Source organism: Streptomyces triticisoli, from assembly GCF_003270085.1.
In the GTDB taxonomy this organism is placed as follows: Bacteria; Actinomycetota; Actinomycetes; order Streptomycetales; family Streptomycetaceae; genus Streptomyces; species Streptomyces triticisoli.
Map to the genome: position 1 here is coordinate 1 of NZ_QFDQ01000083.1, position 50120 is coordinate 50120.

Below are 50120 nucleotides of genomic sequence, written 5' to 3' on the forward strand. Positions count from 1 at the left end.
CTCACAAGCTCGTTGACATCACGCACACCAGAACAACGACGGCCGTCACCCTTCGTCACCACCGATTACGGGACAGAGCCGTTCGCTGTACAGACCCACACCCGGCATGCAAGCTTCCGCGTGTGGGCCCAGTGAGCGAGGGCGAGGTCAGTACCGCCAGTGCCAGCGGTTGTCCGTCGAGTCCAACCGGCAGTAGATCACTGTGCCCGACGAGTTCGTACCCGAGGTTCCTGCCAGCGCCTTCGGGCAGTACTGCCCAGCCTGATAGCAGTTACCGGCCGGAGACTTCGGTGTGCACCCAACAGGCTTGGACGGCGCGTAGGTGGGCGCGGATTTCGGCGGCGTATAGATGGGCGTGGGTTCGGGCGAGTCAGTAGGGGTGGGCGTTGACTTCGGCTTCCCCTTGCGCAGGCACAGGTCATAGGTGTCGTCGAAGTAGATCGCGTAAGACTTCGGTCCGATCTTCTTTGCCCGGCAGACCAGTCTGTTGTTGTGTCGTGCGATCGAGGACAAGTCCGTCACGGAGGACACCTTGTGGTCCTCGTTGTATGTGTAGAGGTTGATCTCATAACCCGCCTCAGCCAGCCCGTCGCCGTGGGTGTAAGTCATGAAGTCCAGTGAGAATCCAGAGCGATCAGCGTGCTTCGCCGCGCTGCCCACGCTCTTCTTGACCAGGTCGCCGGTGCCAGGGAAGGGCTCCGCCGATGGGGGTGGCGTGGGGGCGGACCCTGCTTCGGAGGCGACAGTATGCGGTATGTCACCCTTCGCATCAATCTTCCCGCTGCCGCACCCGGCGAGCAGGGCGGTGCAGGACATGATCAAGGCGGGTATGACAGCGCGTCTCACCGAGTCTCCTGGAATGGAAATGTTCGGCCAGGAAGTTGCCAATAGTACGGCCGACACGCCTATCTGCGGCGCTCCAACGAGGGGGAACCTGGACAGGTCGATCGCGGACGGGTAGACAAGCACGACGACGCTCCTGGTCAAGCGAGTGATCTTGGTTGTGGACTCGCCTACCAGGAGCTTCACGCCTTTATCCGACCAGGGTGCAGCCCACCTCACCGCAGTCGGCGCCAGGTTGGATGATGCGTGTACCGATCAATGCTCGTTGGGCCGCCACAGCCAGCGCAGAGCGTCCGGCAGCAGGACGCCGCCGTGGTTGGGGCTGTGTCCGCCGTCTCCCAGGACAAGGCGGAAGTCGTAGCCCGCTTCAGCGAGAGCGGCTGCCACGCGCAGGTTTTCGGCGAGCCAGTTCCACTGTGGCTCATTCCAGTGCAGGTCGCGGTGGCCGCCCTGCATGAAGATGCGCAGCGGCTTGCGGGGGACGCGGGAGATGAGGTCCGGGTAGGGATTGCCATCCGGCATCTGCGCGAAGCTGGACAGGTATCCGATGACGCGGCGGAAATTGTCCGGACGCAGCCACGCGGCGGTAAAGGCGCAGTTGCCGCCGCTGCTCCCGCCGCAGATGCCCCACCTTTCGGGCGACTGGGCGATGGTATAGCGCTCCGCAACCTGCGGGATGATCTCGGTGAGGAGGAAGGTGACGTACTGGTCGTCGAAGGCGTCGTACTCGTTGTTGCGGTTCTTCGGGTTCTCCGCATCGGGAAAGACGCCAGGATCGACGAACACGCCGATGGTGACGGGGACGTCGCCGCGGTGAATGAGGTTGTCCAGGACGATCGCGCCGCGTACCTCCCCTGCGGGGTCCAGGTACCACCATCCGTCCTGGAACACCATCAAGGATGCCGGTTCCGCCGGGTCGTACTGTGCAGGCACGTGTACCCAGAACTTCCGGAAGGTTCCCGGGTAGACCTCGCTGCCCCTCCACTCGAGCTCAACCGTCTCGCCCGCGGGCACGCCCGGCTGTGGAGCGGAATCGGGTCCGTGGACGTAGCGCACGTCGGACTGGTCGATCGGAAGTGGCTGGTAGGGCATCTCGACGGTCACGGGGAGCAACCGTAGAGCGATCACCACCCTTGGCCGCAAGGGATTTTCGTCCAGACGCTCCAACCTCGCAGCTTCAGTGCGAGGTTGGAAAAGACTCCCTCCCCGTAGCGTTGTGAGTCCTACTCGTGGCGGCTGCGGGGAGCACCAATGGACGACGACCTTCAGATCGACAGCGACGAAGACCTCTTCCGTAACCCCGTCTACTACGAACCGGCCGGCCGCAATCTCGACCTGGACCGCCCCGACCTCGGCGTCCCGCAAGGCCAAGACCTCTTGAACGTGCTCCTGCGCATGCGAGGACGTGTCCCCGTCGAGAAGCGCGGGCTCATCTGCCCCGACTGCCGGGACCTCCGCGGCCGGCGCGTCCCCATGTACCTCGTCCAGCGTGACGGCGTATGGCTTGCCTCCCACTACCGGAAACCCGGGGAGAAGCCCATCAGCCATGAGTCCGACGAGCACCTCGCCCGCAAGGAACGCGTCGCGAAGGACTCCGAAGATCACGGCTTCCACGCCGACATCGAGTCGCAGACCGCCGACGGGCACGCGCGCCTCGATGTACGCATCAACGGCGCCAACGGCATCGTCCTGGGCTACGAACCTCAGCTGAGCGCCCAGACAGCCCGCGGAATGCGTGCACGGGAGGGGTCCCGGCGCCGCGGCGCTATTCAGTCGGTCTGGGACTTCGCCGACCCCGACCACGCAGGCATCGGCACCGTCCCTTACGTCCGCACGCCCAACCTGCCGGCCTCCGTCATCCGCGTGCAGAAGAACCCCATCGCGGTCCAGGACGGCAACTTCGTCCTGGAGGAGGGCCAGTGCAGCCAAAACGGCGCGCTCACCCGGTGCCCGGAGAAGCCCTACGACCCGGAGAACCCCACCGACGCCGGTTACTGCGGGGGCTGGCACCGCGTCCTCATGCCCGCCCATCAGTCGAGCGCCTTCACAGGGGAAGGCGGCCTGACCCTCACCCGGTTCATCGTGGAAGCTGCGGCCGGTGAGCGGATCCCGTTCCAGCGGGGCGGCCACCACGGTTGGCTCCCCGCACAGCAGTGGCAGCAGTACCTTGAGGCAAACGGGCCCGCCCTGGACGACAAGGAACGCCAGCCATCCGTACGACAGGGGGACCGGCGCGACAGGTGCACCGAGGACCGTCCGGCTTCAGAGGTGCGGGCTGAACCGAAGCAGAGACGTGGCAGCCGCGCGATCGTCCTTGAGTCCCGCCCCCGGGAAATCGAGGCCGCCAGGGTTCCGGTCGACGCGTCGGGTCAAGCGATCCCGCTCTGCCGCTTCGGCTGCGGTCAGCCCGCAAGCCTTTCAGGACCCGAAGGGCTGCCCGAGCACTTCTCGTGCCGCAGGAAGCATGAGGCGTGATCCATCGGCCACCGCTGACCGCCTCTCGCTACGTCACCTGGCGCCAGAGCCCCCTACCCGGTTCGGGTGGGAGGTTTCATGTTTCCGCCCGACATGTCAGTCCCCAGGGCCACAGTGGGCGCAGCACACCTAGCACCCCTTTTTCGAGGAGCCGACCGTGACCCAGAGCACCACCTTCCGCACCAGCACCAAGCAGGACACCCTCGCCGACCACTTTGTGGAGTTCCTCAGCCGGGTCTCCCGCGCACTCCGGAACTTGGCCGACTCGGCTGACCACGCGGCGAAGATGGTGCGGAAAGCGGACGCGGCACGGCGAAGCTGAACCGGCACGCCCAGGTAGGCCAGCAGACGTGTTCTCCGCGCGAGCGGAGGTGAGCCGTCGCGGTACTTCTGCCCGTCGGCCTCGATGCGGTGCTCTCCGCGCGAGCGGAAGTGCGCCGCCTATTGCTGCGGAGGAACAAGGCCGACCTCCAGCGCAAAGCCCCGGCCCCGCCGCGCTGCCCTACGTCGAGTAGAGCCGAAAGGGCGTTCGTCAGCCGTGGGAGTCCTCTGGGACTTTTCTGGGACTTCCGGCCCCATCAACCAGCACGAGCGTGAAACAGCCGAAAGGTCATCCGCGCAGGTCAGCGGCCGTCGGCCACTCATCGTGGCAGGTCACCGCGCTGGCTGGTCTCTTCCGGGACATCTGAGGCTCTTCAGAAAAAGCGCCGTCACACCCATGCTGACCTACGTGAATGCGAGGCAGGAGGGGCGGTGGCGGCGCCTCTGGGACTTTTCTGGGACTTTCGGCCGGGACCGAAGGATTCCGGTCTCCGCGCACTCGACATGATGGGTCATCGGAGAGACACCAGCCTGAGCGAGTCACGGAAAAGGACGGGTCAGAACATGCTTCTCGGCTCGCTGTGCCGCGTGCGGGCGGCCAGAGCGACAAACGAGCGTCATGACCGACCGTCCACACCTCCTGCTCGGCCGTCACAATGGAGTCATGTCCTCCAGCCCGCAGCACGCAGCCCCCGCGCCGATGGACTTCTCTGGCGCGGACACCAAGGACTTCGCGCTGTGCCAGGAGAGGTTCCGACAGCGTCTGCCGAAGTCGCTGAACGAGTTGCACGGCCCGACCCAGGGGGTCGTGGAGCTGCCGCTGCACATGGCCTGGTCCGGGATGACCTCGTACGACATGGGCAAGCCTCGCCAGCGCATGGGCCTGTACCGCACCGTCCTGCACGAGGGTCTGCGCGGCAACCTGCCCAGCTACCTCAACCGGGACCTGCTCCTCCAGATGTGGCCGGTGCTGCGCACACTCGTCGGTCGCACCGTGCGCACCGTGTGGGAGGAGGCCTAGTTCTTCTGACGACGGCGGTGTGGTCCGGTAGCTCCGGACGGGCGGATATGTGTGTGCAGGAGCCGGGCTACTCCTGTCCGGCCCACGACGACGGCCCGTACTCCGCGCCCGGCTGGGCGAGCCGGTCGGCAAGATGGGCGAGCCAACCGCTCGGGGTGTACGGCGCCGGGGGGTCGACTTCCATGCCCAGCTCCGCGACGGCCAGGGCGTAGTCGGACTCGTCGAGGTCGAGGGCGAGCAGTTCGTGCAGCTCGCCGACGAGGCGGGCGACGAGTTGGGGGTCGGTGGAGGCCCGGTAGTCAGTGACGGCCGCGTCGTGGTCCTCGAACTCGTCCGGCATGTCCTGCGAGAACCACCCACCGAGGAACTGGCCGAGCTCCGGGAACCGGGCGTGCCACTCCCAGTGGGTGGCAGGCGCGGCGGGTGGCGGCACCTCACCCTCCTCGATGCTGCGACTGATGTGGTCGGCGAGCGTGTACAGCCACTCCTGGACCTCTCCCTCGGGCAGGCCCACGTCGGGGATGACGTAGAACTCGCCCAGCCGCAGCCGGAGCCGTCCGGGCGGGTTCTCGGCGTACTCCCGCACCTGCTGCTCGGCGACAGCCAGTGCCCAGGGGCGGGTGTGCCAGGTGTGCCGGAGGTAGGCCGTCAGGGCTTGGCCGGGTGTGTCCGGGGTGTCGTCCACCGGCTGCCCGACATAGGCACGGATCACTTGGTCCAATTCGCCGTAGCGACGGTCGTGTTCGAGGGGACTCAGGGGCACGGGGATCGGCCTTTATGAATGATCAGCGGCGGATGGGCTAGAGATGGACGGGAAACGTGGCATGGACGACAAAGCCGTGCGGGACTGACGCGTCCCGCTTGAGCACGACGCGCGCGGCACGCACGTCGATGGGCTCCCGCCCCGCCAGCATCATCGCCTGCAACAGCACCCGGCCGACCGGTTCGGGCCGCGCAGGCCAGGACGCCTCGATGGTCAGCCGCGGGCGCGTGCCCCGGGCGAGCCAGCGGTGTATGAGCTGCTCGTTGGCGGTGACGACCTGCTGCGTGGCCCACTGGGCGGTTGCACGGTCGGGGTAGGTGGCAGACCGGTTCCGGGACGGCATGGCGGAGGGGACCTCCGAAGGACGTGGGGTCATGACAGGACGGCGTGCTCCCGCTGCATGTGGTCGTCGACGGCCCGGAGCAGGTCACGCAGCGCCGTGGGGGACGCCCAGCCGACGACGGCGGACAGGCCGTCCGCCATCGCCTGCTCTCCCGGGAAGAGCACCAGAGCGGACTGGGCCTCGGCGGCGAGTGGGGTCAGGAACTCGCCGCAGTAGGGATGTTCGGAATCGATCGCAGCCTGAATGGAGTCCTGAAGGGTCTCGTACTCCCCCTCGTACACCCAGTTGACCCCGAATCCGGAAAGCCGGGGAAATCTGACACCGATCTCCCAGCGGGCCAACGGAAGCTCGTCGTAGTCGTCCCGCGGATCCTGCGCCAGGGCCCGGAGCCTTCCCGCCAGGGAGTGCAGGTACGCTGCGGCGTCCGTTCCGGCGCCGGCTCGTTCCAGGAGCCGACGGAACTCCTGAGGCGCGGCTTCCGTGCCGTCGGCGCAGAGACCGGCGACATGATCGAGCAGCGCGGTCACGGTGGCGAGCGGACACACCCAGTCCGTCGCAACGGTTGCGCGCGTGGTCCGGATGAAACGCCGCAGCTCGGCGTCGAGGGACAGCGCTCCCCCGGAGTCCCGCACCGCGGCGGCGAGATCCAGGACCCTCCTCACCGGACCATCGGTGAAGAGAGCTCCGGTGTGCGAGATCAAGCTGTCACCATCCTCGTTGCCACGAACATGAAGCACGAACGAACTTACGATCCACTAAGGACTGACAGGGTACGACGTGACGACGACGAAGGGCGGGTCGATACCCCTCTTGTACTTCAGCGCGACCTGCACGGAATGCACCTCGCTTGCCGAGGCATTCATACCGTGCGAGGTGTAGTCACCGCGTTCCACGGTGCGACCGGTCACCTCGCTCACGGTGAGTTTGAGAGCCGGGTCGAGTTTCGAGTTGTCGGGGTTCCAGTTCGGGTTGTTGGCCATCCGCCTCTCCACCCTCTTGATCCAGTCCTCGACGCGCTGGGCGTTGTCGATGTCGTCGAGTGCCGCCTGTGTCAGACGCTGCGCGGACGTCAGGTCCTTGTACGTGGAGGCGGACGGGGCGTTTCCTTGGTCCCGCAGGCGCTGCCTCAGCTGGTCATCGGTGAGCCCGATGTGCTTGTCGACGCCGTGGCTTCCATGGATGCCTTCCTGGCCGGCCAGGTCCAGAGGATAGAAGTGGTTCCTGGGATCCTCTCCCGGGACCGTGTACTTGTGCTCGGTCCTGAACTCGTTCAGTGCCCGGGCACCGAACGCCTGCGCGCGTGCCTCCTCCGCGTGGAAGGACGGCGCACTGCGGCAGGCCTCGTCCAGCGGCCCCATCAACGCGTCGAGACGAGGCACCAGCGCGTTGACCCGCCGGTCGTACTCGGTGACGATCGCATTGAGCCGGCCTGTGTCGATGTTGAGGACGATGCCCACGCCGAGCTGACTCGCTCCCTTGGCAGCCCCTTTCACCACGCCTTTGAGGAGGCCCTTGACGTCGTCCATCCCGACGCCGTCCTTGAGGTTCACCTCCACCTTGGGGATCGCCTCCCGGATCGCGTCCACGTAGACGTCCCACACCTCACGATTGAGGTAGACGGCCGCTTCGGCGAAGTCGTACAGCAGATTGCCGACCTTCCGGGCGGTGTCGAACAGCACCGTCATCACCGGATGCGAGGCGGTCTGCGACGAGGCCGAGTCGTGCTTCCACTCGTAGCCTTCGCGGCTCGTGCCCCACGCGGTCGTCCCCCACAGCGCACTGCAGAACTGCCGCATGGCGTCGTGCCATTCGCTGTTGCTCTGCTGCGTGATGCTGCTGATGTTTCCGGTCAGCGCGCTCTCGGACATCGAGAGCGTCGAGGCCGTCGCCGTCCACGCCTTGGACAGCGAGTTGAGGTAGTGCTGCTGCGGATAGGGGTAGACCTCCGCGACCTTCCCCATGCGGAATGCGTGTTTCACGATGGGGCGCAGGACCTCGCGGACGGGCTCCGGCACCCATTCCAGGAGGGTGCGGATGAAGTCGTCGCTGCCGTCGTCATCACCCCACTTGAGGTTGGGTACGGGACCGTAGGCCGGAGCCCTGTCGATGACCTGCGGCGGTGACTGGGTGACCGCCCTCGTTTGCCCGGAGGGATCGTTGGCCGCCTCCGCCTTCGCGTAGTTGTTGGCGGTTGTGGTGAAGCCGACCGCCGCCCCGCCGATGCCCACGACGCTCTTGGCCCACACCTCGAGGAAGCGATTGCCCACTTTGGCATACGAGGTCGCGAACGCCTGCGGAGCGGTACCGTAACCGCCTGCGTCCGGGTACTTGTTCAGCTCGTCCAGAAGGGTCTTGGCCCCCCTGTCCATCGGCGTCTGCTGGGCGGCGACACCCGCCGACACCCGGTAGAGGTCGGACGGCTTGACGTCGATGGTGCCGTTCTGCCCTCCGGGCCCCTGTGCGCCCGGCTGTGGGCCGGCCATCAGCGCGCACCCCAGCCCCGCAGCACGGCCTGATGCGCGGCCGTGTAATTGGCGTGGCTGATGGTCGCACAGGCGTGAAGCCACTTCTGCGCCGCCTGCAGGTCCTGCGCCGAGCGGTCCCACTCGTCGAGTTTGTCGACGAAGACTTCGCGGGCCTCGCCTTCCCAGGACAGCACGACCGGGACGACACGGTCATAGAGGTCGTCGAGCTTGTCGTTGAGCTTCTTGAGGATGTCCTCCAGTTCGCCGGCGAGTTCGCGGAGATCGGCAAAGGACACGGTTATGTGGTCGTCACCCGATGGCCCGCTCGTCATGATTCCCCGTTTCGTGTGCGGAACTGCGATGGTGGAGGGAGGAGCCGACAGCGGGCGTCAGAACGAGTCGAGGCTGCTGCGCCCGCGCCCCGGCCCGCCGTCGGCCCCCGTGTCCGGGTGGGGGGTGGACAGCCTGTCGACCTCGCTGTCGATGTCCACCCGGATGCTGCGCATCTGCTGGAGCACGTCCAGTTCCTTCTCCGTGAAACCGTTGCGACTCAGGCGTACGGCTTGCTCCAGGTGGCGCATGACGTCCCGGATGCGTACGGCGTCCTCGGCGGCGGCCCGGTGGAACGTGCGGTACGCGGTCCCGGCCGGACCGCGCCAGCCCGCCTCGATGCGGTCGACGATCGCGTCCATGCGCCGGATCTGCCTGTCCAGGTGGTCCTGCATACCTTCGAGGTCGTCAGCGAGCTTGGTGAGGTTCTCACCGGACACGCGCAGATCGGGACCGCTCCCCTGCCCCGACCCTGAGTCTCGTATGCCCACGCCGTAGTACCCCCGCCCCCGTCGCTGCGGCATCCAACGTCACGTACGTGAGGCGATCATACGAGTAGTCGACGCGCGCCGGACGCGCCCTGGTCGGTGCAGATCATGCTGGATGAGGCCGAGGGCACTCAGTGGGTCTCCCGGCGGGCACCCCAGATCCGGCTTCCGATCGAACGGGTCGGGCGGACGGCCACGACCGGCATTCCTTACCTCGCGCCCGAAGTGCAGCTCTTCTACAAGGCGAAGGCGACCAGGGACAAGGACGAGGTCGACTTCGACGCGGTGCTGCCGCTGCTGAGCTTCTCACAGGCGCCCACGATCTCGGCCTCCGCGAAGGCTCCGATGAACGAGGGGATGTAGCCCTGCCGTACGCCGTTGTCCCGGCAGAAGGACGACAGTGCCTCGAAGAAGTCCTCCCCGTGGTCGAAGGTGACGCCGAAGGTACGGCCTACGGTCAGCTCGTGAGCACGCATGTGCGGGTGTCTCCTGTTGAGGTGGGATCAGCGGGCGGAGGCGGCGAAGGTCTCGCGAACCGCCGCCCCGTCGGCGTCCTGGGCGAGCAGGGCGTGCAGCAGAAGTCGTGCCTGGTAGGGGCTGAGGTCTCCGGCGCCGATGAGTCCTCGGCCCAGGAGGTCCTTCTCGGAGCCGGGGAAGCCGTACGTGTCGGACAGGACAGGGCCGTTGCCGATGCGGGAGGCGAGGACCACGGGGATGCGTGACGCGAGCTTGGTGAGTGCTTCGACAAGGCGCTCCGGGACGTGGCCGACGCCGAAGGCCGCGACCACGAGTCCGTCGCAGTTGCCGTCCCACAGATCGAGCAGGGCGCCGTCGTCGCCGAGGGCGAGGGTGTAGAGCCCGACACGCGCCTCGCGGGTCGGGGCACCGACCATCGGCCCGCGGCGCGGCAGGCCGCCCACCAGCCGCACCCGGTTCTCCGCGATCCTGGCGATCGGGCCACACGCCGGTGAGGTGAAGGCGGCGGGGCTGGTGGTGTGGGACTTGCGGACGGTCCGGGCCGCGTGGACCTCGTCACCGAGTACGACAAGGCAGCCGGCGCCCCTGAGGCCGGGATCGGCGGCGGCCAGGACGGCGGCATGGAGGTTGGCCGGGCCGTCGGCGCCGGGAAGAGTGGGGTTGCGCATCGCACCGGTGACGACGACCGGCTGCTCGTGGCCGTGGTGGAGGTCGAGGAGGAAGGCCGTCTCCTCGATGGTGTCGGTGCCCTGGGTGATGACGACGCCGTCGACGTCACCGGCCTCCAGCTCCGCCGTGATCGCGGCCGACAGAGCGGTGAGATCCTCGAATGTCAGAGAGGCACCGGGCAGACGCCGGAAATCCCGCGCCTTCAGGCTGACGCCGCTCGTGGCCAGGGCGGGCACCGCAGCCAGCAGCTCGTGGGCCGACAGCGCGGGTACGACGCCTCCGGTGGTGGGATCCGTGGTCATGGCGATCGTGCCGCCGAGGGAGAAGACCGCCACGTTCCCGACCGACGTCGTCATATCCCTGCTCCCCTGTCCGGACCTCGCCGAGCGCGGCCTCACGAGTGGTTCACGCAGGCTATCGGGTCGGCTCCGTCCAGGTACGCGGAATGATCACCAGTTGCTCGGCCACGAACCGGCAGGCGGCTTCCAGCCCTTCCAGACCGAGCAACCGGCTGCGCGGCCGCGCGAGCCGCTCCGTGCCGACGGCCGACAACTGTGCGCACCGTCGCCCCAGCCAGGAGGCGTCGAGACTCAGGTACTCCGCCGTTGCCGCAAGGCGCCTTCCGGCTTGCTCGGCAGCCGTGACCGAATGGTGGCTGGCGTGGCCTGTCACGTCGGCGAACGTCCGCAGGGCTCCCGGCCGCACGGTGACCGCGAGGTGGGACGCCCCCTCGGCCCGCACCCATGTGGCGATGACGGCCCGGCGCCCGTGGGAGAGGGGGAACCTCATCTTCAACGTCACCCGGGACAACGACATCAAGGCGCATGGCGAGTACCGCACCAAGAACCTGATCCTCGCCGAGTACGACCGCATGGCCGCCGCCGGCCTGACCCTGGAGACCCCTCTCACCGAGAGCGAGTCCGGCACCTACCGCTCAACTCTCACCTCGCCCCCGGCCAGGGCCCCCGTCACGACTGACCCGCTCCTGGGTGGCCGCATCTGTGGCCACCCAGGGTTGCCCGTCGCTCACCCAAGGAACCAGCACCACGTGGTACGTCGACCGCGCGGCCCTCGGTTACGCCCCTGTGGACGAGACCAAGGGTTCCCGAGCGCAGTGAAGGTGTGTCGCCCGCCTCTCCAGCACCCGGCGCGGCGGACGACACACCCTCAAGCCGCTCAGCGCTCCGATGCGAACCGCACGAACCGTCCCCAGCCTTCGCGGCCCATCGCGAAGGCCGGGCGGGTCACGTCCTTGGAGTCCCTCACGTGGACGGCCTGTTCGGCGATCGCGACCTCCACGCAGCTGTCGCCCTGGCTGCCGCTGTAGCTGGACTTGAACCAGGCGAGTTCCGTCGTACCGCTGTTCATCGCTCTCCTCGCAGTCGCTCCAGCAAGGCCCGGGATTCTGAGGGGTTCAGGGCCTGCGAGCGCAGTGTTTCATAGCGTTGGCAGAGCAGACTCATCTCTTTCGGGTCGGAGATCAGCCGCCCGTTCTGCTGGCCCTCGGAGTACCCGAGCCGCCGCCCCTCCGGGGTCTCCAGAACCTGTACGGGCCCATCCAGGCACGCGTGCAGCCCCGCATCCAGCGGCACCACCTGAAGCGTCACGTTGCGCGGGGCGGTGAGTTCAAGAACATGGTCCACCAGCCCACACATCGCCTCCGCATCGCCAAATCGCCGCCGAAACACGTGCTCCTCGACGATGAAGCTGAACGGCACCTTCGGCCGCTCCCGCATCATCGCCTGCCGTTCCATCCGAGCGGAGAGCTGCACTTCCAGTTCCTCGTCGGTCCGCAGCGGGATCGTGCCCTCGAACACCGCCCGCGCATACGCCTCCGACTGCAACAACCCCGGCACCAGCCTGCACTCGTACGTACTCAAGCTCACTGCCTCCCGCTCCAGCCGCGCCCACCGCCGGAACCACGCAGCCAGCCCCGCCTCCCCCCGCGTGAGATGCCGCGCCGCCTTCCGCAGCGCACCCGTGTTCCCCAGAGCCTCCTCCGCGCGCTCCACGAACACCTCGTCCGGCATGCGGCGCCCCAACTCCACCGACTCAACGGTGTGTTTGGAGAATCGCACCCGGACGCCGAGGTCCGCGCGACTGAGCCCCGCGTGCTCGCGCAGCGCCTGGACGAACGCGCCGAACGTGCGCAGGCTGTCCGACGGATGGGGCTCCCGCTCCCACTCCCCCGCCGGAACCGCCCGCGCGCCGGCGCCCCCGGTCGCTTCCCCCTCGACTCCGACGCTCTCCATGGGCCGCCCCTTTCCTCCGTACCGCCCCGTGACGGCTCTTCACGCCGCCCCGTGCTCACATCCAGCGTGACGGAAAATCAGACGTACCGTCCACTCTTCGTGTCCGTACGATGACTCAACGTACGGGGTGCCACACTCGTCCCCGCCCCGTCCGACCGCCAATCTGACGTCATGGAGAGCGAGGAGAAACCGTCCGTTCCCGCAGTCCGGAGCCACGGCGGGAACGTCCGGGCGGCCGTCGCCCCTCCCGTGGACTCCCGCCCTGTACGGGTGGCGGCGGCCGGCCCTGGCCGCGTTCAGATGAGCAGGAAGAAGGTGCAGTGATGCAGGACGGAACCACCCTCTACGCGCTCGACATCAGCGGAGCCTCGTTCGTGAAGGCGTGCGGCGGCCCCTGCACCGAGGGGTGCGTGACCCTGGCCCGGATCGGTGAGGACGCCTGGGCCCTGGGCGACAGCAAGCGGCCGGACGCGCAGCCGCTGCGGTTCACCACGCAGGAGCTGGACGCGGCCGGTATCGACCCGGCGCGCTTCGGCCTCGGCGTCTGATCCCCCCTCCCCTCCCGTCGGCCGGGCCGGGTCCGCCCCCGCGCCCGGCCGGCGCCTCTCGAAACGGGAACGGCTCGTGCACCACCACGCCTATCTGTGGACCGGCCCGAAGGCACGCTTCGACGACGAGGCCCTGCGGCGGCCCCCGCACCCCGATCCGCCCCCGGCCGGAAGCAGGCCGGAACTGATCGAGCGCTACCGCCAGGTGGCCGCGGAGTTCCCCACGTCGGACCTCCCACCCCTGGAGACCGCGTACTGGCTCGTCAAGCCCCGCTCACTGGTCCGGGGCACCTGGGACGGGGCGAAGGAGGCGGCGGCCTGGCTCGGTGAGCGGCTGGCCGAGTACGCGCCCCGGTTCGCATCGGAGAGCGACCGGGACACCGCGCGCCTGGCCCGGCTGGTGGACGCCGCCGCCGAGCGCCTGCGCTCGGGTGCCGACGTGTCGTACGGCTGCTACCTCGAACGCCCCTCGTACCTCTCCCTGGCCGTGGTGACGTGCTCCCCGAACCGCGCGATGCCCGAACTGGCCTGCCCGTGCGCGTAGAGCAGGCTCGGCATTCGCCCCCGCCCTGACCGCACGCCTCGGCGTCGGCCCCGGAGACTTCCATCAAACGGGTGATCACACCTCAAAAGCCGACGAACGTTCTTGCTTCGCGCATAGTTTCCCGTCATGCCCAACGTCAGTCACGACACCCTGCACGGCTTCCTGCCGGGACGTCCGAAAGCGCTGAACCGTGCGCTGGGCCTCCTGAACAGCAGCATGGGCGGCCAGACCTCTGCGCACCGGCCTGGGCGCCCCACCCAGGTGACAGCGCCTTACGTGCTGGGCCCGGCCAACGTTCCGCGTGTCAGCCGGATCCAGGATGCCTCAGCCGACCTGGACTTCGCCGCCTTCTGTCTGTGGATCCACAGCAACGACCCGGACATCGAGGGCATACTGACGGTAATGGGCGAGGCGTTGGCCCAGGACACGGACCGCGAAGCGCGGGACGACCTGGCGGGACTGATCGAGGACGGCTTGGGCAGCGAACACGCCCGGAAAATCTGGAGGAACCTGATGGAAACCCTCTTCACCCCCAGGCAAGGCACCATCGTGGGCGACGCCCGCCTCGCAGGACAGGAAGAAGGACGCGAGGAAGGACGCGTGGCCGGAAAGGTCGAGCAACTACTGCGCCTGATGGAGCGCCGCGGCCTCTCGATGACGGAAGAGACCCGACAGCGCGTCATCACCTGCACGGACATGCCGCTCCTGGACCTCTGGTTCGACCGCGCCATCGACGCCACCACCCTCGACGAGATCTTCGCCAGGCCCTCCGCCACGGACCGCGTCCCCGCCCCCGCCCAGAGCCCGGAGCGCACCGCAGTCCCCAGCCAAGAGCCGAGGAACCCCGGGCCCTCGGCCACCTGACACCAGAAGCGCACACCCGGCCGCGCCCCACTCCGGGGTGCGGCCCGCTCGGTTCATGGCCCGGTCCCCAACTCCTCGCACATGCCAGTCCCGCAAGCGCACCGACTCCTCTCCTCCGCCGTACGGTCACCCCGCGTACGGGGCGCGGCACTCGCACCCGCCCGCACCCGACCGTCAGTCTGACGGCATGAACCACGCAACATCCCCAGTGGGCGCCCCCGCCGGCACCTTCACCCAGCTGCTGTCGTCTACTCGGCGCGGCGCCCGTCTCGCCCGGCTCCTCGCCGTGACCGAACTGCGCTCCCGGGGCGCCTCGCAGGACCTCACGGAGCGTGCCGAACTCGTCGTCGCGGAACTCGCCGCCAACGCCGTCCTGCACGGCCGCGTGCCCGGCCGCTGCTTCCGGCTGACCCTCGCCCTCGACCCCGCCGCGGACCGTCTGCGCGTCGAGGTCACGGACGCCCGCGGGGACCTGTGGCCGTGGCCGGCCCCGGCGGAGGACGGGCCCGGCGCGCTCCCCCTCGGCGGACGCGGCCTGGCACTCGTCACCGCCCTCGCCGACCACTGGGACTGCGTCCCCACCCGCCCGGCGGCAAGACCGTCCGGGCGGTGCTGACGACACCGGCCGACGGGTGAGGGCGTCGCCCGAGGAGAGCGGAAGCCCGCGCGCCTACACCTCCGCGGGCAGCGCGGGGAACACCACCACCGAGCCGTCTCTGTCGCGGGCGATCTCGATCGCCACGTCCGTCGGGCGGCCGTTGAGTGCGACGCCGTCGCCCAGGCGGCGGATCTGGTACGCCGCGCGCAGGAGCCGGTCGACCTCACCGGTCGTGAAGACGGGGCGCTTACCGTTCGGGCGTGCCAGCTCCAGCGTCGACAGGCGCACCAGCACCCCGGCGATGCCCGACTCCAGCTCGTCGAGACGCCGCTCGTCGTCCTTGAGGGCGCGGGCGAAGTTCTCGAACAGGTTGTCGGGCTCGCTCTGGGCTCGCTCGACCGCCTGGAGGACGTTGACGCGCCGCTTCAACGCCATGGCCAGCGACGCCAGTTCGACGTGGGTGCGGAACGTGCCGCCCTGGTCGTCCACGCCGGGGAACGACTCGGTCAGCGTGCCGATCTCGACGGGCTCGCCGGCGGGCAGCTTGTCGAGCGCGCTCCGCCAGCGGGCCAGACGGATGTCAGCCTTGCTCAGTGCCGTGTCGATGGCGTGCACCGCCGAGTCGAGTCCCAGCGAGACACCGAGCTTGCCCTGGTCGAGCAGGATGGCCGTGGCCTTGTCGATGGCGGGACGGCAGCCGTTGAGTGCGCTGTGCTCGTCGTCGAGCTTGTCGGCCTGAAGCTGCTCCAGCAGGTCCGTGATGTGCGCGATGGCCTGCTGCCGCTTGCGGTCGGCGTGCGCGCTCACCCCGACGGCCACCGCCATGAGCACGAGCGGAGCGGCCACGGTGAGCACCGCGCCGCCCGCGGCCGCGGCGCCGGCGGTCGCACCCGCGCCACCGACCGTGCCCGCCGCTGCCGCCCCGCTGACCGGCACAAGTGTCGCTTTGGCGGCGATCTGGCCCGTCGTCGAATGCACGAGGGTGCCGTAGAACTCGCCCGTCGACCCCTTCGGCTCCATCCAGCGAACCAGCCCCTGTCCGAACTCGGCGGCGACCTTCGCCGGGACCACCACGCGGCACAGGATCTCGCCGGAGGCCGTCGCCTTGGCGGCCGTGGCGGAAGCCTTCGCCGACTCGGTGATGAGCTGCGACAGGTGCTGCGCCAGGGGGCTGGCGGCATCGAGCGGGATGCCCTGGCTGCGGTCGAGCTTGTCGGGCAGCGGGTGCGCCTCGAGCGTGGCGATCGGCTGGTCGGCCAACGCGGCCAGCACGCCGCGCAGTTCGACCAGCCGCTCGGCCGTCATCGGCCCGCTCCCGATCACCGCCGGCACCTGGACATCACGTGTCGCCAGCGTCCAGACCGGAACGTTCGGCGCCTTGCGATAGTCGATCATCGTCCCCCCAACTCTTCCCCACGTCAGCCTGCGTCTGACGTCCCAGCAGAACGGTATAGCCGAATCACGGCACCGTGTGCCGCTCGATCCACATCGACCACCTCCCGGCACAGCGGGCCGGCGCAGGCGACGCGAGCACAACGACCGGCGCCCGCTCAGTGACTGGAACCGTGACAGTCGATTCCGGAGCCGCCAACGCAGTCGGAGCAGGGACCAACGGCTGGACCTTCTGGCTGGCCGACACACCCGAAGGGCAGGTCTCGCTGGCCGATCTGCGCGCCGCCCTGTCGGAGGAGATCTGACACCTCACCCATGCTTGTTGACGGTGTCAACGTGTAGCCTGTGCGTGTTCGACGCAGGTGTCGCCCTCTCCTGGAAGGTCACCCATGCCCCAGCCCGACCGTCTCCCCGGCACACCCGAGTTCCGCATCAAGCTGCCGCAGGACGGTGCCGAGGCGCGTGGGTGTCTGCTGACGCAGTTCGGCGGCAACGGAGCGAACAAGTTCCTGCTGCGGGAGGGGTCCCTCGTGACCGCCGAGGAGTGGCCGGGGCTCGGCCGCCATGCCCGCCGGTTCCGGGCGGAACTCCGCGCGGACGGCGCGCTCGTGGACGCCCCGGCTGCCCCCGGACAACCCCAGGACGCGCCCGCGCGCTGGACGGTGACCCGGGACATCGAGTGCAACTCCTCCTCGGCCGCTGCCGCCCAACCTCTTCGTGATCGGCACGATGAACACCGCCGACCGGTCGACCGCGCTGGTGGACGCGGCGATGCGGCGCCGTTTCGCCTTCGTGGAGCTGTCCCCGCGCACCGAGCCGACCGCCGGGCTGCTCGCGCGCTGGCTGAAGCGTGAGGGCAGGGACCCTGAGCCCGCCCGCCTCCTCGACGCCCTCAACGCCCGCATCGACGACGCCGACTTCGCCATCGGTCCCTCGTACCTGATGAAGCCGGGCGTGTACCGCGACGGCGGCCTGGAGCGGACCTGGCGCACGAAGATCCTGCCGCTGCTCGAGGAGCACCACTACGGCGAGGGCCTCGACGTCGCCGCCCGCTACGGCCTCGACGCGCTGCGCGGGCAGCGCCCGTGACCGTGTCCGTGGCCGCGGTGACGCTGCGCGAGTACGGGCCCGCCGTCTCCGTACCGCTGGGTGCCGAGGCCGGACGGGCCCTGGCAGCCTCCGGCATCCTGGAGAGCGCGACTCCGGATCCCGGCCGGGACGGGCACTGGCTGCTGCGGGCGGGCAGCCGGGTCGGCGCCGTGCGCACGCCCGGCGGTCCGGTGGTACGGATCACGCCCAAGACCCCGGTGAGCCGGCTGTTCTTCCTGCTCGGGTTCAGCCTCGACCCGGCACGCGCCTGGCGCGACAGCCGGGAGGGCACCGTCGACACCGGCGTGTACGACGACGTCGTCCCGGCGCTCGCGCACGCCGTGGAGCGGCAGATCGACGCGGCGCTGCGGCAGGGGGTCCTCCAGGGCTACCGGGAAGTGGAGGAGTCCGCGCTGGTCGTGCGCGGGCGGCTGCGCGAGGCCGAGCAGATCCGGCGGCACTTCGGCCGTACGCCGCCCGTGGAGATCGCCTACGACGCGTACACCGCCGACACCGCCGAGAACCGCATCCTGCGCGCCGCCGCCGAGCGGTTGCTGCGGCTGCCGGGTGTCCCCGGCCCCGTCCGACGGCGTCTCGCCCACCAGCGCGTACGTCTCGCCGACGCGCTGCCACTGGTACGGGGGCAGGAACTGCCGCGTTGGCAGCCGTCGCGCCTGAATGCCCGCTACCAGCCCGCGCTGCGGCTCGCCGAGGCCGTCCTGCGCGGCTCCTCGCCGGAGCACCGGGCCCCCGGGCCCGACCCGCTCGCCGTGGACGGCTTCCTGCTCGACATGAACAAGCTGTTCGAGGACTTCGTCACCGTCGCCCTGCGCGAGGCCCTCCGGGAGCACGGCCTGACCGCGCGCCTCCAGGACCCCCACCACCTCGACACCGCGCGACTCGTACGGATGCGCCCCGACCTCGTCGTCCGCACCGGCGACGGCCGCACCCCCCTCGCCGTCGTCGACGCCAAGTACAAGGTCGAGAAGGCCGACGGGCTCCTCAACGCCGACCTGTACCAGGCGCTCGCGTACGCCACCGTGCTCGGTCTGCGCGAGGCGCACCTGGTGTACGCGGCCGGACGGTGGCCCGAACGCTTCCACGAGGTACGCGGAACGGGGGCGGAGCCGGGCGGACGAGGAGTGCGGCTGTACCAGCACAGCCTGGACCTCTCCCGCGAGCCCGGACCACTCCTGTCGGCCCTCCGGGAGATCGCCGGGCGGCTGGCCGCAGCGACCCCGCTTTCGCGGTCGTGAAGCACCGTAGGACGGAAAGGAAGAGATTCGATGCCCCGGCTCGCCTTCGCCCAGAGCTTCTGGGACGGCTACGACACCCTGGAGAAGCCGGTCCGAGCCGGAGTGCGCAAGGCCATGGCGAAGTTCCAGGCCATGAGCGTCGCCGAACTCAACGCGGACAAGGGACTGCACCTGGAGTCCGTCGAGAAGGCCCGTGACCCGCGGATGCGCACCATACGCATCATCGACTTCTGGCGGGGCGTCGTCCTCGCCCCCGACGACGGCAGCGACACGTTCCTGCTGGTCAACGTCCTGCCGCACGACGACGCCTACACCTGGGCGGCGAAGCGCCTGTACAGCGCGAACTCCGCGACCCGGGCCCTGGAGGTACGCAACGCCGTCGCCCTGGACGAGCTGACACCGCTGTACGAGACGGCCGCGCGCACGGCTCCCCGGCTGCTGTTCACGGACGTCTCCGACGGCACGCTACGAGAGCTCGGCATCGACGACCAGGTGCTGCGCGCCGCGCGTTCCCTGGTCGACAAGGCCCAACTGGAGGCGTTCTCCACCCTCCTGCCTGAAGATCAGCTGGAGGTGTTGCAGTACCTCGCCGAGGGCTTCACCCCGGAAGAGGTCTACCGGGACGTCGTGGCCGTCCGCCGGCCCGCCGACGCACCCGCCGAGCCGGTCGAGGACCTGGCCACGGTGATCGCCAACACCCCCGCACGCATCCGCCTGGTCACCGGGCCGCAGGAGCTGGAGGAGGTCCTGGAGAAGCCGTTCGCGGCCTGGCGGGTCTTCCTCCACCCCTCCCAGCGGCGCGTCGCCCACCGCACCTCGTACGGGGGTCCCGTCCAGGTCACAGGCGGCCCCGGGACAGGCAAGACGGTGGCCGCCCTGCACCGGGTCAAGCACCTGCTCGGCGGTTCCGACGACGACCGCGTCCTGCTCACCACGTACACGAACGCGCTTGCCACCGGGCTGCGGGAGATGCTCGGCCTGCTGCTCGACGAGGACGAGGAACTGCTGGCGCGGGTCGACGTGACGACGGTCGACGCCTGTGCGAACGGCATCGTGCGCGCGAAGTCGGCGACCGTCCCCAGGCCGATCGGCGACCGGGAACAGCGGCAGTTGTGGGAGAAAACCGTCAAGCAGCTCGGTCTGCCGTTCACCGCGCAGTTCCTGGCCCAGGAGTACCGGCACGTCGTTCTCGGCCAGGACCTCCGCGATCTCGACGCCTACCTCGGCGCGAGCCGCCGCGGCCGTGGCACCGGCCTCGGTCCCGCGCGCCGCCGACTGGTGTGGAGCGGCGTGGAACGCTTCGAACGGTTCCTGCGCGACCGCGGCGAGACCACCCACCTGCGGGTCTGCGCCAGCGCCGCGGAACTCCTCGCGGGCGAGCCGGTCGCCCCGTACGCCCATGTCGTCGTCGACGAGGCCCAAGACCTGCACCCCGCGCAGTGGCGTGTGCTGCGCGCTGCCGTTGCCCCCGGCCCCGACGACCTGTTCGTCACGGGAGACCCGCACCAGCGGATCTACGACTCCCGGGTGTCGCTCGGCTCCCTGGGCATCGCCACGGCCGGTCGCCGCTTCCGGTTGCGCGTCAACTACCGCTCCACCGAGGAGATCCTCGCCTGGTCGGCGCGGCTCCTCACGCCCGTCACCGTCGAAGCACTCGAGGGCGAGGGAACGGACTCGCTCGCCGGGTACCGCTCCCTGCTCCCCGCGGGCGCCACCCCCAGGCGCAGGGGTACGCGACCCGGCAGGAGGAGACCGAGGCCCTGGTGGACCGCGTCCGGGCGCTGCTCGCCGAGGGTGTCGCACCGCGTCGAGGGCGAGCAGTTCATGCAGCTCGCCGACGAGGCGGGCGAAGACACAGCGGTGGAACGGCCGGTGGATGGTGACCGGCATCGACCCCCAAGGGCGGCGGCACCGGCTGAGGCGCACGGCGGCCGTGGCCGTGGCCGTGGCCGTGCTCCTGGTCGCCGCCGTCCCGGCGACCGCTCACGCCGATGGCGGCCGCGGTATCGGCACGCCCGGCTGCAAGCGCGCCTCGATGTAGATCAAGGTGTGCGCCGCCGACGCTGTGACCCATGCGGGCGAGTTTGGCAGCTCGGACACGCCCGCGTCCGCCGGCACCTCGGGCAAGGGCAAGGGCGGCTCCGCGGCGGCGAAGCGCACGTATACCAAGCTCGTCCCTCAGCCTCCGGACACCAACCTCGCGGTCAAGGAGAGCAAGAAGAGGGACGGCGAGGGCGCGGTCCACCAAGTCGTCTGCCCTGCCACGGGCCGCGTCGGTGTGACGTGGGGCCCGGACGGCTCCGCCCCGGCCGCGCCTGCCATCGACCCTGAAGTCATCGCCGCCGTGCGGTGGACTCCATGAGGTTGTACGGCCCGACGAACCCCGGCATCAGCGTGCCCACCGCTCAGCAGGAGGCCCCGAAGCCCTGGCGGGACAGGGTGGCCGCCGCGATCCGGACTGTGACCCGCCTGTCCCGGTATGCCGGGGCTCATCGCGCCGGCAGTTCCAGGCGACCCGCCGCCGCATGGGTGAGCAGGCGTCAGAGATCACCCTGAAGGCCTAATCGATCATCAATCTGCCCTTTGTATTCGAGGGATTGACAGGCCGTCAGTGGATGGGGAATCGGACGTGCGGGTGCTCGGAGTACCTCGTTCGACCCCCCGGTACCGACCCTTCCGGCATGCCCGAAATGACAGTTATGGGGGCCGTAAGTACGTTCAATCACACGTCGGCTTTCACAGCCGGCCTCTCTGAGAGAGGAGTAAAACGACATGATCATGTCTCGTTCATCCGCCATCACCGCGGGCATCGCGGCCGCCGCAGCCCTGACCGCGACCGGTATCACCTACGCCACGGCCGCCCCCTCATCGGCGCCACAGGCGGCTCCGGCCGTCGTCCAGCAGGCGCCCGCTCCCGCCCAAGCGCTCCTGGACGGCGGAAGCGGACAGGGGAAGGGCAACGAGGGCAACGAGGGCGGCGATCGTGGCGAGGGCGGCGATCGTGGCGAGGGCGGCGAGCGCGGCCACGAGAAAAACAAGCGCCACCACAGGGTGGGCCGGATCTTCGTCAACGAGCGGTCGTTCTCCGCCCACCCGGACGGCTGCATCACCGTGATCAGCGGCCTGGGCTCCAAGAGTTTCAACATCCGCAACGACGTCAAGGGCGTGCACGTCAAGAACGGAGTGGTGGGCAGCTTCCGGGTGATCCACCGCCACCACGACAAGGAGGACTTCGACTACTGAGCCAGCCGCATGAGGCGAACCACGTAGAACCCCGGCCCGCCGTAATCGGGCCGGGGTTCCGATCTCAGCCCCCGCCTTCCGTGGGCACCCCGCTCGTGGTGCTCGCACCCGCCCCTTGCCTGACGATCCACTCGCCTGCCACGCCATCCTAAAACCGGACAGAAGGCGCTGCGGGTCCGGCCGCGCTGACGTCCACCTGCCTCACCGGCTCACCCTCCAGCAGATTCCCGCTGGACCACCTGCCGTTGGCGCCATCCCCGAACAACAGCCACCGAAATCCTCCGCGGCGGTCGGGCGAGCCCGACCGGGCGACGAAAGCACACGCCGCACACCTGGCCCGACCCCCTCCCCCACCCACGACCCCACGGGAGGAGTGACATGAACTACCACCTGGTGGAAGACGCGAGCGACGACAGCTACGTCATGCACATCCTCGACATCACCTTGACGCCCACCCTGCCGCGCCTTGGACACCCACTCCGCTGGGAGATGCACAGCCACCTCAAGGAGACGGTCGACCTGACCCGGGTCACCTGCAGGGTGATCATGAAGGTCGGCCCGATGAAAATACTGGACAAAAACTACAGACTGCCCGATCTGCTGGCAGCCATGGGCACAAGCCTCTCGGGCGACCCCCGGCCACCCGCCGGGCCATGGAAGCAGACCTGGCACCTGCAGATCCCCCCGACAGTTCCGGTGGCGAGGCATCGCATCCACCTGCGCGCCCGAACCGGAGACGGGAAGAACTTCCTCGCCCTGAACATTCCCGTCGCCTTCACCCACAGGTGGATCACGACCAGCGATCACACCGGCGCCCCGAACCGCCCCGGGTTTGACAGGGATCTCAGCTGGTCACTGTGACCCGGAGCATCCTGGCTGCCCAGTAGTAGCGCACCCGAGTACTCGGCACCACGGGCGTCCTGCATCCAGGGGCCCAGTCCCGCCTTGCACATCAAACACCGTGACGAACAGTCAGCGCACTGACGAGACGCACCGCTCAAGTTCGAAATCCCCTCAAGTCAGCATTCCGCAAGGGCCTGTTGAGGCAGGTCATGGGGCTGCCTGGTCGCTGGCCAATCGTCACCAGGAAGCCAGTCCAGCTGCTGGAGAGCGTGCAGGTCACCGCGCGCCGCCATGGCCATCACCCGGGTCATCTCCGTGCGCGAAACATGCGGCAGGTGGCGCGGCTCGATGTCGCTGTCATCGAGCTTTTCAAGCACCAGGGTCCCTCCCTGGAAAGCCGAGACGGTCCAGGAGGATTCCCCGTCCGTGACCGACACGTCCGGGTGCTCGTCGTCGACCGGCCCGTCGAGCTCGGCGACGAGCGCGGGGACACCGGCCTCGCTCCCGTCCTCCATGGCCCCGTCCCGATGTGTGAATACAACAGGCACCGGTCAGCCGCCAGCAGGCAGGATGCGGAATGACGACAGGCCACGCGTGAGCGGTGTGATGGCCCGGTGGTCACGCTGGCCGAGGGTGAAGATCCGGTCCGTCCTGTAGCGGTCCGCCAGGACGACGCCCACCGCGTCGGCCAGATCGAGCCGCAGTCCGTCGTACTTGGCCCGGACCTCGTGGGCAGCCACCAGGTCGGCCGGCCGCAGCTCCGCCAGCCTGTACTGGCCTTCCAGCATGCGGTCGTTGAGCGCCTCCATGACCTGCATGGCCGCGGAGAACCCGAGGTCGCGATGGATCAGATGGTCCAGTTCCGTGACCACCAGCGGAGAGCGAAGAGAGACCGCCCAGTCCTGCGGTCGGAGCAACGGCGGGGACGTGCCGGTCGGAGCCGCCACGTGAGCCGTCGCCCGCGCCAGGCCGCCCCGCCTCGTCATCAAGTCCAGACGGTTCAGTCCAATGGGTGATCACAGACCAAAAACCAACGAATGTTCTTGTTCCGCGCATAGTTTCAGATCATGCCCAACGTCAGTCACGACACCCTGCACGGCTTCCTGCCGGGACGTCCGAAAGCGCTGAACCGTGCGCTGGGCCTCCTGGGACTCGGGATCCCGCCCGGTGTCACCACCGAACCTCTCCCGACGGACGCCTCCGGCGCCCCGAAGATGTTCACCCGGCACATGGACTCCGTGCTGCGGGTGGTCCGTCCCGACGGGCGCGATCCGTTCATCCTGCTGCTCGAGGCACAGAGCGGCATCGAAACGAAGAAGGAGACCTCGTGGCCGTACTACGTCGCGTACTTGCGTGACCGGTACAAACTCGAGGTCGTCCTGCTGGTCCTGTGCGTGGACACGGCGACGGCGGCATGGGCGGCCAGACCTCTGAGTACTGGCGTGGGGCGCCCCACCCAGGTGACGGTTCCCCATGTGCTGGGGCCGTGCAATGTTCCGCGTCTGAGCCAGGTCCAAGAGGCTGCGGCCGACCTGGACTTCGCCGCGTTCTGCCTGTGGATCCACAGCAACGACCCGGACATCGAGGGCATACTGACAGTGGTGGGCGAGGCATTGGCTCAGGACGCGGACCGCGAAGCGCGGGACGACTTGGCAGGACTGATCGAGGACGGCTTGGGCAGCAAACACGCCCGGGAGATCTGGAGGAACCTGATGAGGACTCTCTTCACCCCCAGGCGAGGCACCATCGTGGGCGACGCCCGCCTCGCAGGACAGGAAGAAGGGCGCGAGGAAGGACGCGAGGAAGGACGCGAGGAAGGACGCGTGGCCGGAAAGGCCGAGCAACTGCTGCGCCTGATGGAGCGCCGCGGCTTCCCGATGACGGAAGAGACCCGACAGCGCGTCACCACCTGTACGGACATGCCGGTCCTGGATCTCTGGTTCGACCGCGCCATCGACGCGACCACCCTCGACGAGGTCTTCGCCGCGCCCTCCGCCACGGACCGGATCCCCGCACCCGCCCAGAGCCCGGAGCAGACCGGAATCCCCAGCCGGGGCCCGAAAGTCCCCGGCTCCTCGACCGACTGACAAAGGAGCACACACGGGCGGTGCTCTCCACGCCGGCTCCCCGTGTGATCGCCCTACCCGACGAGACCGTTCCTGAACACTGAGCGCGGCCAGGCGTGGGCCTGGCCTGTCGGGCACAGCTGTCGTCCGGTGGGCCGCCCCTGACGTCGTGTCTGATCGCGGCCGGGCGTCCCGCAGGTAGGTCGGGTATAACACGCACGTGTCCAGCAGGGCCGCCGGGCATACGGCCGTCACCGGGTGCGCCGGGGGGGTGGCGGTGGCCTCGTACATCCCCGCGTCCTCGGCCAGGTCCACGAGATCGTCCACCGGGTCGGCGCCACGCGTCGGGCCGCCTCCCGCAGAGGGCCGCACAGCGTGGCCCTCGCCGAAGCCGCCGGAACGGGGATGGTCGGCCAGGCCCGCCGGGCCGTCGACGCAGAACGCCAGATCACCCGCTCAGCCCCGCGAGAGGGAGCCGTCGTGCGGGCCTGGGCGGTGGTGGGCAGGGGCGTCCTCGCGGCTCACCTCGTGGTGGCGGCCGTCGGGGCGGGGAAGGGGCTTGAGGTCGACCTGGATGCGGTGCGTGGAGTCATGGCTCACCGAGCCGCCCAGACGTGCCTCGACCACGCCCAGGCGCAGACCCGCCCCGCCCTCGCCGGCCCGGTGGAACTGCACCGAGAACTCCAGGCTGACCTGCTCCACGCTGAACCGCCAGTCGCTCTCCGCCCCTTCGGACTGGGCCCGCGCCAGCTCCGCACGGACCGTGCCGATGGCCTCCGCAAGACCGATCGGTTCCGTATCCCTCATGTCAACACACCGCCGACTTCAGTTGATTGACCGACCCAACCCGCCCACAAGTCTAGGGACGCACCATGCTTTGCACGTAATGTGAGACAGCATGGGGGAATTGCGTGCGGACTGGAGGCTCAGGCTGCGGCGCGAGCACGCGCACGGCCCCGTCTGTGGCGCCGGTGTGCTCGTCGACCAGTACACGGCGCTGACCTGTGCACACGTGGTGCGCCACCCGGACGCCGTCATGTGGCTGGAGTTCGCCGAGAACAGCGGGCTCGAGCCGGTCTCCGCACGCGTCATGCCCGGCGGCTGGCTGCCGGAGGCCGAGCGGGGCGAGGACGTCGCCGTACTGCGCCTGGACAGCCCGCGCCCGCAGGCGCGCCGCGCCCTGCTGGAACCCGGGCTGTGGGGCGGAATGGAGGTGTACGCGACCGGTTACGCGGAGGGCTTCGACGACGGCATGAGCCTGTGGGGACGCATCGGCGGCGTCAGTGGTGAGCGGGTGCAGCTCGACGCCGTCGCCAGGGCGGAGGTGGTGCGTGCCGGGTTCAGCGGCGCCGCCGTGTGCACCCGGCCGCAGGAAGGCCGTCCCGTCCGTGTGGTCGGCCTCGTCGTCAGCTGGCGCGGCGACATGGGTGAACTGCTGCCCGAGGACAACCGGCTCGCCTTCTCGTATCTGATCCCCGTCGACCGCATCGCCGAACTCTCGCCTGTCATCAAGGAGTTGAGCAACCTGCAGGCCTGGGATCACGGCTTCGAGGAGCGGTTGACCCGGTGGTTCGACGACCCGGACGAGGACCCGGTGAAGATCACCGTGGTGCCTCCGGGCAGCGGCAAGGACCGCTCGCTGCGCCATCTGCTGCACCGCGCCCACGTCGTCCATCGCGGCGGCGCCAGCAGGCCGGACCTCATCGACCACGCCTTGGACCAGGTCACCTTCCCGGCCGGCGAGTACCTGGCGTACTGGGACTGGCTGAGCGGCGCCGAACCCCGGCCCGCGCGGGCGGCCGACCGCGCGCCCGTGCGACCGGTCACGGTCCTCGTCGACGGTCTCGACGAGGAGCCCCAGCCGGGTCCTCTGATCGAACTCCTCGCCCGGTTGAGGGTGTTCGGCTTCCGGCTGCTGCTCGTCTTCCGCCACGAGGGCGGCACCGGCTGGACCGCGTCCCGCGACCGGCTCCTGCGGCCCGCGCTCCTCGGCCACGCGGACGCGCTGCTCGACCGTCTGGAGCGCGCGGAGTTCAGCCGGGCGGTCCGCCGCGACGTCGTCGACAGCGCCTCCCTCGGCTCCGTGACCGAGACGGCCGACCGGCGCCGGGCCGAGCGCCGCCTGGTCGACGACGTGCGGGACCCGCAACAGCAACTCACCCGGCTGCGCGCGCTGATCAGGACCCTGCGCACCGACCTGAGCCGCCATGGAGGCCGGTGATGCGGTGCTCCGCCCGGCCCGGGCAGGGAAGGAGGACGGCGCGAGGATGACGACCTGCCCGCACCGGTACTTCGACGGAGCCCCCTGCGGCGGCACCGTGCTGCCCACCGGCTACTGCGCCGCTTGCGGCCGCGCGGAGAACGGCCGCAGGCTGCCCGCCCTGCCGAAGGACCCACGGGAATTCGGCCCCCGCGAACCCCTCGCGCTCCCCGAGCGCGAGCCGCGCCCCGCCGAGGAACGCCTCATCCGTCCCGAGGCGTCGCGCATCCTCATGGGCTGCTCGGCCGCCGACTGCGGCATCACCTTCGCCCCGCCCTACACCGAGGGCCCGGTGCCGATCGAGGGGTTCTGCCCGGCCTGCGGCGAGCGCTACTCGTACCAGCCCGAACTCGCCGAGGGCGACATGCTGCGCGACCAGTACAGGATCATGGGTCCCATCGCGCACGGCGGCCAGGGCTGGGTCTACCTCGCCGAGGACACCCATCTCGGTGACGTCGTCGCCGTCAAGGGACTGCTCAACCGGTACGAGCACGACGGCGTCCGGCTCGCCGACGTCGAACGCCGCAACCTCGTCGCCATCCGCCACCCCCGCATCGTCCAGATCCGCGACTTCGTCGCCCGCAGCGACGACACCGGTCAGGTCACCGGTGGCTACATCGTCATGGACGACGTCGGTGACGGCACCCTCGCGAAAGTCGTCGAGGAGGTCCGCCGCGGTGAGTCCGTCCTCGACATCGAGCACGTCGCGGCGTACGGCTGCCAGATCCTCGAAGCCTTCGTCCACCTGCACTCCGACGGCGAACGGGGCTTCGTCTACGGGGACATGAAGCCCTCCAACGTCGTGCACCACGGGGACGGCGTCAAGGTCATCGATCTCGGCGGCATGCGCGAACAGGGCCAGAGCCAGCCGCCCGCCCACGTCACACCCGGCTACATGCCGCCCGAGACCGGGGTGTCGTCCGTGCCCACCGTCGCCCACGACCTGCACACCGTCGGCGTCACCCTGCGGGAACTCGCCCGCTGGGCCGTCGCCGAGGTGCCCGGCCTCGGCACCGCCTCCTTCCAGCGGGTCGTCGAGCGTGCCGTCCGGACCGACCCGGGCCGGCGCTTCGCCGACGCCCGCGAGATGGTCGGCCAACTGCGCGGCGCCCTGCGGGAGATCCGCGCGCTGCGCGGCAAGAGCGACCCGCCCGAGCCCTCCGACTACTTCCGGCCGTCCACCCAGCTGCTCGGCGCCCGGCTCGGCACGGTTCCGGGCATCGAGCACTGGCTGGACCGTCCCCGCCGCGACCGGTACGAGTCACCCGTGGCACCGGCCCTCGACCTCGGCGCCCCCACGCCCGCCGAGATCGCCGGCTGCCTGCCGGTACCGAGGCCGTATCCGGGCGACCCGCAGGCCGCGCGGTTCGAGGTGAGCAGCGGCTACGACCCGGACCGACTCCTCGTCCTGGAGGACGAGAAGCCGCGCTCGGTGGAGATCTGCCTGCACAACGTGCGCGTCCTGCTGGGCCGGAACACCCGGGAGGACCTGCAGCGGGCCCAGGAGGAGATCGACACGGCCGACTCCGTCCCCGGGCCGCCCGCCGTGCGCCGGTGGCGGCTGGAGTGGCACCGCGCCCTGCTCGCGCTGCGCAGCGCCGGCCTCGACGACGCCTTGCGTCATGTCGCCGAGGGGCAGCTGGCCGAGGCCAGGAAACACTTCACGAAGGTCCACCTCGAACTGCCCGGCGAGTACGCACCCAAACTGGCTCTCGCCTACTGCGGGGAACTGCTCGGCGACGGCACGGGCGGGCACACCGCCAAGGAACTGTACGAGGCGGTGTTCGCCCGCAACCCCGCGCACGGCGGCGCCGCCCTCGGCCTGGCCAGGCTCGCGCTCCGCGCGGGCGAGCGCAAGGAGGCCATCGACGTGCTCGGCCGGGTCCGGCAGGGCACCCTGGACCACACCGTCGCCCGGATCGCCTCCCTGCGCATACGTGCGGCCCGGCTGCCCGGAGACGGTGATCCGCTGCCCGCGTCCGACGAGATCGACGCGGCACTGGCCGAAGTGGACGGCCTCGTGGGTCGGATACCGGGCGCCGGGGAGCCGAGCCTGTCCGAGGACGAGGCACTGCGCCTGAGAACCGAACTCCACGAATGGAAACTGGACGCGGTGCACAGCCTCAGCGACCGGCCCGGCCCTCCGGGAAGGGGTGCCGGACGGCTCGACGCCCGCAGTCTGAGACGCCTGAGCGCACCGGAGCGCGAGTTGCGCACGCGGCTGGAGTCGCACTACCGGCGACTGGCGGCACGCCACCGCGAGCCGGCCGCCGCCCACGACCACCTCGTGGACCTCCTGCACGCGGTACGGCCTCAGACCGTGTTCTGACCGCACCGTACGACAGACCGAACGGCACCCGGCGCACGGTGCGCACGGCGACGAAGGGGAAGGAGCGGTGACGTACGACATGAGCAGCCACACCCGGCCGCCACAGCCGGGCATCCGACTGCGCGTCGACCTCGGCGGCGATCTGCGCCCGCACCGAAGCGCGAAGATCGAGGCCCATCTTCAGGTCGACGTGGCCGCCGACGGCGCTCCCACCGACCTGCCCGCGGCCGAGCTCGCCGTGATCATCGCGGTGGACGTCGCCGAAACGAACCGGGCTGCCGTCCGGCACGCCCTGCCGGCCGCGCTGCGCGCCCTGCCCGACCGCATCTCCTTCACCGTGCTCGGCAGCGGCCCCGAGCCGGTCCGGTACTACCCGAGGGGCGACGACGAGTGGGCCGTCGCCGACCGGGCCGAGAGGCGCCGGGCTGCCTTCGCCGCAGGCTCGCTCCCGCTGCACCGGGAGGGTCCGCGGCCTGCCGGGTACGCCACCTGGGTGGCCGGATCGCGCGCCCTGCTCGCCGGCCGGCCGGTGTCCGTACACCATCTGGTGCTGATCACCGACGGCAGCAGCGCCGCCGGCGAGACCCGCCTCGAGGAGGAACTGGACGCCTGCGCGGGGCAGTTCACCTGCGACGTGTTCGCCGTGGGTGCGGACTGGGCTCCCGACCCCCTGCTGACCCTCGCCGAACGGCTGCACGGCACCGCCGAGTTCGTGGAGGACGGGCTCGGCCGTGCGATCACCGCCGCCATCCAGCGGCTGCGCCGGGTGCACACTCCCCAGCTGCCGATCGAGGTGACCGTGCGGCCCTCCGTACGCCAGGTCTCGCTCAGCGAGAAGGCTCCCCGGCCGCACCGCCTCGGCGGGCTGCCCCAGCCCGGCCGACCGCACCGCTGGAGTTTTTCGACCTACCAGTGGAAGCAGGGCAGACGCGACTACCTGCTCACCCTGGTCGCCGACGCCGACACCGACCCGCTGGAGACCGAGCTGCAGTTCGCCATGGTCTCCATCGGCGACGTCCATGCGCCCGTCACCGCCCGCTGGCACCTCCCCGAGCAGTCCCCGCTCCACGCCCCGTCGGGCGCCGACAGCGTGCGTGACCTCAACGCCACCGCCAGGATGCGGAGCGCTCTTCGTCAGGGACTCGTCGCTCTCCAGAACCACCAATGGGACATCGCCGAGGAATACCTGGGAGAGGCCGCCCGGCTGGCGACCCGGTTCGGCACGGACTGGGTACTGGAGGAGATCCGCACGGTCGCCGACATCGAGGACGCGGCCGCGGGGCGGATCCGGCTGCGCACCATCGACACCGACACCCTCGGCCCGATGATTCTGCGGGCCGGGTCTCGTCCCGGCGGGCCCCTGACCGACGCCGTCGGTGCGCGGCCGGGCCCGCGCTGCGGCACCTGCGGCACCACGGCCGGGAACGAGGCCCGTTACTGCATCGCATGCGGGGAGAAGCTGCTGTGACGAGTGGGGAGAAGCTGCTGTGACGACCGGACGCGCCACCTCCTGGCGCCAATACTCCCTCCCCGCTTTCTGGCGCAAGCGCCTGAGCCCCTGGCGGACCCGCCGGCTGCTGGAAGTGCACCTGCTGGTCCTGTTCCTGTCCGCGGCCGTGGCGTCGACCGCCCTGTTCCTCTCCTGCCGTCAGACCCAGCGTGACGCCGAGGCACTCGCGTCCCGCGAGGCGCCGGCCGTGCAGGGGCTCGCCGCCACCCGGCTCGCGGCGCTGCGTGCCGACCAGGAGGCCAATGCCCTGGTGAGGATGCACCTCGTCGACGTCGCGGGCTCGGGTGAGACCTACCGGTCCCAGCTCTCGGCCGCCGACCAGGGCTTGTCCCGGATCGCCGACCGCACGGACCAGGACCTCGGCACGGTCAAGGGTCTGCTCGCCACCTACAGCAACTCGCTCAGCCTCGGTACGTCCCGTTACCGTGACCAGCCCCTCATGCGGGAGCAGAAGCTCGGCGAAGCACACTCGCTGCTCACCCGCGAGACGGTGGGACTCGCACCCCGCCTGGCCGCACTGCAGCAGGTCCAGATGAAGCACGCCGAAGCCACGGCCACCATGGGGCGGTGGCAGCGCAGTGGGTGGTGGCTCGCCGAACTCGCCCTGGCGGTAATGGCGCTGGCCCTGCTCTCGGCACTGTTCGTGCTGCGCGACCGCTGCGGCCGCGACTGGAACCCGTACCTGTTCGCGGCCTTCGTCCTCACCGTGCTGCTCGCGGTGGTCCCGCTGATGACGGCGTCCTCCACCGTGGACGCCCTCGACGGGGCGCTCAGGGATCTGTGGCAGATCACCGATGTGTCCCGGTCGAGCGGCTCGGGACTGGCCGACGCACAGCGGTTCGTCACCGAGAAGTCGGAGGGTGTCCGGCAGAAACTGGCCGACGACGCCTGGACCGACAGGGTGTACCAGGGCACTTTCGTCAGCTGCCTGCTGGTCATCGTCCTGCCCGCGCTGGGGCTCGGTCTCCGGCTCGACAACGACTACTGGAGGCGGCGGTGACCCGGCGGTTCAAGGTGCTGGTCCTCCTCGTGGTCATGCTGCTGATCGCCGCCGGCGGCATGGTGGTGCTCTGGGCGCAGCCCGACGACGAGGAGCCGGTGACCATCCTCGGAACGTGGACGGCCAAACAGGCGGAGCAGTTCGAGGCGGTGCTACGGGGCTTCGGCATTCCCTTCCGCTACCAGGGCACCGCAGCCCAACGGGAGGTGCTGCTCTCCAAGGTGCAGTCGGGAGAGCCCCCGGACATCGTGATCATGCCGGGTATCGGCGAACTCGCCGAGTACGCCGACCAGAAACGCCTCAAACCGCTGAACGGTCTCTACGACCCGCAGGAGTACGGGGCGCCCTGGAAGCCGACCGGCACGGCCTCCGAAGACGTCTACTGGGTTCCGGTCAAGGCGGACCTGAAGAGCATCGTCTGGTACCGCCAGGGCCACAGACCCGCCAACGCACCTGCCCCACTGGAGAGCTGGTGCATCGGCATGGGGGACGACGGCGCCTCCGGCTGGCCCGGCACCGACTGGATCGAGGACCTCGTGCTGCAACGGGAGGGCCCGGACACCTACGAGAAGTGGGCGCTGGGCACAGGCGGGGTGAAGTGGTGGCGAAGTGATCCGGTGCGCACCGCCTGGGAGGCATGGGCCGGTCTGCTCCGGCAGAACAGGGAGGCGGCCGAGCGTGCTCTGCTCACCGACCACCGTGGCGACCCGGACAGCCACGGGCTGCTGTTCGAGGGCCGGGGCGGGTGCACCCTGGAGCACCAGGGCTCCTTCGCGCGCTCCTTCTACCGGAGTGACACCAAGCACGCACGCTTGATGGACTCCGCTCCGCTCCTGCCCGGAGGCGGCGGCCGGGTCCGGGCCCACGAGGTGACCGGCGACTTCGCGGCGCTGTTCAGCGACCGCCCCCAGGCCCGTGCACTGATCCGTCGGCTGGCCTCCAGGGAGGGCCAGCAGAAGTGGGCCGATCTGGCTGATGTCTTCTCGGCGAACCGCCGGGTGGAGCCCCACGGCAACGCGGTCGAACGCGGGATCGCACGACGGCTCCGTGAAGGGCCCCGCTGCCTGGACGCCTCGGACGTCATGGCACCTGCCGTACGGGGCGCCTTCTACGAGGCCGTTCTGCTGACCATCGCACGGGTCGCCACCGGTCAGGACCCCGACGTCCCGGGTCTCCTCAAGGATGTGCAGAGGGTGCAGGACGCGCGGTCCGCGCAGGGCGTCGACAACGGAGCGGCTCCGAGGACGGTGTGCAGTACGCGGTGAGCGACGGGGCGGTGCCTGCCGCCTGTGCCGGCCTTGCGGAACGCAGCCACCCGGCATGGCCCCGTCCCGATGTGTGAATACAACAGGCCTCGTGTCGGTTTCACCCGGTCGGTCCGCGCTGTCCGGTGGTTCTCGGCGGGCATGAGCAGCCCCGCCGGCGTTCGACGCGGTGGGGAACTCCCGGACCGTCTCCGGTGGTTGGAGACGGTCCGGCTGCGATCCGGGGGTCTTGCCCGGGTGGAGCAGCCGGCGGCCGGGGTCCGCGGAGTTCGCCGGCCCGGGAAGCGACGGCAGCACGCTCGGTGCCGCCCGCCACGCGTACGGGCCGGCGGCCCTCGGCAGCGCTGCCGTCGCCCCGGACAACGGGTGTGGGGAGTCGGACAGCGCTGCGGTGGCCCGTTGCCCGGCCGTCTCCTTCGGCACGGCCGAGCATGGAGGCCGGGAGGGCCGCACGGACGACGGAACGGGTGGCGGGCAGGACGTGGACCGTCACCGCGCCCGACGGACGCAAGACCCGCAGACTCGCGGACATCCTCGACGAGATCCGGGGCCGGTTCGAGGTGCACCAGGAGTACGGTACTCATCCGGGCGGAATCCACGCCGAGTTGACGGGTGAACACGTCACCGAGTGCCTGGGCGGCACGTACGAGGTCACCACCGCCGACCTGCCCGCCCGCTACGAGACGGCCTGCGACCCGAGGCTGAACCGAGGACAGTCCCTCGACCTGGCGTGGGAGCTGTCCGACCTGTACGCCAAGTACCAGCTCAGCCGGAGGTGAGCAGTGGAGACCCTCGCACCCGCGCGGCGGTTCTACGCGATGCACGAACGACAGGATCCGTCCGACCCCCTGGTCGTCCCCAACGTCTGGGACGCGGTCAGCGCCCGCGCCTTCGCGGACGCCGGTTTCCCCGTCCTGGCCACGTCCAGTGCGGCCGTCGCCGCGACCCTCGGCTACCGGGACGGAGGCCACACCCCGCCCGCCGAGATGTTCGCCGCGATCGCCCGCATCGTGAGGTCCGTGTCCGTACCGGTGACCGCGGACATCGAACACGGCTACGGCCTGGCCCCCCCAGGAACTCGTCGACCGCCTTCTCGACACCGGAGCCGTCGGCTGCAACCTGGAGGACTCGGACCCCCTGACCGGCGGCCTCAAGGACGCCGCACAGCACGCTGACTGGCTGGCCGAGGTCAGCGTGGTGGCGGGCGAGCACCTGGTGCTCAACGCCCGCGTGGACACGTACCTGTTCGGCGAGTGCTCGGTGGAGGCCACGGTCAAGCGTGCCGTGCTCTACGCCCGCGCCGGCGCCGACGTCATCTACCCGATCCTGGCCCCGCCGGAGCTCCTGCCGGACATCGCGTCCACGGTCGACCGCCCCATCAACGCCCTCTGCCTCCCGAACGGCCCCGCCCCGTCGGAGCTGGGCACCCTGGGCGCGGCCCGGGTGACGTACGGCCACACCCTGCACGGCCGGATCACGGAGGTGGTCCAGGCGATGGCGGCGGAACTGCGCTGACGCACCCGCGGTGAACGGGGCCGGGAGTTCCGCGCACCGCGAGGGCGACGTGATGGCGTTGCCTGGTCCCGCCGGGGCGGGACGGCCGAAGACCGGGTGCTCGCGCGGACGTCGCCGGTCGCGGAAGCACGAGCCGGTACGCCTCTTGGACCGCCGAAGCCCCGACGCGCCCGGCCGCCCTGGACAGGGCGCCGACGACGAGGGAGGCGCGGTGACGTCACGCCCGGTCAGGTCGGCGGCCGGCGCTTGGAACCTCATGTCCCCGTCTCCAGGTGTCCAGTCGCAGAGGAGAAGCTTCAGTCCGGGTCCGGGGTCGGGGCCGGGGCCGTCGGCTCGTCCTTCTGCCAGGCACCGACCCCGAGCTTCCCCGTCGTCCCCAGGTCCAGCTCCGGCACGACCGTCACCGGTGCGGCGCCGGGCTTCGCGTTCAGCTGGTACATGTTGCGCGCTTCCGCGCACACAGCGGGCCCGGCGGACGGGGCAGGCGGGCCGGCCGCACGCCCCGCGCATGCCGGGACCGTGTGGAGCAACGGCACCACTGCGTCACCGCATGACGCGCGGTGACGTGGCAGAGCTCCGGGAGCCCGGCCCCGAGGGGGCGTCCCCGGCCGCGGCGGGCCCGGGAGACGGGGATGACGACGGCCCCACCGGGCCGCCTGCCGGCTTCGAGCACATGTACTGGTTCCCGCTGCCGCCCATCTGCCTGGAACAAAGCCGGACCGGCAACGGTTGCACCGAATACCCGGGATACCCCACCGGGTATACGAGAGGAGAGCTGAACCCATGCCGACCGTCGAACTGACCAAGGACAACTTCGAGGAGATCGTCACCGATTCGGAGATCGCGCTGATCGACTTCTGGGCGGCCTGGTGCGGACCGTGCCGCATGTTCGGCCCCGTCTTCGAGAAGGCGGCCGAGCGCCACCCGGACATCCTCTTCGGCAAGGTCGACACCGAGGCACAGCCCGAACTCGCGGCGACCTTCCAGATCTCGTCCATCCCGACGCTCATGGCCGTCTGCGACCGGACCGTGCTGCACTCACAGCCGGGTGCCCTGCCGCCGCAGGCACTGGAGGAGCTCATCGGCAGGATCCGGGCCGTCGACATGGAGGACGTGCGCCGACAGGCCGCGGGCTCGACGGGAGCGCACTGACCTCCAGGGCGACCACGAAGCCTCCACGGGTGCGGGCGGCTGTACGGCAGATCGCCGAGACGGCCGCCGTGCCGCAGGTGTTCGTGAGGGCGGAGAAGACGCGGCCGCCCGTGACACCGGCCGAGCAGCCCACGCGCCGGCGCCGTCGGCCAGGGCGGTGGCGCACATGCCGCGCTCGGCGGCGTGCCGCACCTCCAGCCGGCGCCCGATCCGATGACCTGCGGGCGTCCGCACGTCGGTCACGGCCGACTCGCACAGAGCCGGGTACGGGCCTGGTCGACACCGACCCGAACCAGACATACAGGACCCGAAGGGGTATTTTTCGAGGAGTGATCGTGGAGTTGGAGTTGGAGCTCGAGGGTGCGGACCTGAAGGCCGTGCTGAACCGGCTGCGCCGGGCACAGGGTCAGATCTCCGGTGTGATCCGGATGATCGAGGAGGGACGCGACTGCGAGGACGTCGTCACGCAGCTCGCCGCCGCCTCGCGGGCACTGGACCGGGCCGGCTTCGCCATCATCGCCACCGGTCTGCAGAAGTGCGTGGCCGACATCGAGTCCGGCCGGACGAACGACGAGGACGCGAACGCGATGCGCGCCCGGCTGGAGAGGCTGTTCCTGTCGCTGGCGTAACAGACTTCACCACGGCACCCATCACCGGGCCGGAGGCGGTGACCGGGCGCCCATCGCGGTAGTACTCGAACCAGGGGCCGTGGACTCCGGCGATGCGTGGTCCGGTCACGAAAACGACGAACCCGCCGCCGTCCGGGCACATGGGGACGAGGATCGACCACACCACGCCACGGGATGCCATCTTCATCAACTTTCCTCCACAGCAGGACAGTTGTGGTCACCGAACCGTCCATCCCCAGCACTCTTCGGTCAACGGGCGCCACTCCTGAAGACCTCCGCCCGAACGCCGTGGGCGCGCGCCTACGGTGCGATCACCGGGCGGGACGGCGACGGCCGCCGCGCCCAGCCGACGATCAAGGGGAGGCAGCATGGCAAGTGTGGAAGTGTCGCTGAAGGAAATGATGGCCGCGGTCGAGGGGGCGCTGGGCGCGGCGGTCGTCGACTACACCAGTGGAATGGCCCTGGGGACCCTGGGCGGGGGCAAGGACCTGGATCTGACCATCGCCGCCGCGGGGAACACGGACGTCATCCGCGCCAAGGTGCGCACCATGGAACAGCTGGGCCTGCAGAGCCAGATCGAGGACGTGCTGATCACGCTCGGCAGTCAGTACCACCTGATCCGCCTGGTCACCGGACGCAACGGCAACGGCCTGTTCCTCTACCTCGTCCTGGACAAAGGCCGTTCGAACCTGGCGATGGCCCGTCACCAGCTCAAGCGCGTCGAGGAACAACTCGAGATCTAGGACTTTCCCGTGCCCTCGGCCTACGTGCGCCCGTGATGTGAAGACTTCTTCAAGTCACCACATCAGCATGACCCCAAATGGTGGATGCGCGCGGCCGGGGGCGCAAAGAATCGGCTGTGCAGGGCACATTCCGCGGCGGCGCCCTCCGGGGTGCCGTCGCACCTTCGGTCCATCCCCGACGCGGCAGGGAGCGAGCACTCATGCAGGTCCCCCTCTACCAGGCCAAGGCGGAGTTCTTCCGCATGCTCGGACACCCCGTGCGCATCAGGGTCCTGGAACTGCTCCAGCACGGTCCCGTGCCGGTGCGGGACCTTCTCGCCGACATCGAGATCGAGCCGTCCAGCCTCTCGCAGCAACTGGCCGTGCTGCGGCGGTCCGGCATCGTCGTGTCCATCCGGGAGGGGTCCACCGTCCGCTACGCGCTCGCCGGCGGCGACGTCGCCGAACTGCTGCGCGCGGCCCGGCGCATCCTCACCGAACTCCTGGTGGGCCAGAACGAACTGCTCGCCGAACTCCGGCAGACCGACGGCGGTCGCGCCGGCCCGGCCGTCGTGTCCACCGGCACCGGTCACCCGTAGCGGAAGAGCGGTTCGAGGCGACCCTCGGCGGCATACGACCGGCCGCCGTTACTCGAGGACCGCGAAGCCGTCCAGTTCGACCAGCGCCTGTTCGTCCCACAGGCGTACGACTCCCACGACCGCCATCGCCGGGTAGTTCCGGCCCGCCAACCGGCGCCAGCAGCGGCCGAGTTCGGGGGCGTGGGCGCGGTACGCGGCGAGGTCGGTGGCGTAGACCGTGACGCGGGCGAGGTCGGCGGGGGTGCCGCCGGCGGTGCGCAGGGCGGTGAGGAGGTTGGTGAGGGCGCGTTCGAACTGCGCGGGCAGGGTGTCGCCGACCACCTTGCCGTCGGCGTCCAATGCGGTCTGGCCGGCCAGGAACAGCAGGCGGGAGCCGGTGGCCACCACCGCGTGGGAGAAGCCCGTGGGCGGGGACAGTTCGGGCGGGTTGACGCGCTCGGCGGTCACGGGGCCTCCCCGGTGGTGTGCGGCTGGGCGTACAGCTCCCTGGCGATGATCTCCCGCTGGACCTCGCTCGCCCCCTCGTAGATGCGGGGTGCGCGCACCTCGCGGTAGAGGTGTTCGAGGAGGTGGCCGCGGGCCAGGGCACGTGCGCCGTGCAGTTGGACGGCGGTGTCGACGACGTACTGCGCGGTCTCGGTGGCGAGCAGTTTCGCCATGGCGGCGCGCCGGGGGACGTCCGGGGCGCCCTCGTCGTACGCCGTCGCCGCCGCGTACACCATCAGGCGGGCCGCCTCCGTGCGCAGGGCCATCTCGGCGACCTGGTGGGCGACCGTCTGGAGGTCCTTCAGCTTGCCGCCGAAGGCCTCCCGGCGGGCTGTGTGGACGAGGGTCGCGTCCAGTGCCGCATGCGCCATCCCCACGGCGAAGGCGCCCACGCTGGGGCGGAACAGGTTGAGCGTGCCCATGGCCACCCGGAAGCCGCCGTCCACCTCGCCGATCACGTCGTCCGCCGTGACGGGTACGCCGTCGAAGTCCAGCGCGCCGATGGGGTGCGGGGAGAGCATCTCCAGCGCGGTGCCGGTCAGGCCGGGGCGGTCGGCCGGGACCAGGAACGCGGTCACGCCACGGGAGCGGGCGCCCGGTGTCGTACGTGCGAAGACGGTGTGGAAGTCGGCCTCGGGGGCGTTGGAGATCCAGCGTTTCTGTCCACTGAGCCGCCAGCGAGTCCCCTCGGGCTCCGCCCGGAGGGTCAGCGCCGCCGCGTCCGAGCCCGCGTCCGGCTCGCTCAGGGCGAAGGCCGCCACCGCGGTGCCCTCGATCACCCGCGGCAGCCAGCGGGCGCGCTGGGCCGGGGTGCCGTGGGCATGCAGCGGGTGCGCGCCCAGGCCCTGGAGGGCGAGGGCCGTCTCGGCCTCGGTGCAGGCGTACGCGAGGGACTCCCTCATCAGGCACAGGTCCAGCGCGCCCGAGGTGAACAGGCGTGCCAGCAGGCCGAGTCGGCCGAGTTCCGTGAGCAGGGCGCGGTTGACGTGGCCCGGCTCGCCCTTGTCCGCGAGCGGGCGCAGCCGGTCGGCGGCCAGGGCGCGCAGTTCGGCGCACCGGGCGGCCTGTTCCGGTTCGAGCGAGAATGCGGGCATTCGCCGGTCCTCCCTGCGTCAGGGTCCTTCCGGGCAACCAGCCGGGACACAGCCACCGTATCGCGCACCGTTGACTGTCGTCACCAACGCGCTACGCTCCCTGTGCGAGCCCACCACGACGCCCACCACGGCAAGGGGGCGCACCGCCATGAACCCGAGCAGGACCGGCACCCGGCCGCCGACGGCCTCGGCCCACGTCGACACCTTCACGCGCGACCACCTCCCGCCCCCGGACCAGTGGCCCGAGCTCCGCTTCGACCTGCCCGAGCTGCGCTACCCCGACCGGCTGAACTGCGCCGCCGAGCTGCTGGACCACGCGGACGCCGGGCGCCCGGTGTTCCGTACCCCCGCCGGACGGGCCTGGACCTACGGCGATCTGCGCGCCCGCGTCGACCGCGTCGCCCACGTCCTCACCGGCGACCTCGGCATCGTCCCCGGCAACCGCGTCCTGCTGCGCGGCCCGACCACCCCCTGGCTGGCGGCCTGCTGGCTGGCCGTGCTGAAGGCCGGCGCGGTCGCCGTCACCGTGCTGGCCCAGCAGCGCCCGCACGAGCTGCGCACGATGTGCGAGATCGCCCGGGTCCGGCACGCGCTGTGCGACATCCGGTCCGTCGACGACCTGGCCAGGGCGGAGGTGCCCGGGCTCGCCGTCACGACGTACGGCGGTGACTCCTCCGACGACCTCCTGCGCCGCCCCGCGCCCGGCACGCCGTACCCGGCCGTGGACACCGCCGCCGACGACGTGGCGCTCATCGCGTTCACCTCGGGCACCACCGGGCGGCCCAAGGGCTGTGCGCACTTCCACCGGGACGTGCTGTCGATCGCCGACACCTTCTCGAAGCATGTGCTCAGGCCCCGCGCGGACGACGTCTTCGCGGGCAGTCCCCCGCTGGGGTTCACCTTCGGGCTCGGCGGGCTCGTCGTCTTCCCGATGCGTGCCGGCGCCTGCGCGCTGCTGCTCGAACAGGCCCATCCGCGGCAGCTGTTGGCCGCGGTCGCCGAGCACCGGGTGTCCGTGCTGTTCACCGCGCCCACCGCCTACCGCGCGATGCTCGACCGGCTCGACGCCTACGACGTCTCGTCGCTGCGGCGCTGCGTGTCCGCCGGGGAGAACCTGCCCGCGGCCACCTGGCACACCTGGCACGAGCGGACCGGGCTGCGGATCATCAACGGCATCGGCGCGACCGAACTGCTGCACATCTTCGTCTCGGCGGCCGACGACGACATCCGGCCCGGCACCACGGGCGTGCCCGTACCGGGGTGGCACGCGCGCGTGCAGGACGAGCACGGCGCCCCCGTGCCCGACGGGGAGCCCGGTCTGCTCGCCGTCCGAGGGCCGGTCGGCTGCCGCTACCTCGCCGATCCGCGGCAACGCGCGTACGTGCGGGGCGGCTGGAACGTCACCGGGGACACCTACGTCCGCGAGCCGGACGGCTACTTCCGCTATGTCGCCCGCGCCGACGACATGATCGTCTCGGCCGGGTACAACATCGCCGGACCGGAGGTCGAGGACGCGCTGCTGCGCCACCCGGACGTGGTGGAGGCGGCGGTCGTCGGGCGGCCCGACGAGGCCCGCGGACAGGTCGTGGTGGCCTACGCCGTGCTGCGGGAGGGCGCGCGGCGGGACGCGGAGGCGCTGCGCGCGTACGTCAAGTCCGAGCTGGTCCCGTACAAGTGCCCGCGCGAGGTCGTCTTCCTGGACGCGCTGCCGCGCACGGCCACCGGCAAGCTCCAGCGGTTCCGGCTGCGCGCGGACAGTGGTCCCCAGCGGCCACGGTGACCAGCAGTGATACCGACGGCCTAAGATGATCAACGTGTCCGACCAGCACGCGCAACACGCCCCGAGGTCCTTGATCGTCACGTTTTACGGCGCCTACGGCCGCTTCGCCCCCGGCCCGGTGCCCGTCGCCGAGCTCATCCGGTTACTGGCCGCCGTGGGGGTGGACGCGCCGTCCGTGCGCTCCTCGGTGTCCCGGCTCAAGCGGCGCGGGCTGCTGCTGCCGGCCCGGACGGCACAAGGCGCGGCGGGCTACGAACTCTCCGCCGAGGCAAGGCAGTTGCTGGAGGACGGCGACCGCCGTATCTACGCCACGGGGCAGCCCGGGGACGAGGGCTGGGTGCTGGCGGTGTTCTCCGTGCCTGAGTCCGAGCGCAACAAGCGGCACGTGCTGCGCTCCCGGCTGGCCGCGCTCGGCTTCGGCACGGCGGCGCCCGGTGTGTGGATCGCCCCGTCCCGGCTGTACGAGGAGACCCGGCACACGCTCCAGCGGCTGGATCTGGACCCGTACGTGGACTTCTTCCGCGGCGAGCACCTGGGCTTCACGCCGACCGCTCAGGCGGTCGGGCGGTGGTGGGACCTGGCGGCGATCGCCGAGCAGCACGAGGCGTTCCTGGACCGGCACGCGCGCGTGCTGCGCGCCTGGGAGCAGCGCGCGGACACCCCGCCCGAGGAGGCCTACCACGACTACCTCCTCGCCCTGGACTCCTGGCGCCACCTGCCCTACGCCGACCCTGGCCTGCCCGCCCGGCTGCTGCCCGCCGACTGGCCGGGCGCCCGTTCGGCCACCGTCTTCCGGGGGCTGCACGAGCGGCTGCGGGACGCGGGGGCCGAGTTCGTCGGGCCGTGACGCCGGTCAGCTCCCGAGTGTCAGGCGGGGCTTGGGTGCGTCCGTGCGGCCCGTCCGCGGGCGGCGGCTGCCCGCCCGGTAGGGGGCGGGCCACACGGCGGCGGGGCCCGTGTAGCCCTGCTCGGCGGCGGCGTGCAGTGTCCAGTGCGGGTCGTACAGGTGCGGGCGGGCCAGCGCGCACAGGTCCGTACGCCCGGCCAGGATCAGGGAGTTGACGTCGTCCCAGGAGGAGATCGCGCCGACCGCGATCACCGGGACGCCCGTCTCGTGCCGGATGCGGTCGGCGAACGGCGTCTGGTACGAGCGTCCGAACTCCGGCCGTTCCTCGGCCACCACCTGCCCGGTCGACACGTCGATCGCGTCGGCGCCGTGCGCGGCGAAGGCGCGCGCGATCTCCACGGCCTCCCCGTCGGTCGTACCGCCCTCGGCCCAGTCGGTGGCGGAGACACGTACGGTCATCGGGCGCTCCTCGGGCCACGCTCCGCGCACGGCGTCGAAGACCTCCAGCGGGAAGCGCAGCCGTTTCTCCAACGAGCCGCCGTAGGCGTCGGTGCGGTGGTTGGTGAGCGGGGAGAGGAAACCGGAGAGCAGGTAGCCGTGGGCGCAGTGCAGTTCGAGCAGGTCGAAGCCGGCCCGGGCGGCCCTCAGGGCGGCGCCGGTGAACTGTTCGCGGATGTCGGTGAGTTGGGCGCGGGAGAGCTCTCGGGGAGTCTGGCTGCCCGGTGTGTACGGCAGCGGGGAGGCGGCCACCAGCGGCCAGTTGCCGTGCGGCAGCGGCTCGTCCATGCCCTCCCACATCAGCCTGGTCGAACCCTTGCGCCCGCTGTGGCCGAGCTGCACGCCGATCGCGGTGCCCGGTGCCTGCCGGTGCACGAAGTCGGTGATCCGCCGCCAGGCCTCGGCCTGCTTCCCGGACCACAGGCCGGTGCAGCCCGGGGTGATCCGGCCCTCGGGGCTGACGCACACCATCTCGGTCATCACCAGGCCCGCGCCGCCCAGCGCCCGGGCGCCCAGGTGGACGAGGTGGAAGTCGCCGGGGACGCCGTCGACCGCGGAGTACATGTCCATGGGGGACACCACGACCCGGTTGCGCAGGGTCAGTCCGCGCAGCCGGAACGGGGTGAACATCGGCGGTGTGCCGGGCGGGCAGCCGAACTCGCGCTCCACGGCCTCGGTGAAGCGGGGGTCGCGCAGCCTGAGGTTGTCGTGGGTGACGCGGCGGCTGCGGGTGAGCAGGTTGAAGGCGAACTGGCGGGGCGGCTGGTCGAGATGAAGACCCAGATTCTCGAACCACTCCAGGCTGGCCCGCGCGGCCCGCTGGGTGGACGCGACGACCGGCCTGCGCTCCTCCTCGTACGCCGTCAGGGCCTCCGCGAGCGAAGGCCGCTCCTCCAGGCAGGCGGCCAGCGCGAGGGCGTCCTCGACGGCGAGCTTGGTGCCGGAGCCGATGGAGAAGTGGGCGGTGTGGGCGGCGTCGCCGAGCAGCACCAGGTTGCCGTGCGACCAGCGCTCATTGACGACCGTGCGGAAGGTGGTCCACGTGGACTTGTTGGACCTGAGCGGCCGTCCGCCGAGCGCGTCCGCGAAGATCTTGGCGCAGTGCTCGACCGACGCCTGCTCGTCCATGTCCGCGAAACCCGCCGCTTGCCATACCTCCTCGCGCATCTCGACGATCACGGTCGAGGAGCATTCGTCCCGCGGTCCGAAGGGCCTCGTCGAGGGGTGGTGGTCGGGCGACGGGCGGGAATAGGGGTAGCCGTGCAGCTGCATCACGCCGTGCTCGGTCTCGGCGATCTCGAAGCGGAAGGCGTCGAAGGCAAAGTCGGCGGCGAGCCAGATGTAGCGGCAGCGGTGGCCGGTCACCCGGGGGCGGAAGACGTCGGCGTACGCCTCGCGGGTGGTGCTGTGCACGCCGTCGGCGGCGACGACCAGGTCGTACGCCCGTGACAGGCGGTCCGGGAGCGGGGCCGGCGTGCGGAAGCGCAGCTCGACGCCGAGGGAGCGGCAGCGCTCGTGCAGGATCTGGAGGAGCCGGCGCCTGCCGAGCGCGGCGAAGCCGTGGCCGCCGGAGGTGTGCCGGGTGCCGCGGTGCACGATGTCGATGTCGTCCCAGCGCACGAACTCCCCGCGCAGGGCCTCGTACACCGCCGGGTCGGCGTGCTCGATCCCGCCGAGGGTCTCGTCGGAGAGCACGACGCCGAAGCCGAAGGTGTCGTCGGGCGCGTTGCGTTCCCAGACGGTGATCTCGCGGGCCGGGTCGAGCCGCTTGAGCAGGGCGGCGGCGTACAGGCCGCCGGGTCCGCCGCCGATGACCGCGACCCGCATGGCGCCGGTCACCGTCTCCTCACCTCCCCCGCCACTTCGGCGGGCGCTTCTCGGTGAAGGCCGCGTGGAACTCGGCGTAGTCCTCACCGTTCATCAGCAGGGCCTGGGTGGAGGCGTCCAGCTCGACGGCGGCGGACAGGGGCATGTCCAGTTCGGCGGTGAGCAGGGCCTTGGTCTGGGCGTGGGCGAGGGCGGGGCCGTCGGCCAGGCGGCGGGCGAGGGTCCGGGCGGCCTCGTCGGCGCGGCCCTCGTCGGTGAGGTGGCTGATCAGGCCGATCCGCTCGGCCTCGGGCGCGCGCACCGGCTCGCCGAGCATCAGCAGCCGGGTGGCGTGGCCGAGGCCGACGACGCGGGGCAGCAGGTAGGCGGCGCCCATGTCGCCGCCGGACAGGCCGACGCGGGTGAAGAGGAAGGCGAAGCGGGCGGTGGGGTCCGCGACCCGGAAGTCCGCCGCCAGGGCCAGGACCGCGCCGGCTCCGGCCGCCACCCCGTGCACCGCCGCGATCACCGGGAACGGGCACTCCCGTACGGCCCGTACGACCTGCCCGGTCATCCGGTTGAAGTCCATCAGCTCGGATGTGTCCATGCCCAGCGTGGCGCCGATGATCTCGTCCACGTCGCCGCCGGAGCAGAAGCCGCGTCCCTCCCCGGCCAGCACCAGGGCGCGCACGGCCCGCTCGCGGGACAGCTCGGCGAGCAGGTCGCGCAGGTCGGCGTAGGCGCCGAAGGTGAGCGCGTTCAGCCGGTCGGGGCGGGCGAGGGTGACCGTGGCGACGCCGTCGGCGTGCTCGACGCGCAGATGGCGCCAGTCGGAGGTGCGGGCTGCGGAGCCGGTGAAGGGACTCATGGCGGACGGCCTCCTCGGGGACTGCCACGACCTGTGCCTCGCTGAGTTCTCCCCACCGAAGCTATCACTCATTCATGACTGTCGTCACGGGTGCGCGATAGCACTCATGGCGACGCGGACGGCCCCCGTCGCTTCGTCACGGCTCGTCGACAGCGCGGTAACGACGGGAGGAGGGCAGGGGAGGCCGGTCGTCCGCCCGGGTAGGCCGACCCGTACCATTCCCTCGTCGAAAGCAGGACAGCCTGATGACGATCACCGGGACGCCCTGCGCCACGAACGGACCCACGGTGCACGAACCCCCCTCCGCCCACCCGTCACCCGGCCACCGCCCCTCGTCGGGGCACTACGTGCCGCCCCTTCCGCCTGCCTCCTGGCGCGTCGCGCTGCCGCACACGGCCGCCGCCGTGCCCGTCGCCCGCGCCCTGGTCCGTACGGCGCTGGCCGAGCTGGAGCACACGGCCGACGGCGACACGGCGGAGCTGCTGACCGCGGAGCTGGTGGCGAACGCCGTGGAGCACACCGCGGGCCGGGGCCCGATAGAGCTGGTGGTGGAGCTGCTGCCGACCGGCTGTCACGTCGAGGTGCACGACCCGGACCCGGCCCCGCCCGGCGGTCTGACGCGCCCCTGCCTGACGGCACCGGACCCCTGGCAGGAGAACGGGCGCGGCCTGCTGCTGATCCGCGCCCTCAGCTCCGCCTGCGGGCACCGCCCGACCGCGTCGGGCAAGGCGGTGTGGTTCAGGCTGGCTGCGATTCCGGCGCCTCGGCCGCGTCCGGCGTGACGTCCGCCCGCCGCGCCGCGAGCCGGGAGTGGCGGCGCCCGTAGCCGACGTACAGCAGCAGCCCGGCCGCGAGGAAGGCGGCGAACTGGAGCCAGGTCGTCCAGCCCGTCTCGTACATCAGGTACAGGCAGCAGCCGACGCCGAGCAGCGGCAGCACCGGGTAGAGCGGCACCCGGAAGCTGCGGGCGAGGCCCGGCTCGCGGCGGCGCAGCGCGATCACGGCGATGTTGACGACGGCCATGACGGCGAGCGTGCCGATGGTGCACAGGCTGACCACGACGTCCAGCGTCGCGAAGGCGGCGGGGACGGCGAAGACGACGCCGACGATCAGGGTTCCGGCGACGGGCACCGAGGTGCGCGGCGAGACCTTCTGCAGGACGCGCGGGACGAGCCCGTCGCGGGACATCGACATCAGGATGCGGGACTGGGCGTACGTCACCGTCAGCACCACGGAGGCGATGGCGACGACCGCGCCGAAGGCGATCACCGTGCCGCCGACCGAGGAGCCGGTCACCGTGTTGACGACGTAGGACAGGGCGGCGGGCCGGCCTCCGACCTGGTGGCCGCCGATGGCGCCGATCGCGGCGAGGGCGACCGCGCAGTACAGCAGGGTGACCAGGCCGATGCAGACGAGGATCGCGACGGGGATGTCCCGGCGCGGGTTCCTGGCCTCCTCGCCGGCCGTGGTGATCGCGTCGAAGCCGATGTAGGAGAAGAACGCGGCCGTGGTGCCGGCGCCGATGCCGCCGAGGCCGGCCGGGGAGAACGGGGTGAGGTTGCCGTGCTGGAAGGCGGTGAAGCCGATGGCGCAGAAGGCGACGAGGACGGCGATCTTGAGCACGGCCATGACGGCGGTCGCCCGGGCGCTCTCGCGCACCCCGCGCACCAGCAGGACGCAGGCCATGGCAATGACGGCGACGGCCGGGACGTTCACGACGCCGCCGTCGCCCGGTCCGGCGGAGAGGGCGGCCGGGAGCTGCCATCCGGTGAGGCTGTGCAGCAGCTCGTTGACGTACTGGCTCCAGCCGACGGCGACCGCGGAGATGGAGATGCCGTACTCCAGCAGCAGGCACCAGCCGACCAGGAAGGCGGTGGTCTCGCCGAGGCCGGCGTAGGCGAAGGAGTACGAGGATCCGGCGACGGGGATCGCGCCGCCGAGCTCGGCGAAGGAGAAGGCGGTGAACACGCAGGTGATCGCGGCCAGGACGAAGGAGACGACGACGGCGGGACCGGCCTGGGCGACCGAGTCGGACAGGCCGACGAAGATGCCGGTGCCGACGATGGCTCCGATGCCGAAGCAGACGAGCTGGAACAGGCCCATCGTGCGCTTGAGGCCGTGCCCCGCGCGGTCGGCGCCGGATTCGGCGACGAGGAGGGCCGGGGACTTGATGCGGGGGGCGGACATGCGGGGGTGGTGCTCGTTTCTGGTGGTGCGGGGCGACCGTGGGGTGACCAGGGGTCGCGCTACGGCGGCGGAGCGGGTGGTTCCGGCACCGTTTGTCAGGGTAAGGCCGGTCAGGTCAGAGTGGCGACCATGATCGCCTTGATGGTGTGCAGCCGGTTCTCCGCCTCGTCGAAGACGACCGAGTGGGCCGACTCGAACACCTCGTCGGTCACCTCCAGCGACCGCAGGCCGTACCGCTCGTGGATCTCGCGGCCGACCTCGGTGCCGAGGTCGTGGAAGGCGGGCAGGCAGTGCAGGAACTTCACGTCCGGGTTGCCGGTGGCGCGCAGGACGTCCATCGTCACGGCGTACGGGGCGAGGGCCTCGATCCGCTCGGCCCACACCTCCTGGGGCTCCCCCATGGACACCCAGACGTCGGTGGCCACGAAGTCGGCACCGCGCACGCCGTCGTCCAGGGACTCGGTGAGGGTGATGCGCGCACCGCTGGAGGCGGCCAGCCCGCGGGCCCGGTCGACGATCTCCTGGGCCGGCCAGTACGTCTTGGGGGCGACCAGGCGCACGTCCATGCCGAGCAGGGCGCCGGTGACCAGGTAGGAGTTGCCCATGTTGAAGCGGGCGTCGCCGAGGTAGGCGAAAGCGGTCTCCGCCGGCGGCTTGGCGCTGTGCTCGGTCATGGTGAGCACGTCGGCGAGCATCTGGGTGGGGTGCCAGTCGTCGGTGAGCCCGTTGTAGACGGGGACGCCGGCGTGCGCGGCGAGCTCCTCGACGGTGTCCTGACTGTCGCCCCGGTACTCGATCGCGTCGAACATCCGGCCGAGGACGCGGGCGGTGTCCTTGACGGACTCCTTGTGCCCGATCTGCGATCCGGACGGGTCGAGATACGTCGTCGAGGCACCCTGGTCGGCGGCGGCGACCTCGAACGCACAACGGGTGCGCGTCGAGGTCTTCTCGAAGATCAGCGCGATGTTCTTCCCGCGCAGGTACGGCGTCTCGGTCCCGGCCTTCTTGGCGGCCTTCAACTCGGCGGCCAGCTCGACCAGACCGCGGAACTCCTCCCGGGTGAAGTCCAGCTCCTTGAGGAAGTGTCGGCCGGTGAGACCGGTCGGGACATGCACCATCGGAGAACTCCTGGGGACGGCGGACGAACACGGGACCATGCAAGTCTATACGATGCTCCACATTTATATACACACGGCGTCTCGTGTCCGGCGCGGTGGCAGGGCCTGTCGGGCAGCACTCATCCGAGGAACGGGAGCAGGACGAGCAGACCGAGCAGCAGGGCCAGGGCGGGGCCCATCGGCAGGCCTCGACCGCGGGGCGGGCTCTGCTCGGTGGGACGCAGTTCCGGATGGGCGTGCAGCGCGGCGAGCTCCTCGAACATCCGTGTGTACGGCAGGCGCAGCCCCAGCCGGCGTGCGGCCCAGTGCCAGGCGGGGAGGGACAGCTGCCAGGGGTCTTCACCGCGCACCCGGACCTCGACCGAGCCGTAGGCCGTGTACCGGACCGCCCGCAGCCGCTCCCACGGCACGTGCCGCACCTTCCAGACTCCGGTCAGCCACAGTCCCGCGCTGTCCGCGGTGATCCGCCAGTTGAGCAGGACGGCCGCCGGGCCGATCAGGAAGATCAGCCCGAACCGGAAGAGGTTGTCCCAGCGGAAGCCGTCCGCCGCCACCGCGTCGACGGCCAGCTCGATCCCGCTCACCATGCCCGCGGTGAGCGCCAGCCCGTAGATCCTGGCCACCCGGCCCGCTCCCCAGCGCATCGGCCGACCGGTGGGTTTCAGGGCCGCGGCCACCTCTGCCACGCGGTCGTCCGGCGGCAGCTCCGCGCCGGCGGACTCTCCTTCCGCGGCGGGCTTCGGGCCGTGCCCCATGCGGCCACGGCCCGTACCGGGCAGGCGGACCGGACCGACGGTGCGTGTCACCACCGGGTCCCCGTCGCTTCCGGCGGCGAGGAAGACCAGCTCGCCGCCTTCGTACGGGGCACCGAACACGACCGCCTCGTACAGCCGCGTGTCGAAGGCCCGGTCGTCGTCCCCGCCCTCGTCCTCGTCCTCGTCCTCTTCGGTGTGTTCGGCGTGCTTCCCCTCGTCGGGCAGCACCCTTGCGCAGTGACAGCTGAACAGGGGCGTGCGTCCGGAGGGGTCGTCGGTGGCGTGGATCCAGCTCCGTCCGTCACGGTCGACGCGCTCCAGCACCCGCAGGGCCGGCACCGGACCGCGGCGCAGCGCCGCACCGCGGCGGTACGCCAGGACGCCCGTCGTGAGCAGCGAGATCCCCGGCAGTCCGGCGGCCAGCGCCAGCAACTGCCAGGCCCAGGGGTCGTACGGCTCGGCGGCCAGACGCCGCCACGGCCCGTCCTCCAGCACCGTCAGCGTGGTGCCGACGGGGTAGTCCTCGGGGAACTCCGCGTCGACGGTGACGCTCCGCGCGTCGTCGGTGCGCAGCCGCACCGACGCGTCGTACCGGCCGGTCACCTCGGCCGTGACGCGCTCGGCCCCGGCGGCTCTCCGCTCGTCCGCGCGCACACCGCTCAGGCCCTGCCCGACCGCGCTCCCGGCCACGGCGCACAACACGGCACCCGCCGCGAGGAGGAACACCCCGCGCCGCAGCGGGCCGGCGGGCTCGGGCAGCCGGTGCCGCACCCCGGCGGCGGACTCGGCGAGTCGCCGTTGCCCGCGCCG

At 70.8% G+C, this 50120-nt stretch carries 48 protein-coding genes and 7 pseudogenes; 30 read left to right on the forward strand and 25 right to left on the reverse strand.

Annotated features, from left to right (window positions below; all coding sequences use genetic code 11):
• Positions 1-147 precede the first annotated feature (147 nt).
• Positions 148-969, reverse strand: a complete 822-nt coding sequence (locus DEP02_RS33455) for a hypothetical protein (protein ID WP_157977446.1) — start codon at positions 967-969, stop codon at positions 148-150.
• A 129-nt stretch (positions 970-1098) separates the two neighbouring features.
• The gene (locus DEP02_RS14750; protein WP_112467784.1) at positions 1099-1947 is read right to left on the reverse strand and encodes an alpha/beta hydrolase; all 849 of its coding nucleotides are present in this window, start codon (positions 1945-1947) and stop codon (positions 1099-1101) included.
• A gap of 147 nt (positions 1948-2094) precedes the next feature.
• On the opposite strand from DEP02_RS14750, the gene DEP02_RS14755 reads away from it, so the two are divergent.
• The 3 genes from DEP02_RS14755 (at position 2095) to DEP02_RS14760 (ending at position 4660) form a co-directional block, all read left to right on the forward strand.
• A complete protein-coding gene (locus DEP02_RS14755; protein ID WP_112467785.1) occupies positions 2095-3318 on the forward strand; it encodes a hypothetical protein in 1224 nt (407 codons plus the stop codon).
• A gap of 157 nt (positions 3319-3475) precedes the next feature.
• Positions 3476-3640 (forward strand): hypothetical protein, encoded by a 165-nt coding sequence (locus DEP02_RS33460; protein WP_157977447.1) that lies wholly within the window; start codon positions 3476-3478, stop codon positions 3638-3640.
• A gap of 663 nt (positions 3641-4303) precedes the next feature.
• On the forward strand, positions 4304-4660 hold the full coding sequence (locus DEP02_RS14760; protein WP_112467786.1) for a hypothetical protein: 357 nt from the start codon (positions 4304-4306) through the stop codon (positions 4658-4660).
• Between the two features lie 67 nt (positions 4661-4727).
• Here DEP02_RS14760 and DEP02_RS14765 read toward each other — a convergent pair whose 3' ends face one another.
• The 11 genes from DEP02_RS14765 to DEP02_RS14825 all read right to left on the reverse strand — a co-directional run bounded on the left by DEP02_RS14765 (position 4728) and on the right by DEP02_RS14825 (position 12447).
• Entirely contained in the window at positions 4728-5423 is a 696-nt protein-coding gene (locus DEP02_RS14765; RefSeq protein ID WP_112467787.1) for a contact-dependent growth inhibition system immunity protein, read from the reverse strand.
• Positions 5424-5460: 37 nt separating this feature from the next.
• Positions 5461-5766 (reverse strand): RNase A-like domain-containing protein, encoded by a 306-nt coding sequence (locus DEP02_RS14770; protein WP_112467788.1) that lies wholly within the window; start codon positions 5764-5766, stop codon positions 5461-5463.
• Between the two features lie 29 nt (positions 5767-5795).
• Positions 5796-6467 (reverse strand): hypothetical protein, encoded by a 672-nt coding sequence (locus DEP02_RS14775; RefSeq protein ID WP_232839118.1) that lies wholly within the window; start codon positions 6465-6467, stop codon positions 5796-5798.
• A 54-nt stretch (positions 6468-6521) separates the two neighbouring features.
• On the reverse strand, positions 6522-8249 hold the full coding sequence (locus tag DEP02_RS34710; RefSeq protein ID WP_232839119.1) for an RNase A-like domain-containing protein: 1728 nt from the start codon (positions 8247-8249) through the stop codon (positions 6522-6524).
• On the reverse strand, positions 8249-8563 hold the full coding sequence (locus DEP02_RS14790) for a WXG100 family type VII secretion target (protein WP_112467790.1): 315 nt from the start codon (positions 8561-8563) through the stop codon (positions 8249-8251). Before DEP02_RS14790 ends, DEP02_RS34710 begins: the two co-directional genes overlap by 1 nt.
• Positions 8564-8620: 57 nt before the next feature.
• On the reverse strand, positions 8621-9001 hold the full coding sequence (locus DEP02_RS14795; protein ID WP_232839120.1) for a WXG100 family type VII secretion target: 381 nt from the start codon (positions 8999-9001) through the stop codon (positions 8621-8623).
• A gap of 284 nt (positions 9002-9285) precedes the next feature.
• A complete protein-coding gene (locus DEP02_RS14805; protein WP_232839121.1) occupies positions 9286-9525 on the reverse strand; it encodes a PCC domain-containing protein in 240 nt (79 codons plus the stop codon).
• A 27-nt stretch (positions 9526-9552) separates the two neighbouring features.
• Positions 9553-10551 (reverse strand): asparaginase, encoded by a 999-nt coding sequence (locus tag DEP02_RS14810; protein WP_112467792.1) that lies wholly within the window; start codon positions 10549-10551, stop codon positions 9553-9555.
• 58 nt (positions 10552-10609) lie between these two features.
• On the reverse strand, positions 10610-10984 hold the full coding sequence (locus tag DEP02_RS14815; protein WP_157977448.1) for a hypothetical protein: 375 nt from the start codon (positions 10982-10984) through the stop codon (positions 10610-10612).
• Positions 10985-11371: 387 nt separating this feature from the next.
• On the reverse strand, positions 11372-11563 hold the full coding sequence (locus DEP02_RS14820) for a DUF397 domain-containing protein (protein ID WP_112467794.1): 192 nt from the start codon (positions 11561-11563) through the stop codon (positions 11372-11374).
• Positions 11560-12447, reverse strand: a complete 888-nt coding sequence (locus tag DEP02_RS14825; protein ID WP_112467795.1) for a helix-turn-helix domain-containing protein — start codon at positions 12445-12447, stop codon at positions 11560-11562. Before DEP02_RS14825 ends, DEP02_RS14820 begins: the two co-directional genes overlap by 4 nt.
• Positions 12448-12770: 323 nt before the next feature.
• Between DEP02_RS14825 and DEP02_RS14830 the strand changes: the two genes are divergently transcribed.
• The 4 genes and pseudogenes from DEP02_RS14830 to DEP02_RS14845 all read left to right on the forward strand — a co-directional run bounded on the left by DEP02_RS14830 (position 12771) and on the right by DEP02_RS14845 (position 15039).
• Positions 12771-12995 (forward strand): DUF397 domain-containing protein, encoded by a 225-nt coding sequence (locus DEP02_RS14830; protein WP_112467796.1) that lies wholly within the window; start codon positions 12771-12773, stop codon positions 12993-12995.
• Between the two features lie 76 nt (positions 12996-13071).
• Positions 13072-13539 (forward strand): hypothetical protein, encoded by a 468-nt coding sequence (locus DEP02_RS14835; protein WP_112467797.1) that lies wholly within the window; start codon positions 13072-13074, stop codon positions 13537-13539.
• Between the two features lie 126 nt (positions 13540-13665).
• Positions 13666-14403, forward strand: coding sequence for an RpnC/YadD family protein (locus tag DEP02_RS14840; protein ID WP_112467798.1), 738 nt, complete (start codon positions 13666-13668; stop codon positions 14401-14403).
• A gap of 187 nt (positions 14404-14590) precedes the next feature.
• Positions 14591-15039, forward strand: a pseudogene (locus DEP02_RS14845) (ATP-binding protein).
• A 34-nt stretch (positions 15040-15073) separates the two neighbouring features.
• Here DEP02_RS14845 and DEP02_RS14850 read toward each other — a convergent pair.
• Positions 15074-16396, reverse strand: a complete 1323-nt coding sequence (locus DEP02_RS14850; protein ID WP_112467800.1) for a hypothetical protein — start codon at positions 16394-16396, stop codon at positions 15074-15076.
• Between the two features lie 170 nt (positions 16397-16566).
• Between DEP02_RS14850 and DEP02_RS35325 the strand changes: the two genes are divergently transcribed.
• The 8 genes and pseudogenes from DEP02_RS35325 to DEP02_RS14885 all read left to right on the forward strand — a co-directional run bounded on the left by DEP02_RS35325 (position 16567) and on the right by DEP02_RS14885 (position 22842).
• Positions 16567-16698, forward strand: a complete 132-nt coding sequence (locus DEP02_RS35325) for a hypothetical protein (protein ID WP_269809365.1) — start codon at positions 16567-16569, stop codon at positions 16696-16698.
• Positions 16699-17092: 394 nt separating this feature from the next.
• Positions 17093-17482, forward strand: a pseudogene (locus DEP02_RS34715) (DUF4357 domain-containing protein); the annotation flags it as partial.
• Complete coding sequence (locus DEP02_RS14865; protein ID WP_112467801.1) at positions 17479-18738, forward strand: McrC family protein; 1260 nt, start codon at positions 17479-17481, stop codon at positions 18736-18738. The pseudogene DEP02_RS34715 and the gene DEP02_RS14865, both read left to right, overlap by 4 nt.
• Before the next feature lie 30 nt (positions 18739-18768).
• Positions 18769-20543 (forward strand): annotated as a pseudogene (locus tag DEP02_RS14870) (UvrD-helicase domain-containing protein); the annotation flags it as partial.
• 71 nt (positions 20544-20614) lie between these two features.
• Positions 20615-20779 carry a hypothetical protein gene (locus DEP02_RS35670; RefSeq protein ID WP_157977449.1) on the forward strand — a complete coding sequence of 55 codons (165 nt, stop codon included), beginning with the start codon at positions 20615-20617 and terminating at the stop codon, positions 20777-20779.
• Positions 20780-20803: 24 nt separating this feature from the next.
• Positions 20804-21100 (forward strand): hypothetical protein, encoded by a 297-nt coding sequence (locus tag DEP02_RS35675; RefSeq protein ID WP_112467802.1) that lies wholly within the window; start codon positions 20804-20806, stop codon positions 21098-21100.
• A gap of 416 nt (positions 21101-21516) precedes the next feature.
• Positions 21517-21981, forward strand: coding sequence for a hypothetical protein (locus DEP02_RS14880; protein ID WP_232839123.1), 465 nt, complete (start codon positions 21517-21519; stop codon positions 21979-21981).
• Between the two features lie 378 nt (positions 21982-22359).
• The gene (locus DEP02_RS14885; RefSeq protein ID WP_198668446.1) at positions 22360-22842 is read left to right on the forward strand and encodes a hypothetical protein; all 483 of its coding nucleotides are present in this window, start codon (positions 22360-22362) and stop codon (positions 22840-22842) included.
• Between the two features lie 158 nt (positions 22843-23000).
• Here DEP02_RS14885 and DEP02_RS14890 read toward each other — a convergent pair whose 3' ends face one another.
• Positions 23001-23339: a hypothetical protein gene (locus tag DEP02_RS14890; RefSeq protein WP_112467803.1), complete on the reverse strand. Its 339-nt coding sequence runs from the start codon at positions 23337-23339 to the stop codon at positions 23001-23003.
• 36 nt (positions 23340-23375) lie between these two features.
• Positions 23376-23705 (reverse strand): annotated as a pseudogene (locus DEP02_RS14895) (PIN domain-containing protein); the annotation flags it as partial.
• A gap of 186 nt (positions 23706-23891) precedes the next feature.
• Here DEP02_RS14895 and DEP02_RS14900 point away from each other — a divergent pair.
• Positions 23892-24911 carry a hypothetical protein gene (locus DEP02_RS14900; RefSeq protein ID WP_112467804.1) on the forward strand — a complete coding sequence of 340 codons (1020 nt, stop codon included), beginning with the start codon at positions 23892-23894 and terminating at the stop codon, positions 24909-24911.
• A gap of 435 nt (positions 24912-25346) precedes the next feature.
• Here DEP02_RS14900 and DEP02_RS14905 read toward each other — a convergent pair whose 3' ends face one another.
• Positions 25347-25697: a trypco2 family protein gene (locus tag DEP02_RS14905; RefSeq protein ID WP_112467805.1), complete on the reverse strand. Its 351-nt coding sequence runs from the start codon at positions 25695-25697 to the stop codon at positions 25347-25349.
• A 91-nt stretch (positions 25698-25788) separates the two neighbouring features.
• On the opposite strand from DEP02_RS14905, the gene DEP02_RS14910 reads away from it, so the two are divergent.
• The 7 genes and pseudogenes from DEP02_RS14910 (at position 25789) to DEP02_RS14940 (ending at position 34769) form a co-directional block, all read left to right on the forward strand.
• The gene (locus tag DEP02_RS14910) at positions 25789-27111 is read left to right on the forward strand and encodes a S1 family peptidase (RefSeq protein WP_112467806.1); all 1323 of its coding nucleotides are present in this window, start codon (positions 25789-25791) and stop codon (positions 27109-27111) included.
• 46 nt (positions 27112-27157) lie between these two features.
• On the forward strand, positions 27158-29479 hold the full coding sequence (locus DEP02_RS14915) for a tetratricopeptide repeat protein (RefSeq protein WP_112467825.1): 2322 nt from the start codon (positions 27158-27160) through the stop codon (positions 29477-29479).
• A gap of 79 nt (positions 29480-29558) precedes the next feature.
• A complete protein-coding gene (locus DEP02_RS14920; protein WP_112467826.1) occupies positions 29559-30947 on the forward strand; it encodes a vWA domain-containing protein in 1389 nt (462 codons plus the stop codon).
• Between the two features lie 19 nt (positions 30948-30966).
• Positions 30967-31989, forward strand: coding sequence for a hypothetical protein (locus DEP02_RS14925; protein ID WP_112467807.1), 1023 nt, complete (start codon positions 30967-30969; stop codon positions 31987-31989).
• Positions 31986-33254, forward strand: coding sequence for an extracellular solute-binding protein (locus tag DEP02_RS14930; RefSeq protein ID WP_112467808.1), 1269 nt, complete (start codon positions 31986-31988; stop codon positions 33252-33254). Before DEP02_RS14925 ends, DEP02_RS14930 begins: the two co-directional genes overlap by 4 nt.
• A gap of 485 nt (positions 33255-33739) precedes the next feature.
• Positions 33740-34033 (forward strand): annotated as a pseudogene (locus DEP02_RS14935) (3-deoxy-7-phosphoheptulonate synthase); the annotation flags it as partial.
• Positions 34034-34072: 39 nt separating this feature from the next.
• Positions 34073-34769 (forward strand): annotated as a pseudogene (locus DEP02_RS14940) (isocitrate lyase/PEP mutase family protein).
• A gap of 296 nt (positions 34770-35065) precedes the next feature.
• Here the strand turns inward: DEP02_RS14940 and DEP02_RS14945 are convergent.
• A pseudogene (locus DEP02_RS14945) lies at positions 35066-35194 on the reverse strand (DUF4232 domain-containing protein); the annotation flags it as partial.
• A gap of 358 nt (positions 35195-35552) precedes the next feature.
• Between DEP02_RS14945 and trxA the strand changes: the two are divergent.
• The 4 genes from trxA to DEP02_RS14970 all read left to right on the forward strand — a co-directional run bounded on the left by trxA (position 35553) and on the right by DEP02_RS14970 (position 37871).
• Positions 35553-35921, forward strand: a complete 369-nt coding sequence (trxA, locus tag DEP02_RS14955; RefSeq protein WP_112467811.1) for a thioredoxin — start codon at positions 35553-35555, stop codon at positions 35919-35921.
• 341 nt (positions 35922-36262) lie between these two features.
• Entirely contained in the window at positions 36263-36550 is a 288-nt protein-coding gene (locus DEP02_RS14960; protein ID WP_112467827.1) for a metal-sensitive transcriptional regulator, read from the forward strand.
• Positions 36551-36918: 368 nt separating this feature from the next.
• Entirely contained in the window at positions 36919-37293 is a 375-nt protein-coding gene (locus DEP02_RS14965; RefSeq protein ID WP_112467812.1) for a roadblock/LC7 domain-containing protein, read from the forward strand.
• A 200-nt stretch (positions 37294-37493) separates the two neighbouring features.
• Positions 37494-37871, forward strand: coding sequence for an ArsR/SmtB family transcription factor (locus DEP02_RS14970; RefSeq protein ID WP_112467813.1), 378 nt, complete (start codon positions 37494-37496; stop codon positions 37869-37871).
• A gap of 48 nt (positions 37872-37919) precedes the next feature.
• Here DEP02_RS14970 and DEP02_RS14975 read toward each other — a convergent pair whose 3' ends face one another.
• Positions 37920-38318, reverse strand: coding sequence for a RidA family protein (locus DEP02_RS14975; RefSeq protein WP_112467814.1), 399 nt, complete (start codon positions 38316-38318; stop codon positions 37920-37922).
• Complete coding sequence (locus DEP02_RS14980; protein ID WP_112467815.1) at positions 38315-39451, reverse strand: acyl-CoA dehydrogenase family protein; 1137 nt, start codon at positions 39449-39451, stop codon at positions 38315-38317. The genes DEP02_RS14975 and DEP02_RS14980 overlap by 4 nt, the downstream gene beginning before the upstream one ends.
• A 148-nt stretch (positions 39452-39599) precedes the next feature.
• Between DEP02_RS14980 and DEP02_RS14985 the strand changes: the two genes are divergently transcribed.
• Both DEP02_RS14985 and DEP02_RS14990 read left to right on the forward strand, forming a co-directional pair.
• Positions 39600-41231 (forward strand): AMP-binding protein, encoded by a 1632-nt coding sequence (locus tag DEP02_RS14985; RefSeq protein WP_112467816.1) that lies wholly within the window; start codon positions 39600-39602, stop codon positions 41229-41231.
• Positions 41232-41256: 25 nt separating this feature from the next.
• Positions 41257-42078, forward strand: a complete 822-nt coding sequence (locus tag DEP02_RS14990) for a PaaX family transcriptional regulator (RefSeq protein WP_112467817.1) — start codon at positions 41257-41259, stop codon at positions 42076-42078.
• Between the two features lie 6 nt (positions 42079-42084).
• On the opposite strand, the gene DEP02_RS14995 is transcribed toward DEP02_RS14990, so the two are convergent.
• Entirely contained in the window at positions 42085-44403 is a 2319-nt protein-coding gene (locus DEP02_RS14995; RefSeq protein WP_112467828.1) for a bifunctional salicylyl-CoA 5-hydroxylase/oxidoreductase, read from the reverse strand.
• 19 nt (positions 44404-44422) lie between these two features.
• Positions 44423-45250, reverse strand: coding sequence for an enoyl-CoA hydratase family protein (locus tag DEP02_RS15000; RefSeq protein WP_112467818.1), 828 nt, complete (start codon positions 45248-45250; stop codon positions 44423-44425).
• 245 nt (positions 45251-45495) lie between these two features.
• On the opposite strand from DEP02_RS15000, the gene DEP02_RS15005 reads away from it, so the two are divergent.
• Positions 45496-46032 carry an ATP-binding protein gene (locus tag DEP02_RS15005; RefSeq protein ID WP_112467819.1) on the forward strand — a complete coding sequence of 179 codons (537 nt, stop codon included), beginning with the start codon at positions 45496-45498 and terminating at the stop codon, positions 46030-46032.
• Here DEP02_RS15005 and DEP02_RS15010 read toward each other — a convergent pair.
• The 3 genes from DEP02_RS15010 to DEP02_RS15020 form a co-directional block, all read right to left on the reverse strand.
• Entirely contained in the window at positions 45989-47437 is a 1449-nt protein-coding gene (locus DEP02_RS15010; protein WP_112467820.1) for an amino acid permease, read from the reverse strand. The genes DEP02_RS15005 and DEP02_RS15010 overlap by 44 nt on opposite strands.
• A gap of 110 nt (positions 47438-47547) precedes the next feature.
• Positions 47548-48555, reverse strand: a complete 1008-nt coding sequence (gene argF / locus DEP02_RS15015; RefSeq protein ID WP_112467821.1) for an ornithine carbamoyltransferase — start codon at positions 48553-48555, stop codon at positions 47548-47550.
• Positions 48556-48674: 119 nt separating this feature from the next.
• The coding region (locus tag DEP02_RS15020) for a hypothetical protein (protein ID WP_157977450.1) at positions 48675-50120 on the reverse strand (1446 nt) is incomplete at its 5' end.

Excerpts from the sequence above, each read along its gene's own strand:
- DEP02_RS14830 (WP_112467796.1), top strand. The coding sequence starts at position 12,771 with ATGCAGGACGGAACCACCCTCTACGCGCTCGACATCAGCGGAGCCTCG.
- DEP02_RS14985 (WP_112467816.1), top strand. The coding sequence starts at position 39,600 with ATGAACCCGAGCAGGACCGGCACCCGGCCGCCGACGGCCTCGGCCCAC.
- DEP02_RS14755 (WP_112467785.1), top strand. The coding sequence starts at position 2,095 with ATGGACGACGACCTTCAGATCGACAGCGACGAAGACCTCTTCCGTAAC.
- DEP02_RS14990 (WP_112467817.1), top strand. The coding sequence starts at position 41,257 with ATGATCAACGTGTCCGACCAGCACGCGCAACACGCCCCGAGGTCCTTG.
- DEP02_RS14980 (WP_112467815.1), bottom strand. The coding sequence starts at position 39,451 with ATGCCCGCATTCTCGCTCGAACCGGAACAGGCCGCCCGGTGCGCCGAA.
- DEP02_RS14900 (WP_112467804.1), top strand. The coding sequence starts at position 23,892 with ATGCCCAACGTCAGTCACGACACCCTGCACGGCTTCCTGCCGGGACGT.
- DEP02_RS15000 (WP_112467818.1), bottom strand. The coding sequence starts at position 45,250 with ATGAGTCCCTTCACCGGCTCCGCAGCCCGCACCTCCGACTGGCGCCAT.
- DEP02_RS14965 (WP_112467812.1), top strand. The coding sequence starts at position 36,919 with ATGGCAAGTGTGGAAGTGTCGCTGAAGGAAATGATGGCCGCGGTCGAG.
- DEP02_RS14905 (WP_112467805.1), bottom strand. The coding sequence starts at position 25,697 with ATGAGGGATACGGAACCGATCGGTCTTGCGGAGGCCATCGGCACGGTC.
- DEP02_RS15010 (WP_112467820.1), bottom strand. The coding sequence starts at position 47,437 with ATGTCCGCCCCCCGCATCAAGTCCCCGGCCCTCCTCGTCGCCGAATCC.
- DEP02_RS14880 (WP_232839123.1), top strand. The coding sequence starts at position 21,517 with ATGTCTCGTTCATCCGCCATCACCGCGGGCATCGCGGCCGCCGCAGCC.
- DEP02_RS14890 (WP_112467803.1), bottom strand. The coding sequence starts at position 23,339 with ATGGAGGACGGGAGCGAGGCCGGTGTCCCCGCGCTCGTCGCCGAGCTC.
- DEP02_RS14915 (WP_112467825.1), top strand. The coding sequence starts at position 27,158 with ATGACGACCTGCCCGCACCGGTACTTCGACGGAGCCCCCTGCGGCGGC.
- DEP02_RS14825 (WP_112467795.1), bottom strand. The coding sequence starts at position 12,447 with ATGGAGAGCGTCGGAGTCGAGGGGGAAGCGACCGGGGGCGCCGGCGCG.
- DEP02_RS15005 (WP_112467819.1), top strand. The coding sequence starts at position 45,496 with ATGACGATCACCGGGACGCCCTGCGCCACGAACGGACCCACGGTGCAC.
- DEP02_RS14810 (WP_112467792.1), bottom strand. The coding sequence starts at position 10,551 with ATGACGACGTCGGTCGGGAACGTGGCGGTCTTCTCCCTCGGCGGCACG.
- DEP02_RS14840 (WP_112467798.1), top strand. The coding sequence starts at position 13,666 with ATGCCCAACGTCAGTCACGACACCCTGCACGGCTTCCTGCCGGGACGT.
- argF (WP_112467821.1), bottom strand. The coding sequence starts at position 48,555 with ATGGTGCATGTCCCGACCGGTCTCACCGGCCGACACTTCCTCAAGGAG.
- DEP02_RS14760 (WP_112467786.1), top strand. The coding sequence starts at position 4,304 with ATGTCCTCCAGCCCGCAGCACGCAGCCCCCGCGCCGATGGACTTCTCT.
- DEP02_RS14920 (WP_112467826.1), top strand. The coding sequence starts at position 29,559 with ATGAGCAGCCACACCCGGCCGCCACAGCCGGGCATCCGACTGCGCGTC.
- DEP02_RS35670 (WP_157977449.1), top strand. The coding sequence starts at position 20,615 with ATGGTGACCGGCATCGACCCCCAAGGGCGGCGGCACCGGCTGAGGCGC.
- DEP02_RS14910 (WP_112467806.1), top strand. The coding sequence starts at position 25,789 with ATGGGGGAATTGCGTGCGGACTGGAGGCTCAGGCTGCGGCGCGAGCAC.
- DEP02_RS14820 (WP_112467794.1), bottom strand. The coding sequence starts at position 11,563 with ATGAACAGCGGTACGACGGAACTCGCCTGGTTCAAGTCCAGCTACAGC.
- DEP02_RS14970 (WP_112467813.1), top strand. The coding sequence starts at position 37,494 with ATGCAGGTCCCCCTCTACCAGGCCAAGGCGGAGTTCTTCCGCATGCTC.
- DEP02_RS14815 (WP_157977448.1), bottom strand. The coding sequence starts at position 10,984 with ATGAGGTTCCCCCTCTCCCACGGGCGCCGGGCCGTCATCGCCACATGG.
- DEP02_RS14805 (WP_232839121.1), bottom strand. The coding sequence starts at position 9,525 with ATGCGTGCTCACGAGCTGACCGTAGGCCGTACCTTCGGCGTCACCTTC.
- DEP02_RS14770 (WP_112467788.1), bottom strand. The coding sequence starts at position 5,766 with ATGCCGTCCCGGAACCGGTCTGCCACCTACCCCGACCGTGCAACCGCC.
- DEP02_RS14885 (WP_198668446.1), top strand. The coding sequence starts at position 22,360 with ATGAACTACCACCTGGTGGAAGACGCGAGCGACGACAGCTACGTCATG.
- DEP02_RS14995 (WP_112467828.1), bottom strand. The coding sequence starts at position 44,403 with ATGCGGGTCGCGGTCATCGGCGGCGGACCCGGCGGCCTGTACGCCGCC.
- DEP02_RS14790 (WP_112467790.1), bottom strand. The coding sequence starts at position 8,563 with ATGACGAGCGGGCCATCGGGTGACGACCACATAACCGTGTCCTTTGCC.
- trxA (WP_112467811.1), top strand. The coding sequence starts at position 35,553 with ATGCCGACCGTCGAACTGACCAAGGACAACTTCGAGGAGATCGTCACC.
- DEP02_RS34710 (WP_232839119.1), bottom strand. The coding sequence starts at position 8,249 with ATGGCCGGCCCACAGCCGGGCGCACAGGGGCCCGGAGGGCAGAACGGC.
- DEP02_RS14850 (WP_112467800.1), bottom strand. The coding sequence starts at position 16,396 with ATGATCGACTATCGCAAGGCGCCGAACGTTCCGGTCTGGACGCTGGCG.